Below are 55888 nucleotides of genomic sequence, written 5' to 3' on the forward strand. Positions count from 1 at the left end.
CCGCCATCCGCTTCGACCGCAACGCGGCCGTGCTCATCAACAAGCAGGGTGAGCCGATCGGGACCCGTATCTTCGGGCCGGTCACGCGTGAGCTGCGCGCCAAGAAGTTCATGAAGATCATCTCCCTGGCGCCGGAGGTCCTGTAAATGTCGAAGATTAAGAAGGCCGACAAGGTCGTCGTCATCGCCGGCAAGGACAAGGGCAAGCAGGGCGAGGTGATCGCCGTTCTGCCGAAGGAGAACCGCGTCAAGGTGCGCGGCGTGAACCTGGTCAAGAAGCACCAGCGTCCGACTCCGACCCAGCAGGGTGGCATCGTTGAGCTCGAGGCGTTCATCGACGTCTCCAACGTCGCCCATGTCGACCCCAAGACCAACAAGCCGACCCGCGTCGGCTACCGGATCCTGGAAGACGGCCGCAAGGTCCGTTTTGCCAAGGTTTCCGGTGAAGTCATCGACCTGTGAGGCGCGTTATGGCTGCCAGGCTTAAAGAACATTACGATTCCGTCGTTCGCGCCTCGCTGAAGAGCGAGTTCAACTACGCCAACGACCTGGAAGTGCCGCGGATCGAGAAGATCATCATTAACATGGGCGTCGGCGAAGCCACGTCCGATGGTAAGAAGATCAACGCCGCCGTCACCGATCTGACCGCCCTGTCCGGTCAGAAGCCGGTGGTGACCCGCGCTCGCAAGTCCATCGCCCAGTTCAAGCTGCGCGAGGGCATGGCCATTGGTTGCAAGGTGACCCTGCGCCGTGACCGCATGTACGAGTTCCTGGACCGTCTGATCACGATCGCCCTGCCGCGCGTCCGCGACTTCCGCGGCGTGTCGGGCACGAGCTTCGACGGTCGTGGCAACTACGCCATGGGTCTCAAGGAGCAGATCATTTTCCCGGAAATCGACTACGACCGCGTGGACGAAATCCGGGGGATGGACATCATCATCGTCACCACGGCGAAGACCGATAAGGAGGCCAAGGCCCTCCTGAAGGGCTTCCAGATGCCGTTCGCGAACTGAGCGGCAGGAGCTTCCCATGGCCAAGACCAGTTCTGTTCAGAAGAACAAGCGCCGCGAGCGCCTCGCGAAGCAGTACGCCGGCAAGCGTAATGCTCTGAAGGCCATCGCGTCCGATCGTACCCTGCCGCCCGAGGAGCGGTTCGCCGCTCGCCTCAAGCTCGCCGAGCTGCCGCGCAACTCCAGCCCGACCCGTATTCGGAATCGCTGCGAGTTGAGCGGTCGTCCGCGTGCTTTTTACCGCAAGTTTAAGCTGTCCCGCATTGCCCTGCGCGACCTGGCCTCGACCGGCCAGATCCCGGGCATGACGAAGTCCAGCTGGTAATCGGAGGTTCGGGAAATGGCGTTGAGCGATCCCTTGGGCGATATGCTGACCCGCATCCGTAATGGACAGCGGGCCCGCATGCAGTCTGTCACCAGCCCGGCCTCGAAGCTGCGCACCAACGTTCTGGAGGTGCTGAAGCGCGAGGGTTATATCCGTGGCTACTCCCTGGACACGGTTCGTCCGGGCGTCCATAGCGTGCGTATCGAGCTGAAGTATCACGAAGGCGAGCCTGTCATTAAGCAGGTGCAGCGCGTGTCGAAGCCCGGCCGCCGCATTTACTCCAAGATCGCTGATCTGCCGCGGGTCTTTAATGGCCTCGGCATCTCGATCCTGTCGACGCCCCGTGGCGTCATGTCGGACAGCGAGGCCCGTGCCGCCAATGTTGGCGGCGAGGTCCTCTGCAAAGTGTTCTAAGGAGCTGGCCACATGTCTCGTATCGGCAAGCATCCGGTGCCCGTTCCGGCCGGTGTGACCGTTCAGGTCACCGGCCAGGACGTCACCGTGAAAGGCAAGCTGGGCCAGCTCAGCCTGACCCTGGTTGACGACATCTCCGCCACGCTGGAAAACGGCGCTGTGGTGGTGAAGCCCGCGAACGATAGCCGCAAGGCTCGCGTGAACTGGGCCACCTCCCGCACGCTGCTGGCCAACATGGTCAAGGGTGTCGACACCGGCTTCACCAAGAACCTCGAGATCACCGGCGTGGGTTACAAGGCCGCCGTCCAGGGTCAGGAACTGCTCCTGAACCTGGGCTTCAGCCATGACGTGCGCTTCCCGATCCCGGCCGGCATCACGATGAAGTGCGACAAGCCCACTTCCATCTCGATCACCGGTTTCGACAAGCAGAAGATTGGCCAGGTTGCGGCTGAGATCCGCGCGTACCGTCCGCCCGAGCCCTACAAGGGCAAGGGCATCCGGTACGCGGATGAGGTCATCATCCGCAAAGAAGGCAAGAAGAAGTAAGGCGCACGATCATGAGCAATGCAAAAGTTCTGAGCGCGCGCCGCCAACAGCGGGTGCGCACGCGGATCCGGAAGCTGGGTCAGGGGCGTCCGCGCCTGTCCGTGTTCCGTTCCAGCCAGCACATCTACGCCCAGGTCATCGACGACGTGGCCGGCCAGACCAAGGCCGCTGCCTCGTCCATCGACAAGACCCTGCGCGCGCAGCTGAAGACCGGCGCCGACATCGAGGCGGCCAAGGCGGTCGGCAAGCTGATCGCCGAGCGGGCCAAGGAAGCCGGCATCACGGAAGTGGTGTTCGATCGCGGTTCGTACCTGTTCCATGGCCGGGTCAAGGCCCTGGCCGACGCCGCGCGCGAAGCCGGCCTGCAGTTCTAAGGGGTAGCGATTATGGCACGTAACGAGAGGGACGGCGGCAACAGCGGCGGTCGCGAGCGTGGCGGGGACCGGGATCGTACGCCCCGGGACCGCGAGGAAAGCGAGCTGGTAGAAAAGCTCGTTGGTATTAACCGCGTCGCCAAGGTGGTGAAGGGTGGCCGTCGCTTCGGCTTCGCCGCCCTGGTCGTGGTGGGTGACGCCAAGGGTCGCGTCGGCGTCGGTTCGGGCAAGGCCCGCGAAGTGCCGGAAGCCATCCGCAAGGCCACCGACCAGGCCAAGCGCTCCATGATCCGCGTGCCGCTCCGCGAGGGCCGGACGCTGCATCATGACGTGCATGGTCACTTCGGTGCCGGCCGGGTGGTGCTGCGCACCGCCGACGCCGGTACCGGCATCATCGCCGGTGGTCCGATGCGCGCGATCTTCGAGGCTCTCGGCGTCCAGGACGTCGTGACCAAGTCGGTCGGCACGTCGAACCCGCACAACATGATCAAGGCGACCTTCGACGCCCTGTCCCAGTGCGTCAGCCCCCGCGCCGTCGCCGCCCGCCGTGGCCGTCGCGTCAGCGATATCCTGGGCCGCCGCGAGGCTGGTGCCGAGGCGAAGGAGAGCGCGTGATGAGCGAGAAGAACACCGTCATCGTGACCCAGATCGGCAGCCCGATCGGCCGCCAGAAGGACCAGCGGGCGACGCTGGTGGGTCTTGGTCTCAACAAGCTGCACCGTACCAACGAGCTGGAGGACACCCCCTCGGTTCGCGGTATGATCGCCAAGGTGCAGCACCTCGTGCGCGTCGAGAAGGCCTCCTGAGGCCTTCCCGATACGGCTTGAAGGGATAAAGTCATGAAGCTTACGGATATTCGCGACAACCCGGGCGCCCGCAAGGCGCCCACCCGGGTTGGTCGGGGCATCGGCTCCGGCAAGGGCAAGACCGGCGGCCGTGGCGTGAAGGGTCAAACCTCGCGTTCCGGCGTGTCGATCAACGGCTTCGAAGGCGGTCAGATGCCCCTGCATCGCCGCCTGCCGAAGCGCGGTTTCAACAATCTGTTCGGCACCGAGTATTCGGTGGTGAACGTGGGCACCGTGCAGAAGGCCATCGATGAGGGCCGTCTGAACGCCGCCGACGTGATCACCGCCGAGGTGCTGGTCGCCGCCGGCCTGGTGCGCCCGTCCCGCGACGGCGTGCGCCTGCTGGCCAAGGGCAGCATCACCGCCAAGGTGGCGTTCGATGTCGCCGGCGCCTCCGCTGCGGCCGTGGCCGCCGTGGAAGCCGCTGGTGGCTCGGTCAAGGTGCCCGCGGTCGAAGCGGCTGCCGAGTAATTAAGGAAGTGCGGCCGGCGTTCGTGTTAAAAGCGAGCGCCGGCCGTCTTTCTTTCTGCCGCAGGTCTCCCCATCTGGGGTGGGACCCGTTAGGGGGACCGGCGACGGTCCCTTTTCTTTTGTCTTTTTGATACCGTCTGTGCCGCGCCCCTGAGAGGCGCCTCGATAGGAACGGATTCCATGGCTTCAGCCGCCGAGCAGCTCGCCGCTAATCTTAATTTCGGCTCCTTCGCCAAGGCCACGGAACTGAAGAAGCGGCTCTGGTTCACCCTGGGAGCGCTCATCGTTTTCCGCCTGGGCACCTACATTCCCCTGCCGGGCATCAACGTCCAGGCCTTCGCCGACGTTTTCAACCAGGCCAAGGGCGGCATCCTGGGCATGTTCAACATGTTCGCGGGTGGCGCCATCGAGCGCATGAGCATCTTCGCGCTCAACATCATGCCCTACATCTCCGCCAGCATCATCGTGCAGCTGCTGACGGCCGTGATCCCCAGCCTCGAAGCCATGAAGAAGGAAGGCGAGGCGGGCCGCAAGAAAATCAACCAGTACACCCGCTACGGCACGGTGATCCTGGCCATCTTCCAGTCCTACGGCCTGGCCGTGGCGCTGCAGGGCGCCAAGGGCGGCACGGTGATCGATCCCGGCCCCTTCTTCATCATCAGCACCGTGGTCACCATGGTGGGTGGCACCATGTTCCTGATGTGGCTGGGTGAGCAGATCACCGCCCGGGGCGTGGGCAACGGCACCTCGCTGATCATCTTCACCGGCATCGTGGCGGCACTGCCCAAGGCGCTGATGCAGCTGCTGGAACTGGGCCGCACCGGGGCCATCGGCTTCGGCATCTTGGCCCTGCTGCTGGCCATCGCCGTGGGCGTGATCTTCTTCATCGTCTTCATGGAACGCGCCCAGCGCCGGCTGATCGTGCAGTACCCGAAGCGCCAGGTCGGCAACAAGGTCTATGGGGGCGAAGCCTCGCACCTGCCTTTGAAGCTGAACACCTCGGGCGTCATCCCGCCGATCTTCGCCAGCTCGCTGCTGCTGCTGCCGGCCACCGTCACCGGCTTCTCCGGCGGCACCGGTCCGGAGATCCTGCAGACCGTCGCCCGCTATGTAACCCATGGCCAGCCGCTCTATATCGTGCTGTACATGGCGCTGATCGTGTTCTTCAGCTTCTTCTATACGGCGGTCGTGTTCAACCCGACCGAGACGGCGGAGAATCTGAAGAAGTACGGCGGTTTCATCCCGGGTATCCGTCCGGGTAAGAACACGGCGGACTATCTGGACTTTGTTCTCACCCGTTTGACGGTGTTGGGTGCGGGCTACCTGGTGGTGGTTTGTCTATTGCCCGAACTGTTGATGGCCAAGAACGCTATTCCTTTTTATTTTGGCGGCACCAGCCTGCTAATTGTGGTAACGGTGACTATGGACACGGTCGCCCAGATCCATTCGCATCTGTTGGCGCATCAATATGAAGGCCTCATCAAGAAGGCAAAGCTGAGGGGGAGGCGTGGATGAACCTGATTCTTCTGGGGCCGCCGGGCGCCGGCAAGGGAACGCAGGCGCAGCGGCTTGAACGGAAGTTCGGGTTGGTGCAGTTGTCGACGGGCGACATGTTGCGGGCGCTGAAGGATAGCGGCAGCCCGCTGGGTCAGCAGGCCAAGGAGATCATGGCCGCCGGCAAGCTGATGCCGGACGCGATCATGGTCGAAATGATCGCCGACCGCATCACCCAGCCGGATTGCGCCAAGGGCTTCATCCTCGACGGTTTCCCCCGCACGGTCCCGCAGGCCGAGGCCCTGGACTGCATGCTGGCGGAAAAGCACCTGAAGCTGGACCACATCATCGAGATGGTGGTGGACGACGCGGCCCTGGTGGAGCGTGTGACCGGCCGCTACACCTGCGCCAAGTGCGGTGCCGGCTACCACGACAAGTTCCACCAGCCCAAGGTGGCGGGTGTCTGCGACATATGCGGCTCGACCGAGTTCAAGCGCCGGGCCGACGACAACGCCGAGACCTTCACCAAGCGTCTGGCGGAATACCATGCGCTGACGGCGCCCATCCTGCCGTACTACCAGGGCAAGGGCGTGCTGAAGCAGGTGGACGGCATGGCGGAGATCGACGAGGTCACCCGTCAGTTGGAAGCCATCATCGCCGCCTGAGCTTCAGGCGGCGTGTTTATCCGAGTAGGGAAGGGCCGTGTCCCCTGGGTGGGGGAGGCGGCCTTTTCCTTTTGGTGGCCCATCCCCTGGCTGCATGCCCGGTGTGGGCAACTGCCCCACGTGGGCGCGGTTGACATCCGGTCGCGCCTGCGTATACTCCCGCATCCGATCCGTTCTGGGCTTTGGTCCTGCGGGTCCGGATGAAACCCGCTCTCGGCCCTGGCACCCTTTGGGGTGGCGGGACGGGGCTGGTTCGTATGTGCATTTGGAGATCCTGGAGTTTCCAGGTTTTCTTCGGATGAGATGCCCCGAAGGTCGCTGGACGTCCCCGCCACGGGAACCGGTGATCAGGCGGGGTGTGGACGAAGATCGCATCGCCCGGGCGTGACGCCGGGGCGGGCATGAACGATGGAGAAAGCGCGTGGCGCGTATCGCTGGCGTTAATATTCCCACCGCGAAGCGGGTGGAAATCGCCCTTCAGTACATTCACGGCATCGGTCCCTTCATGGCGAAGGAGATCTGCGGCAAGGTCGGCATTCCCCTGGAGCGCCGCGTGCATCAGCTGACCGACGACGAAGTCCTGCGTATCCGCGAAGTCATCGACAGCGACTATTCGGTCGAAGGCGACCTGCGTCGCTCTGTCGCCATGAACATCAAGCGGCTCATGGACATGGCCTGCTACCGCGGCCTGCGTCACCGCAAGGGCCTGCCGGTCCGCGGTCAGCGCACGCACACCAACGCGCGCACCCGCAAGGGCCCGGCCAAGCCGATCGCCGGTAAGAAGAAGTAAGCTGAAGGACTGATAAGAAATGGCAAAGCCCAACGCTTCTGCCGCCCGGCTTCGTCGCCGCGAGCGCAAGAACATCACCTCGGGCGTGGCGCACGTGAACGCCTCGTTCAACAACACCATGATCACCATCACCGACGCCCAGGGCAACACCATCGCCTGGTCCTCGTCGGGCATGATGGGCTTCAAGGGTTCGCGCAAGTCGACCCCCTACGCCGCCCAGATGGCCGCCGAAGACGCGGGCCGCAAGGCCCAGGAACACGGCATGCGCACCCTGGAAGTGGAAGTGAAGGGTCCGGGTTCGGGTCGTGAGTCCGCCCTGCGCGCCCTGCAGTCGGTCGGTTTCCAGATCACGTCCATCCGCGACGTGACGCCGATCCCGCACAACGGCGTTCGCCCGCCGAAGAAGCGCCGCGTCTGATCATTCTACCGATTGCGGAGGCGGCCCCTGTGGCCGCCTCCGGTCCAAACGCTTCCGCGTTTCCCCGCCGCCCCGGGACCGGCTTTCGCATGCCATCGCGATCGCCCATGCATGGGGGAGGTGGTCAGGTTCAGGACAGGGCGCCGGTCGCAGGACCGGCGCCCTGATCCGCACCCGACAGCGGTGAAACCGGGTGTCGTGTCCTCCCGATGGCATTAGAGGCAACTACCCGTGATTCAGAAGAACTGGCAGACCCTGGAAAAGCCCAGCAAGCTCGACGTGAACGTCGGTGCCGATCCGCGCCGTGAGGCCACGATCGTCGCCGGCCCGCTGGAGCGTGGCTTTGGCCTGACCCTGGGCAACGCCCTGCGCCGAGTCCTGCTGTCGTCCCTTCAGGGCGCGGCGGTCACCGCCATCCACATCGATGGCGTCCTGCACGAATTCTCCTCCATCCCCGGCGTCCGCGAGGACGTGACCGACATCGTTCTGAACATCAAGAACATGGGTCTGAAGATGGAGGGCGAGGGCCCGAAGCGGCTGCGCCTGCGCGCCGAAGGCCCCAAGGAAGTCACCGCCGGCATGATCGAGGTGACGGGCGACATCGAGGTGATGGACCCGGATCTGGTGATCTGCACCCTGGACGCCGGCGCCCGCCTGAACATGGAACTGACGGTCGAGAAGGGCAAGGGCTACGTCCCCGCCAGCCAGAACCGTCCGGAAGACGCCCCCATCGGCCTGATCCCGATCGACGCCCTGTACAGCCCCATCCGCAAGGTGGCGTACAAGGTGGAGAACACCCGCCTGGGCCAGCGCACCGACTATGACAAGCTGTCGCTGTCGATCGAGACCAACGGCGCCGTGACGCCCGAGGATGCCGTGGCCATCGCCGCCCGTATCCTGCAGGACCAGCTGCAGCTGTTCATCAACTTCGAAGAGCCGCAGGCCGTCACCGCGTCGGAGAAGTCCGACGAGGTGCCGTTCAACAAGAACCTGCTGCGCAAGGTGGACGAGCTGGAACTGTCGGTCCGCTCGGCCAACTGCCTGAAGAACGACAACATCGTCTACATCGGCGATCTGGTGCAGAAGACGGAAGCGGAAATGCTCCGCACCCCGAACTTCGGCCGCAAGTCGCTGAACGAGATCAAGGAAGTGCTGTCCCAGATGGGCCTGCACCTCGGCATGGAAATCCCGAACTGGCCGCCCGAGAACATCGAGGATCTGGCCAAGCGTCTGGAAGAGCCGTACTGATCTCGGTTTTGAGGTTCTCCGCATCCGGTCTCGGCCGGGTGCGGAGCACAGGGCATAGGGCCCGCCCCCGTCGTACCGGCCGGCGCCTCCAGGATGCAAATCCAAGGGGGGCAACGGCGGGCGGTTCGGGGATCGTCATAGGTGTCGGCATCCGACACCCGGACATGAAAGGAGAAGCACCATGCGTCACGGCGTTTCCGGGCGTAAGTTCAGCAAGACCTCTACCCACCGTCTGGCCATGTTCTCCAACATGGCCAATGCCCTGATTAAGCACGAGCAGATCAAGACGACCCTGCCGAAGGCCAAGGACCTGCGGCCGATCGTCGAGAAGCTGATCACGCTGGGCAAGAAGGGCGGCCTCGCCAACCGTCGCCTGGCGTTCGCGGAACTGCGCGACAACGCCATGGTCGACAAGCTGTTCACCACCGTCGCCGAGCGTTACAAGGACCGTCAGGGTGGCTACACCCGCGTCCTGAAGGCCGGCTTCCGCTACGGTGACATGGCCGCCATGGCCGTCATCGAGCTGGTGGACCGCGACGTCTCCGCCAAGGGCCAGGACAGCGGTCCGGTCCAGGTGACGGAGACCGAGGAAGAAGCGGCCTGAGTCTAGGCTGTTCCATTTCCGGAATGGTAAGGGAAAGGGCGGATCCGCGAGGGTCCGCCCTTTTTCCATGAACGATCGGCGGAGCGTGTGCGCGGGCTGCGTGTAAGCGTGTCTGGACGGGTGGGGCGCAAATCGCGCATCCTGCGGCCCGTCCATCGCCGGCGCGACAGGCGCGCCACAGCGCGGACAGGAGGATGAACCGGTGCGTATTTTGGGGATCAAGGCGGTCGTGGCCGGCCTGCTGTTGGCGGGGCTGGCGGGCTGCATGGCGCTGCCGTCGCAGCGCGAGGGCAAGCTGGACACCCACGCGGCCTGCGTGGCGCGCTGCAACCGCGACAGCCAGGTGTGCGGCGACACCAAGGCCGGGCAGAGCGACCATACGCCTGAGCTGAACAACGGCATGTGCCAGCGCGACCTGAAATCCTGCCTGAACCGTTGCGGTGATCCGGGCTGAACCCTATTTCAGCGCTGAGCCCATTCCCGTTTCGACCAGACGTGAGAGTTCTTCCCCGTGACGCTTGAAACGCCGTTCCGCCGCCTGTTTTCCCGCTGCGCCCTGGTGGCTGTCGCCGCCGGCTTGGCCGTGACGCCACCCGCCCTGGCCCAGCAGGTCCCACAAAGCCGTGAGCAGATCACGCTCAGCTACGCCCCGTTGGTGAAGCGGGCGGCGCCGGCCGTGGTCAACATCTACAGCCGCCGGGTGATCAAGCAGCGCGTGTCCCCCTTCATGGAGGACCCGTTCTTCCGCCAGTTCTTCGGCGACGCCTTCCGCGGCGTCCCGCGCGAGCGGGTGGAATCCTCGCTGGGATCCGGCGTGGTGGTGCGGCCCGATGGCCTGATCGTCACCAACGACCATGTCATCAAGGACGCCGACCAGATCACCGTGGTGCTGGCCGACCGGCGGGAGTTCCCCGCCAAGGTCATGAGCGCCGATGACAAGGTGGACCTGGCCGTCCTGCGCATCGACACCAAGGGCGAGAAGCTGCCCACCCTGGAACTGGGCGACAGCGACAACATCCAGGTGGGCGACCTGGTGCTGGCCATCGGCAACCCCTTCGGCGTGGGCCAGACGGTCACCAGCGGCATCGTCTCGGCGCTCGCCCGTACCGGCGTGGGCGTGTCGGACTTCAACTTCTTCATCCAGACCGACGCGGCCATCAACCCGGGCAATTCCGGCGGCGCGCTGATCACCATGGACGGCAAGCTGGCCGGCATTAATTCGGCCATCTACTCGCGCAGCGGCGGCTCGGTCGGCATCGGCTTCGCCATCCCGGCGGACATGGTGCGCTCCGTCGTCACCGCGGTGGAGGGCGGCGGCAAGCTGGTGCGCCCGTGGATGGGCGCCAGCGGCCAGCCGGTGACGCAGGAACTGGCCACCAACCTGGGCCTGTCCCGGCCGCAGGGCGTCCTGATAAACCAGCTGAACCCCAAGGGCCCGCTGGAGCAGGCGGGCGTGAAGGTGGGCGACGTGGTGACGGCGGTGAACGGCCACCTGGTCGATGATCCGGAAAGCCTGCGCTATCGCATCGCCCTGCTGCCCGTGGGGGGCACCGCCACCGTGACCGTGATCCGCAAGGGCGCGGAAACCAAGTTGCCGGTGAAGCTGATCGGCCCGCCGGAGGATCCTCCCCGGGACGAGGTGACGCTGCAGGGCCGCCAGCCCTTCGCCGGCACCACCGTGGCCAACATCAACCCAGCCCTCGCGGAGGAGATCGGCTACGCCGGCAATTCCGACGGCGTCATCGTGCTGAAGGTGCAGCCGGGCACCACCGCCCAGGCCCTGGGCTTCCAGCCGGGCGACGTGGTGGTGAAGGTGAACGGCCAGCCCATCACCCGCGTGGCCGAGCTGAAGCGCGTGGTGGACCAGCCGCAGCGCCGCTGGGACCTGGCCGTCCGCCGGGGTGACCAGGTGCTGACGCTCAGCGTCGGCGGCTGAGGCTTTCGGCCGGGCGGTGCTGCCGCAGGTGCTCCCCGGTAAAAGGACGATGCCAACCCGCATCGCGCTCTGGCATGGTGTTCCGGGTTTGTATCCTCGTGAGTAAGGCGCCATGGTGAAGAGCGGATCGGGTTCCCTGTTCGAGGCGGAGGCGCCGCGCCCGCTGGCCGACCGGCTGCGGCCGACCGCTCTGGACCAGGTGGTGGGACAGGAGCATCTGCTGGGCCCCAAGGGGCCTATCGGCCGCATGGTGGCGGCCCATCGCCTCAGCTCCATGGTGCTGTGGGGACCGCCGGGGTGTGGGAAGACCACCATCGCCCGCCTGCTGGCCCAGGCCACCACCCTGGCGTTCGAGCCCCTGTCCGCCGTCTTCTCCGGCGTGGCCGACCTGCGCAAGGTGTTCGAGGCGGCCAAGCAGCGCCGCCAGGCGGGCCAGGGCACCCTGCTGTTCATCGACGAAATCCATCGCTTCAACCGGTCGCAGCAGGACGGCTTCCTGCCTTACGTCGAGGACGGCACCGTCACGCTGGTGGGTGCCACGACTGAAAACCCGTCATTCGAGCTGAACGCCGCCTTGCTCTCCCGCGCCCAGGTCTTCGTCCTGAACCGGCTGGGGGAGGAGGCGCTGGAGAAGCTGATCGGCCGGGCCGAGGCGGAGGAAGGCCGCGCCCTGCCGCTGACCGAGGATGCCCGGGCCGCGCTGAAGGCCATGGCCGACGGCGACGGGCGCTATTTCCTGAATTTGGTGGAGGAGATCTACGCCGTGGTGCGGCCGGGCGAGGACCCGCTGGACACCAACGCCCTGACCGTGGCGGTGCAGCGGCGCATGCCCCTCTACGACAAGGCGCAGGAGGGGCACTACAATCTCATCAGCGCCCTGCACAAGTCGCTGCGCGGGTCGGACACCGATGCCGCCCTCTACTGGTATTCGCGCATGCTGGCGGGGGGCGAGGACCCGCGCTACATCGCCCGCCGCCTGGTGCGCTTCGCCAGCGAGGACATCGGCATGGCCGATCCCCAGGCCCTGACCATCGCGCTGGCCGCCTGGGACGCCTATGAGCGCCTGGGCAGCCCGGAGGGGGAGTTGGCCATCGCCCAGTGCGTCATCTATCTGGGCACGGCGCCCAAATCCAACGCCGCCTACATGGCCATCAAGCAGGCCCAGCGGGCGGCCAAGGAGACGGGCAGCCTGATGCCGCCCATGCACATCCTGAACGCGCCCACCCGCCTGATGAAGGATCTCGGCTACGGCAAGGGCTACAACTACGACCACGACACGGCCGACGGCTTTTCCGGCCAGAATTATTTCCCCGACGGCATGGCGCGGCGGGAGTTCTATCAACCGGTGGAGCGCGGCTTCGAGCGCGAGATCAAGAAGCGGCAGGACTATTGGGCCAAGCTGCGCCAGCGGGCGGCCGAGGGCGGTGGGGAGGGCTGACGCCTGCCCTGATGGGCTATGTCCCTGAAATCATTTGCGGGTGCGGCGTTCCCTTGGGCACCTCTATCGCGTAAAGTGCGCCGACATCCCGCCGACCCGCGCATCCGAGGATTTCATGGACCGCAGACAGTTCCTGTCGGCTGCCGCCGTGCTGGCCGCCGCGTCGACCCCGATGACGCCTTCCCTGGCCCAGGCCGCGCCAACGCCACCGTCGGCCGATCCCCTGAACCCGCCGGGCATCCGCGTGGCCGGCATCCGCATGATCCCGGTGGTGGGCGGCAAGTACAAGGTCTGGACCAAGAAGATCGGGTCGGGCGCCACCAAGGTGCTGTTGCTGCACGGCGGCCCCGGTATCGGCCATGAGTACCTGGAGGCGATGGAGTCTTTCCTGCCCCAGGCCGGGATCGAGATGTACTATTACGACCAACTGGGTGTGAACAATTCCGACCAGCCGGATGACCCCAGCCTGTGGACCCTGCCGCGCTACCTGGAAGAGGTGGAGGAGGTGCGGCGCGGCCTGGGCCTGGACCAGTTCGTCCTGTTGGGCCATTCCTGGGGCGGCATCCTGGGTATCGAATACGCGCTGAAGTACCAGCAGCACCTGAAGGGCCTGGTCATCTCCAACATGACCGCCGGCATCCAGTCCTACCTGAAGCGCACCAACAGCCTGCGCGCCCTGCTGAAGCCGGACTCGCAGAAGCGGCTGAAGGAACTGGAGGCGGCGAAGGACTACGACTCCCCCGACTATGACCGGATCATGATGGAGGAGCTGTACCCCCAGATCATCTGCCGCCTGGACCCTTGGCCCGAGCCGCTGAGCCGTTCCCTGCGCCACGCCAACTTCGCCATCTACAACCAGATGCAGGGCAAGAGCGAGATGGAGGTGACGGGCAACCTGAAGGATTGGGAGCGCTGGGACGCGCTGCCCCAGATCAAGGTGAAGACCCTGACCATCGGCGCCACCCATGACGAGATGGATCCGGAGGACATGAAGCGCATGGCGACGCTGATGCCCAACGCCCGCTCCGTCATCTGCCCCAAGGGCAGCCACATGTGCTTCTGGGATGATCAGGATTTCTACTTCAAGAACCTGATCCCGTTCCTGAAGAGCGTGTGACCCGCGATAGGGGGCTGGCGACAGGGGTCAGGCCCGCGCCTTGGAGTCCGCCGCCATGGCACGGGCGTAGTCCTTGGCCGCCTGCACCACGTGGGTGACGGCGCGGGCGATGTCGTCCGGCGGCTCACCGTCGCGTGCCAGGGCGCTGTCATCCGTCGGCACGCCGCGCACCAGGGCGCCCAGCCGCACCGTGGCGGCCTCGCAATAGCCGATGCGCCGGGCGTCGGGCGGGCCCGGGATGGTGCGCTCGTCCAGCCAGGCGACGGTGGCGGCACCCGCCAGGCGGCGCAGCGTTTCCAGCACGGCGCCCGCCTCGTCCAGGTGCGCCTTGCGCCGGCGGCCTTCCAGCACCATGCGTTGGCGCGTCACCTCCGCCGCCGTGCTGGCCAGGCCGGCGGCCCGGCGGGCGGCGTCGATTTCGGCATAGGGCGTCTGGCCCGCCCGCACCACCAGCGTGGCGTAGCGCATGTTGGCCTCCACCGCCGCCGCCAGCTTGTGGGGGAAACCCTTGGGCTCCCGCTCCGGCCATAGCGCCAGGCAGCCGGCCAGGCCGATGACGCTGCCCAGCGTGTTGTTGAAGGCGCGGGCCAGGGCGATGCCCTCGCCATGGGCGCTCAGGCCCGGGTGCAGCAGGTCGGCCACCAGCACGAACAGGGGCGTCAGGAAGGTGACGAACAGACTGTAGCTGACGGAGCGCAGGGCGATGGTGGCGGCCGCCAGGGGGAAGATGGCGGCCAGCAGCCATAGGGGTGTGGGCAGGGCCACGGCCAGGAAGGCGGCCGCCGCGCCGCCGATGACGCTGCCCACCACGCGTTCCAGGGTGCGCGGCCAGGTGGTGGCCGCCTGCGGCTGCATCACCACCACCGCCGCCATGGTGGCCCAGTAGGCATAGGCGACGTCGAGATAGGCCGTGACGGCGTAGGTGGCGGTCACCACCAGGGCCACGCGCAGGGCATGGCGCGCGATGGGGGAGGAGGGGACCAGCGCCAGGCGCAGGGCGCGGGCCGGCGTCAGGCGGCGGCGCGGCGCGGCGTCGGCTTCCCCGCCGGCCGCATCCGGGGTAAAGGCCAGCGCGCCGTCATCCACCGGCGGCGCCCACGCGCGGGTCAGGTCGGACAGGGCCTGGGCGCAGACCTGGGCCACGCGGCCCACCAGGTCGTGCGCCGGCCGTGCGACGCGGTCCAGCACCTCCGCCTCATAGGCCACCAGGGCGCCGTCGGGGGCGGAGCGCGATACCTGGCGGCTGGTGCGGCTCAGCGCCGCCCGCAACTGGCGCAGCGGCAGGGTGTCGGCGTCGGTGGGCGTGCCGGCGGCGTGCGGCTCCAGGTCATAGCCCAGCGCGATCAGGCCGGCGAAGATGCGCTCCCCCGCCTCGATGGCGGCCAGCAGGGCGCGGCGGATGTCGCGCCCGGCGCCGCGTCCGGCGGAAAAGCGGCCCACGGCGGCGCGCGCCCGCTCGATGGTGTCGCGCACCGCGCGGCGATGCTCGGCGGCATGCGCCTTCCAACGCGCGTCCTGGGTGGCGCCGCTGGCGTGCAGGGCCAGCAGTTCGGCCGTCATGTCGGCCAACTCGGAATAGATGGCGGCCACGGCGCGACGGGCGGGGGCGTAGGGGTGGATGGGCCACAGCACCAGGCACAGGGCCACGGCCCAGCCGCTGCCGGCAAGGAAGACGCCGGACAGGCGCAGGGCGTCGCCCGGCGCCATGGGATAGCCCACCGCCACCACGGCGACGCAGCAGGCCAGCACCCCCACCTGGGTGGCGGCCGGGCCGTAGACACGGCTGAGGCAGCAGAGGAACAGCGCCCCGAACAAGGCCGCCGCCGCCCAGACGGTTCCCAGCGCCGCCACGGCGCTCATCACGCCCGCCATGGCGGTGCCGATCAGGGCGAAGCCACCCATGGCCCGTAGGCGCACACCGAAGGGCCCGCCGGGATCGGCCAGGCAGGCCCAGAAGGCGGCGAAGGCCGCCCAGGACAGGATGGGCCGGTCCAGGTACAACGCCAGCGTGACCATCAGCGCCACCGCCGTGGCGGCGCGCAACCCCTCGGTGATGCCGATCTGCTCCGGCGTCAGCGCGAACGAGCGCGCCTGCAGCCAGCGCGCGAGCCGGCCCAGCGGGGACGATCGGTCGGTGGGCACCGTGTGGGCGTGGGACATGGGAACTCAAGTAGGCGAACGGATGACCAGGGCAACGGTACCTTAAATCCGTTCGCAGATGCAGCATTGGCGTGTGCAATGCGGCATTGTCGCCAGGGCCGCAGCTATCCGATAGCTGCCACCTTTTCCGCCAGTGCCACCTTAACCGCCGCCACCGGCGCCGACCAATCGCCCAGGCGTGTCTGCCGGAACAGGCGTAGGCTGGGGTACCACGGGCTGGTGTCGCCGGTGTCGTGCCAGCGCCAGTCGGTGGTGGGGGACAACAGCAGGAAGGCGGGGATGTTCAGCGCGCCCGCCAGGTGGATGCAGGCGCTGTCGGAACCGATGACCAGGTCCAGCCCGGCCACCAGGGCGGCGGTATCGGCCCAGTCACGGATGGAGGCGGCGGCGTCCCGGATGCGGCCGGGCGGAATGGCGGGGTCGGTCAGGGCGGCCTTGGCTGGGCCCATCTGCAGGCTGATGAACTCCACGCCCGGCACGTCCAACAGGGGCAGCAGCGGGGCCAGACCGGGGGAGCGCCAGCGATCGTCCGGGAAGTCGGGGTTGCCCTGCCAGAACAGGCCGACGCGCAGGCCCCGCTTCGGGCCCAGCATCTGCGCCCAGCGCAGCTTGCGGCCGGGGTCGGCCTTCAGATAGGGACCCGTCCAGGGCACGGCGGCGGGCGTGGGGCAGAACCGGCCGGGCAAGTCCATCATGGGCACCTGGGCGTCCCAGGGCGGGGGGCTACCAGGCTCGGCGCCGGGGGCCGTGCCGGACGCCGCGCCGGGGGCCGGGCCGGGGGAAGGTGTCTGCGCATCCACCACCACCGCGCCGTGGCCCTGGGCCGCCACGAGGGGGGCCAGGCTGGCCGGCACCTCGATGGTCAGGCGGGCGCCGGCGGCGGCCAGTTGAGGCAGGAAGCGCAGGCACATCAGCGTGTCGCCCACCCCTTGCTCGTGCCACACCAGCAGGCGCAGGCCGGCCGGCGTGCCTTGGGTCCAGGCGGGCAGCCCCTGGTGGCGGGGCGGCTTGGCGGCGGAGGGCCAGCGCCAGCGGTAGTGCGCGAAGCCCTCGCGGTAGCGGCCCAGGCGCAGCAGGCACAGGGCCACACCGAAGTTGGCCACTGGGTCCTCCGGCGCCAGGGTGGCGGCGACCTGGAAGGCGGCCAACGCCTCTTCCGACCGGCCCATCAGGCGCAGCAGCACGCCCAGGTCGCGGTGGGGCAGCATGACGTCCGGCCGGCGGCGCGCCGCCTCCGCCAGGTGGGCTTCCGCCTCCTCGAAGCGGAACAGGCTGGTCAGGGTGTTGGCCAGGGCGCAGCGGGGCAGGGGGGCGTCGGGGGCGGCGCTGACCGCGCGGGACAGCAGGCTGACCGCCTCGGCCGCGTCGCCGGCGCGGCGCTTCAATTCCCCCAGGTTGTTCAGCGCAAGGGTGTTGAAGGGATCGCGCGCCAGGATGTGGCGGTACCAGGTTTCCGCCTCGCCGGCGCGGCCCAGCCGTTCGCACAGGCGCGCCAGTTCCGTCACCGTGGGCACATCGTCGGGCGCGCGCTCCACGCAGGCGCGCAGGGCGTCGGCGGCGGCGGACAGCCGTTCCATCCGGGCCAGCAGGCGGGCCATGTTGCGCAGGGCGTCGGCATGGTTGGGGTTCAGGCGCAGCGCCTGGGTGTAGGCGGTCAGCGCCTCATCCGTCCGGCCCAGCGTGTCCAGCACCTGGGCATGATTGGCATGGAAGTCGGCCACGCCGGGGCGCAGCGCTATGGCGCGGGCGATCAGCGGCTCCGCCTCCGCCGCCCGTCCGGCCTGGGCGGTGGCCACACCCAGCAGGTGCAGGGCGTCCGGCTGCTCCGGCTCCTGCGCCAGCAGCGAGGAATAGAGCGCGCCGGCATCCGCCAGGCGGCCCGCCCGGTGATGCTCCAGCGCCACCGCCAGGACCTCCCCGACGGTGCGCATACTCCGGGTCCTGGGTGCCTCGGGTGTCATATCCTAGTGATATCGCCCCCTGGTGATATCGCCAAGGGCGCGGGCACGTTGGCGGCGGCGGTCACATCCCTTTGGTCACATTTGGCTTGGCCTGGGGTTCGGTGGGCATGTCCTCCGCCGTCGGCGGGTGGCGCGGGCGCAACCAGTGAACGAGGCGCGACCACAGGCCGTCCTGCGGGCCGGCTTCCTCCTGGGGCGCTTCCGATTCCGTCTCGTCCGACGCTGCCGTTGCGTCGACTTTCGCCGCCGCCGGCGGGGCCATCTGCTGGCGCATTTCCGCGAAATCGGCGACCGCTTGGCCCTGCAACATGCGAAAGCCCGCATCCAGCGCGTGATGGACCAGGGCCAGGCTGTCGCAATGGGTCAGGATGCAGCGATCGGCGCCCAGAGTGCGTATCACCTGGCGCAAGGTGGCGCCGCTGGGCACGGCGTGCGGCCGCAGGGCCGCCGCCGCCTCTCCACCGGTGATGGGAACCGCCGGCATCAGCCGCAGCAGCACATCCTTGGGCAAGTTGGCCTCGGTCGCCCGGTCCACCGGGACATGATCCAACACCATCAGGCACTGGCGGCGCCGGCCGATGGCCAAGGCCTCTTCCACCGCGTCCGGGGCCACCAGCCACTCGGCGTATGGCAGCTCAATCGCCAGTCGGGCATGCCAGTGGGCCGGCAACTCATCCAGCAGGGCCGTGAAGCTCCCCTGCCGCACGCTGCCGGCGTGCAGCTTGATGGCGATGGGCAGGCGCGGTGACGTCTCGTCATGCAGCAAGTGATGCAGCATGCGTCGGTCCAGGATTTCGGTGACGCGGGCGTGCATCCAAGGGGCGCCGATGATGGTGACGTCGAACAGCCGCTCCAGCGCGGTCAGATCCACCGTCTGCTCCAGCATGACCGGCTCCAGCGAGATGCCGTCGTCACCAACCCGATAAACGGGGTGGCGGCGGATCAGGGATGACAGGTCGGCGCCGTGCAGTCCGCGTTCGATGCGCAGCAGCGCGACCACCTCATCCGTGGCGGGTGACGACGCGGCCAGGGATTTGTCGCCCATCAGGATGCGCAGACAGGCGACCAGAGGCTTGGCGTCACCCGGCAGGTCAAACCAGTGGACGTCGACCTTTCCCTGGTGCGCATCGGCGAAGACCGTGCACACACGGTCGGCCGCGGCCAACAACGTCTCGCCGCTATCCATATCGCCGATAAGAAGCCAGGCAGATGAGCCTATGCCATAAGTATTAATCCTAATGGTGCGATCGCTGGGCGCTGTGGCCGCCTTTAATTCCGCATCAACAATTCTGTGGATGACTGGTTCATACGCATCCACAACCCCCGACAGATCAAGCAATGCCGCCCGGCATGCCCGCTTATTCTGCATTATACTGGCAATATGGGCCAGTACGTCCGGCGTATTTGTGGCCATGACGGGTTTACCTCGCGGCTAATATGGCCATCCGCGCCTCATTTAGGCGCTATGGTTATTGTACATCCGCTTACAGCAATGCTGTGATGATTTGAATCAATCGGATTTTTTCCGCGTGCGCTACATTTGCAGGCGCAAGATGGTCAGTGTTGATTGTCGGTCTCACTATCAACTCTTGTCGGGGCGCCCATAGCCGAGGCCATGCCGGCGCCCATTCGTGACGAACCGCCTGCGACTGGAAACAATGACGGACCTCTGGCACCCCGAAGGATCACGGCCTGAATTGGGTAAGACCGGCACGGCATCCGCGCCGGTGCCCAAGCGGCCGAACCCGGCCAAGTTCACCACCCTGCCACCCCCGGCGGAGGAGTCGGAGGAATGGGTCATCAGCTACATGGACATGGTCACGCTGCTGATGGTCGTCTTCCTGGGCATGGTGGCGATCTTGGGCATGAAGGGACGGCTGGCCGCCAAGCCGGAGGATGCCGGCGCCGTCGCGGCGCTGCGCGACGACCCAGTCCAGGAGGACATTCCCATTGCCCGGGGGGAGGCATCCGCCGATGAACGCCCGCCGGCCGCCGGTGATGGCACGTCGGGCGGAGGCGCCGCCCTGACACCGGGGGTCCAGGCGCTGCTGACCCAGTTGGAGGCGGCGGGGAAGCCGGCCGACCTGGACGTCATCCTGTCGGATCGCAAGCTGACCATCGCCATCAAGGACCGTATCCTGTTCGCCTCCGGCAAGGCGGACCTGGCGGCACCCGGCCGGCAGCTGCTGGCGAACGTGGCCCGCAGCCTGCGCACGCTGACGGGTGTCATCGCGGTCGAGGGCCATACCGACGATGTCGCGATCGCCACGGCCCGCTTTCCCACCAACTGGGAACTGTCGTCCGCGCGCGCCAGCGCCGTGGTGCGGGAACTGATCGCCAACGGGGTGGAGCCTGGCCGCCTGCGGGCGGTGGGCTACGCCGACACCAAGCCCTTGGACGTGCACGACCGGGCGGCGAACCGGCGGGTCACCATCGTGGTCGAGCGTTGAGGGGCTGCGCGCCGGGCGGGGTATCGCTACTCTGCCCGCGATCCCGAATTCATCCCTCACGGAAGGCCCACCCCTATGCCCCATGAAGAAGATCTGCGCCGCATCGCCTTGCAGGAACAGCGGCTGGTGTTCGAGCGCTTCGGACAGGAGGAGGCCTGGGCCCTGGGCGTTTGGTTGCGCCAGGCGGGGCTGGAGCGGGGCGGGGCGCTGGTGGTCGATGTGTCGCTGCATCGTCAGCAGGTGCTGCGCCTGGCGGTGGGGCCGGCCACGCCGGACCATGACGATTGGATTTGCCGCAAGCGGGCCACCGCGCTGCACTTCGCCCGCAGCTCCTACGCCATCGGCCTGGGCTTGGCCCAGCAGGGCACGACCTTGGAGATCAAGAGCGGCCTGCCGCACCGTGACTACGCCAGCCACGGCGGTGCCGTGCCCCTGGTGGTGAAGGGCGCTGGCTGCATCGGCGCGCTGACCGTTTCCGGCCTGCCGCAACGTGAAGATCACACGCTGGCCATGGCGGCGCTGGCCCATGTGCTGGGCCGTGACATCGACGACATCGCGCTGGACTGAAGTACAACCCGAGCAGCGGCGCAGGTGGCGCCGCCGTAGGTCGCGACCGCGACCGCCGGAGATTTCCGGGAAGCGTAGCGGACTGGAAATCGAGGAGAACGGGCGCGGATGCGTCCGTTAACGATCCAGGGTGATCGGCCCGTCGCGGGTGGTGCCGGTGTTGGCCTCGGGCGCCTTGGTCAGGGTGTCGCCCCGGCTGCGCTTTTCCTCGTGCTTGCCATAGATCTTGTCCAGGCGCTCAAACTCCGCCTTGTGGAAGGCCTCGACCTCCTCCCGGTTGCCGAACTGCGGGGCGGTGATGATGATGTCGTCGATGGGGCCATCGGTGCGCGGCGGCTCAACCGCGTCGGGGTCCTTGGGCGGGGCCGCCACCTTGACCACCGAGGTGGGCAGGCCGTTCTTGTCCAGGCCGGGCTTGGGCGCATCCGGCTTGGGCGTCTCGGCTTTAGTCGCGGGGGCGGCGGCGGACGGCTGGGCCGGTGCCGTTTGGGCCAGGGAGGCAGGGCCGGCAAAAACCGTCAGGGCGAGCGCCACCGTGCCCAGCAGGGCGGGCAGGGGACGGGCGGAAGAAAGCCAATTACGGGCGAACACGGGAAAAACTCCGCAGCGACGGTCATATAGCTTACCACGTGGGGCCGCCCTGCCAACTGTTGCCTGCCAAACGGCCATGCGCGCGTCCGTTGCAGACAGGGCAGGGGTGGGGTGGTTGAAAAGCGGTCATCCGCCGCCTCGCGGTACCGCGATGGGCGCAGGATGGCGAACCCCAAGGGTTAAGGAGAGGCTGGTGCCGGTCTTTGATGAATATATCGGTATCGACTGGACGGGGGCCTTGCCCGCCCGGGGTATCGCCATCGCCCGTGTCCGGCCGGATGATGCCGCGGTCCACCTCGTGCCGCCGCCCGGCCGGCACTGGAGCCGACGAGAGGCCATGGATTGGGTGGGCGAACGCCTGGCGGCTCACCACCGCGTGGGCGCCCGCGCCTTGGTGGGGATCGACTGCGGTTTTTCCCTGCCCTATGTGCCGGGCGTGGGGTACCTGGATGGCCGCGCCGCCGGGGTGGATGACATGATGGGCCTGTGGGACCTCGTGGACGAGGCCGCCGTCGGCGGCCCTGGCGCCGATGACTTCTGCGGCACCCCGGCGTTGGCCGATCCCCGCTTGGGCCCCAGTTTCTGGCTGGCCGGCCGACGGCCCGCGCACTGGACGGACGCCGAGGGTGGGGGCAAGCGGCGCCGGGTGGAATTGGTGGCCGCCCGCACCGGCGTGGGCACCCCCGTCTCCGTCTTCAACCTGGCGGCGGCGTCCAAGCAGGTGGGGAAGGCCTCGCTGGCCGGCATGCGGTCGCTACGCTACCTGAAGCGGCGCTTGGGGGATGCGCTGGCGGTGTGGCCGGCGGAAGCGCTGACGGGGCCGGATGGCGCCGCCCGGTCGGCGGTCACGGAGATTTATCCCACCCTGTTCCGGCGCCGCGCGCACGGCCTGGCCAAGATTCGCGACCACGCGGCCATGGCGGCGGCGCTGGCCCGGTTGGGGTGCCATGGGGGCAGCCATGCGGGGGCGGGGGTGCCGGCGGCCTTTGACGACCACGCCGGTGATGCCATGATCGCCGCCGCCGGCATGATGCGCTGGGCGCCGCTGGACGATGTCTGGGCGCCCAAGGGGCTGGACACCGGCACGGCGCGGCGCGAAGGATGGATTTTTGGCGTCACCGGCGATATGTCGGGGGACGTCACCGCCATTGAGAGCGGCGCCGTCGTCAGGGGTGGGGCCAGGGGTGGGGGATGAACCAGGTTATCGTCGTCGCCGTGGGCGGCGCCTTGGGCTCGGTCCTGCGATACCTGTCGCAGGTTTGGCTGGGGCGCTGGCTGGGGCTGGATTTCCCTTGGGGCACCCTGTTCGTGAACGTCGTGGGCTCCGTGCTCATGGGCGTGCTGGCGGAGGCCGCGGGCCGGGCGTGGCACCCTTCGCCGGAGCTGCGCGCCTTCCTGGCGGTGGGCGTTCTGGGCGGGTTCACCACCTTCTCCTCTTTCTCGCTGGACATCGGCACGCTGGTGTCGCGGGGGGATTGGCCGGTGACGATGCTGTATTTCATGGCGACGCTGGTGGTCGGCGTCGGCGGTCTTTTTGTGGGCATGGCCCTGGTACGTGCGGTGATGTCATGAGTGATGAGGGTGGCCGTAAGGTCGAGACGCGGATCGTGACCGCCGACGAGGCGGAGATGCGTCTGGACCGCTGGTTCAAGCGGCATTTCCCGGCGCTGAGCCATATCCAGCTGGAAAAGCTGCTGCGCACCGGCCAGGTGCGGGTGGATGGCGGCCGCGTCAAGGGCGCCACGCGCCTGGAGGCCGGGCAGTCCGTGCGCATCCCCCCCATGCCCGACCTGGCGCCCCTGGCGCCGGGCGCCGTGACGCGCAAGGAACGGCCGGTCCTGTCGGACAAGGAAGTCAAGGCCCTGCGCGACGCCGTGCTGTACCGCGATGCCGACGTCATCGTCCTGAACAAGCCCGCCGGCCTGGCGGTGCAGGGCGGCACTGGCCAGAACAAGCATCTGGACGCCATGCTGGACGTGCTGATGTTCGACGGGAAAGAGCGGCCCAAGCTGGTCCACCGCCTGGACAAGGACACCAGCGGCTGTCTGGTGCTGGCCCGCACCAGCTTCGCCGCCACCCGCCTGGCCGGCTATTTCCGGGGCAAGGAGGCGCGCAAGTACTACTGGGCCGTCACCGTGGGCGTGCCCAAGCAGCACCAGGGCAAGATCGACGCCGCCCTGGCCAAGGAGGCCGGCACGCGCGGCGAGCGCATGGCGGTGGACGAGGATGAGGGGGCCCGCGCCGTCACCCTGTACCAGGTGATCGAGAACGCGCACCGGCACGCCGCCTTCGTCGCCCTGTGGCCGCTGACCGGCCGCACCCACCAGTTGCGCGCCCACATGGTGGCCATCGGAACGCCCATCCTGGGCGATGGCAAGTACGCGGGGCAGGAGGCCTTCCTGGCCGGCGGTGCCGAGCTGCCGCGCCAGTTGCACCTGCACGCCCGCCGCATCGTCATCCCCAACCCGCGCGGCGGCAAACCCATCGACGTGACGGCCAACCTGCCGCCGCACATGGCCAAGACCTGGGAATATTTCGGGTTCGATATGAAAGACGGCGATCCCTTCGCCAGCTACGTCTGACCCTCATGTCCGCCTTCAACCGCCTGGCCCTGTTCGATTGTGACGGCACGCTGGTGGACAGCCAGCACGCCATCATCGCCGCCATGGCCGCGGGCTTCGCCAGCCAAGGCCTGACACCGCCGACCGATGAGGCCGTGCGGCGCCAGGTGGGCCTGTCGCTGGAGGTCGCCGTGCTGGGCCTGCTGCCCGACGGGGTGGGGGCGGGCGCCGTGGCCGGCATCGTCGCGGCCTACAAGGACGCGTTCTTCGAGAACCGGGCCAACGGCATCGCGGAAGAACCGCTTTACCCCGGCCTGGTGGCCGCGCTGGATGCCTTGGAGGCGGCGGGCTTCCTGCTGGGCATCGCCACGGGCAAGTCGCATCGGGGCCTGGTCGCCACGCTGAACCATCACGGCCTGGACGGGCGTTTCATCACCCTGCAGACGGCCGACCGCGCCCAGGGCAAGCCCGCGCCGGACATGGCCCTGCGCGCCATGGCGGAGGCGGGGGCCGACCCGGCCACCACCGTGGTCATCGGCGACACCAGCTACGACATGCAGATGGCGCGTAACGCCGGTGCCGCCGCCCTGGGCGTGGCCTGGGGCTATCACGCGCCGCAGAGCTTGCTGGCGGCCGGCGCCGCCCGCGTCTGCCACGACTATGCCGAGATGCCGGCGGCGGTGGCCGCCTTGGTGACGGCCTGAGGAACCGAAGAATGAAGCGGATTTACAAAACCGTGGCCGTGGTGCCGGCCCCCGGAACGGACGGCAAGGCCGGTGGCTGGCAGGTGCGGCTGGACGCCCGCGTGCTGAAATCGCCAGCCAAGGCCGACCTGGTGTTGCCGACCGAGGCGCTGGCCCGGGCGGTGGCGGCGGAGTGGGACGCCCAGGGTGACACCGTGGTGCCGGACTCCATGCCCATGATGCAACTGGCGTCCACCTGCGTCGACCGGGTGGGGCCGCAGCGCGCCACCATCCTGGACGGCGCGGCCGCCTATGGCGGCACCGACCTGCTCTGCTACCGCGCCGCCGAGCCGGCGAAGCTGGCGGAACGGCAGGCGCGCGCCTGGCAGCCGCTGCTGGACTGGGCGGCGTTGCGCTATGACGCCCTGCTGCAGACCACCACCGGCATCATGCACCGTGCCCAGGACCCGGTGGCCTTGAACGCGCTGAAGCGCGCGCTGGAGGCGCTGGACGATTGGCAGCTGACCGGCGTGCAGAACGCCGTGGCGCTGACGGGATCGCTGGTGCTGGGCCTGGCCCTGTTCGAGGGCCGCATCGATGCCGACCAGGCCTTCGACCTTGCCGAACTCGACGAGTCGTTCCAAATCGAGCAGTGGGGCGAGGATGATGAGGCCAAGGACCGGCGCGCGTCGCTGAAGGCCGACCTCGCTGCCAGTTTACGTTACCTGGAGTTCCTGAAGGCCTGAGCCGGCGGCCGTCAGAAAACATTGGAACTGGGCGCGCGGCGCCCCCTTATATGCGGTGCAACAACCGTTCCGCCCCGCATATTGAGGATCCGTTTCCCCATGACCTTCGACCAGCTTGAAGCCAAGATGCGCGCCTCGCTTTCCCAGTTCACCGGCTTGGGCGCCAAGGTGAAGTTCGACTTCGGCACCGATGGGGCCCTTTTCCTGGATGCGACCAAGGTGCCCACGGTGTCGCGCGACCCGGTGGACGTGAACACCACCCTGAAGATCTCGCTGGCCGACTTCGTGAAGCTCAGCGAAGGCAAGCTCAGCCCCACCCTGGCCTTCACCTTCGGCAAGCTGAAGGTCCAGGGCGACATGGGCGTGGCCCTGAAGCTGGCCGGCATGCTCGACGATTGAGTCGCAGCATCACCAATGGCATGAGGTAAGTCCTCATGCCGCTGGTAGCCCGCGACTGCGGGCGCCGCAGATTTCCGGGGAGCGCCAGCGGACTGGAAATCGAGGAAGGCAAGCCGGCGGATGCCGGCGCCCGCCGCCTGAGGGCGAACCCTACTTAAGCGGGCGTGATGGCCTGGGCGAAGCGGAAGAGGGAGGTTGGGTCCACCGCCTCCTTCACCTTTTGCAGGTCCGGATAGTTTTCCGCGTAATAGGCGGCCTTCCAGTCCTTCAGCGAGGCGTCGGGGAAGTTCTGGTAGGCGCCGCCGCCCGTGGTCAGCGCGCGCACGCCGCCATAGAACTTGTCCTGCCAGGCCAGGTTCTCCGTCACCAGGGTGGGGCTGTCCTTCAGCGCCCACCAGTTGACCTCGCTGGAGAACAGCCAGTCGTATCCCCGGTGGACGAAGGCGGTATCCTTGCGGCCCAGCTTGTTCACGGCCCCGCCCACCTGGAAGAATTTGAAGGCCGAGGCCATGCTGGTGCCCGGCATGGCCTTGCCGCTGGCGACCATGTTGGCCACGACGGTTTCCGTCAGGTCGCTGGTGTTCAGGAAGGCGGACTGTTCCCGGTAGTAATAGGGGAAGGTCTCCTCCGACAGGATGTCCTGCGCCTGCCAATAGGGCATGTCGGCGTGGATGCTGCGCTTCTCCGCCTGTTCCCACAGCCAGGGGCCGAACAACTCCGGCAGGGGCGGGGTGCCGGCATGCGCCTGGCCCAGGATGGAAACGCTGAGGCCCTTGCCCAGCGCGCGATCCTCCCGCGACGGCACGGTCACGGAAATCTTGCTGCCGAAGCCATTGGGGGCGGTCTGCAACTGGTGCAGCAGGCCGTGCAGCACCCGCTCCAGATCCCGGATCCAGGTGATCTCGAACACGGTGACGGTGCTGACGGGATAGGTCTCCACCGTGAAGCTGGTGTTGATGCCGAAATTGCCGCCGCCGCCACCCTGGCAGGCCCACAGCAGTTCCTTGTGGCTGTCGGCGCTGGCGCTGACCCTTTCCCCATCGGCCAGCACCAATTCGGTGCCGCGCATCAGGTCGGAGCCGATGCCGTAAAGGCGCATGTTGAAGCCGATGCCGCCGCCCAGCAGGAAGCCCGCGGCGCCAACGCCGTCGCAGCGGCCGTGGGTGACGGTGCGGCCCATGCGCTCCAGCGCCTTGTAGACCAGGCTGTTGATGGTGCCGCCCCGAATCTCCACCCGCTGCTCATCCAGCTTCGTGATGCCGGCCATGGGCGACATGTCGATCAGCAGGCCGTGGGTGGTGGAAAAACCGGCGTAGTTGTGCCCGCCGGAGCGCACGGCGAAGGGCGTGTTGGTCTTCTTGGCCCACGTGAGGCAGGCGCCCACATCCTCCGCTCTGGTGCAGCGGGCGATGCCGGCCGGCCGCGTGGCGTAGCGCAGGTTGTTGGGCCGGGAATAATCACCGAAGAACGGGTCGTCGGGCAGGACGACGTTGCCCTTCAGCGCGCGCGCCAGGTCGGCCCACGCGCCCTTGCCGGGATTGTGGGTCTGCGGGTGCAGTTCCACGCCGGGGTCGGCCAGGAACTGCTGCGCCTTGACCGGCATGGGCAGGCTGGCGCCCACCGCCAAGGCGCCCAGCCCTTTGAGGATGGATCGCCGCGCCGCCGCCGTTTCGAATGCCCCCACCACACGCCTCCCTTTAATCGAGAATTACTAAACCAGTAATTCTCTCATTTAGGTCGGCGTTGCAAGGGGTCAGCGCTTGAGGCTGAGCCAGACGTTATGCCCGTCGTGGAAGGAGGTGACCTCCACCGTCTCCCCCGCCATCAGGTCCAGCGGCCGGCGCGGCAGGTACAGACCGGGCTGCCAGCCCGACGCCTCGGTGGGGGTGAGGGGACTGTTCTCGAATTCCACCCCGTCCCACAGCTTCAGCCATATCCACTGCAGCAGGCCGACGCAGCGACCGTCGGCTGTCACCGGCAGGGCCAAGTGGCCGTGCCAGCTTTGCCCCGGCTGGGGATCGGCCAGGTCCACGGTCAGCGCCTGGAAGGGGTCGGACAAGGGCGTGAAGGGCACGATCCGGTCCAGGCGGACGGCGCGGGGCGCCAGACGGTTGAAGTCGCCAAGGTCGAAGCCGCAGGCCTCGTCCACGAAATAGGCCCGCTCCATCACCCGGCTTTCGGCCAGCAGGGCGCGCACGCCGCCGGCCTGGGGGATGATGCGCGCCCCGGGCGTCAGCAGCCGGTCCTTGGCGTCGCGCACCACGGGCAGCACCCGTTCCGACAGCAGGTCGCTGGACAGGATTTCCGAGACCAGCAGGTCGGCCGGGCGCGGTAAATCCTTGCCCACGGTCACGGCGCCGGACGGTTTGGCGATGACGGTGACGCGGTCGGCGTAGCCGTTGGCGGCGATGATGGCGCGCGCCGTCTCCGCGATGACGGGATCGGCCTCGCAGGTGTAGACGTGGGCGGCGCCGGCGCGCGCCGCCATCATGGCCAGCAGGCCGGAGCCGGTGCCGATCTCCAGCACGATGTCGCCTGGGCGCACCGCGGCGGTGATGGCCGCCTCATAGGCCGCGTTGCGCTCGATGTCGTTCATCATCGGCACGTGCCAGCGCGGCGTCAGCGCGGTGCGCAGCTTGGCCAGCTGCAGTTCGGCCTCGATGAAGTCCGGCTTCAGCTCCAGCGCGGTCTCGGTGTGCACCACCGCCTCGGCCAGGCGGCCCAGGTCGCGCAGGGCCGCCGCCAGGTTGAAGCGGTTGATGGGGTCGTCCGGTTCCGCCGCCACGGCGCGGGCGAAGCTGTCCGCCGCCTCGTTGGCATGGCCCAGCTTCTGATGGCAGAGGCCGATGTTGAAGTCACGGCCCCGCCAGGTGGGATCCAGGCTGACGGCCTTGCGAAAGGCGTCCAGCGCCTCCTTCCACTGGCCCAGGTGCTTGCGCACCGTGCCCAGGTTCCAGTGCACGGCCGAGGCGCGCGGCAGCATGCGCGCCACCTCGCGGTACACGGCCTCCGCCTCGGCCCAGCGCCCCTGATTCTGGTGCTCCACCCCCTGGGCGAACAGTTCCTCCGCGGGAACGGCGGGGACGGCGGGGGGCTTGGTCGGCTTGGCCATGGGGCAGGCGTTCTTCTCGGAAAAGGGGTAGGGCTTCTAGTCTAATACGGGCGTCAGGGCTTCAAGCTACGGCCGAAGCGGGTGCTCCAGTCGCCGCCGGGACAGGTCAGGTCGCTCTCGGCCTTGCAGAAATGGTTGGTGTAGGCCGTGAACTGTGCGCGGGCGATCACCCGGTCCAACGGCACGAACCCCAGGTCGGGATAGGGGAAGCGGCTGTCCTGGCTGTTGTCGCGGTTGTCGCCCATCAGGAAGACGTGGCCGGCGGGCACGGTGTAGACGCCGGTGTTGTCCGCCGGACCCTCGTCGCTGCGCTGCAGGACGGCATGGCGGGCGACGGTGCCGTCGGTGGCCGGCAGGTCCTCCACATATTCGGTCACGTGCACGGTTCGGCCGTGGTCGTCGCGGTAGTCGTAGGCGCCGGTCTCGTGCCGGTCGATCAGTTGGCCGTTCAGCACCAGCCGGCCGTGGGCCAGCTGCACCGTGTCGCCCGGCAGGCCGATCACCCGCTTCACCAGCGCCTCCGGCGCGCCCTCCGGCTTCAGCACGACGATGTCGCCCCGCTGCGGCAGGTGGGACAGCAGGCGGCCGTCGGCGGTGGGGATGAAGCCCTCGGGCAGGGTGATGTCCGGCGAATGGCGGCTGTAGCCGTAGGCGTACTTGGCGGCGATGAAATGATCCCCCACCGCCAGGGTGGGCAGCATGCTTTCCGAGGGCACGTAATAGCTGCCGAAGGCGAAGGCCCGGAAGGACAGGACGCAGACGCCCCAGATCAGGATGAAGCGACCCCATTCCAGTACCGCGCGCCGCATCGCTTTCCTCCACCCGTCGTTGCAGGCCCGCCGGGCCGTCGCCGGCGATGATGCCGAAGGGCGGCGGGCCTTGTCCATCGCGGCGTTGGCGCGCCCGGTGACGGGCGCTATATCCTTGTCCCCGTTGATCCTTCGCCCCGCCTCCTTCGCCCTGTCCACTGCGTTGATGGAGCCTGCCATGGCTGAACCCGCCCACCGCGTCGCCACCCATGTCGTCTTGCACGGCCGGGTCCAAGGCGTCTTCTACCGGAACTGGACGGTGGAGCAGGCGCTGGAACTGGGCCTGGACGGGTGGGTGCGCAATCGGAACGACGGCACGGTGGAGGCGCTGTTCGCCGGCTCGCCCACCGCCGTGGCGGACATGGTGAGCCGCTGCCATCGGGGTCCCACCCATGCCCGGGTGACCGAGGTGGACGCCACGCCGGGCAGCGATCCCGGCGCCACCGGCTTTCACAAGCTGCCCACGGTTTAGCGCTTTCGGCGGCCGGGATGGCCCAGCGGCATGATGTCCGCCCTCATGCCGTGGGACGCGACCGCCCGGCGTCTGAGGAAACCTGAAAGAAAAGGCCGCGCAACTCGTTTGGAGCGGCGCGGCCTTGTTCTCATCGCGGCCAGGGTCAGCTGGCCGCCGCTTGCTGGCGGGCCTCATTGGGATCGCGCAGCACATAGCCGCGGCCCCAGACGGTTTCGATGTAGTTGCTGCCGTCCGTCGCCTGCGCCAGCTTTTTGCGCAGCTTGCAGACGAAGACGTCGATGATCTTCAGCTCCGGCTCATCCATGCCGCCATAGAGATGGTTCAGGAACATCTCCTTGGTCAGGGTGGTGCCCTTGCGCAGGGACAACAGCTCCAGGATGCCGTATTCCTTGCCGGTCAGGTGCAGGGGCTGGCCCGCCACCTCGACCGAGCGCGTATCCAGGTTCACGGTCAGCGCGCCGGTGCGGATGACGCTTTCCGAATGGCCCTTGCTGCGGCGGACGATGGCCTGCATGCGGGCCAGCAGCTCGCGCTTGTCGAACGGTTTGGTCAGGTAATCGTCGGCACCGAAGCCCAGGCCCTTCAGCTTGGCGTCCAGCTCCGTCAGGCCGGAGAGGATCAGGATGGGCGTGGTCACCCGGGCCGAGCGCAGGCGCCGCAGCACCTCATACCCGTCGATGTCGGGCAGCATCAGGTCCAGGATGATGATGTCGTAGTCATACAGTTTGCCGATCTCCAGGCCGTCTTCGCCAAGATCGGTTATGTCGACGATGAACCCTTCGGATTTGAGCATCAATTGGATGCTCTTGGCCATCGACGGATCGTCTTCTACGACCAGTACTCTCATGGGCGTCTTCCTTGAAAGGGGTGTAGTCTCAAGGGAGCGGATAAGTTAACTGCCGACTAGGTTAACAGATGCCGCGGCATTATGCTACGCGGGTAAGGCTATCCTTTAGCTATCCCACCCGTTGTGGGCACCACTCCGGAACCCGTCGCGAGATTGGGATGATCCGGGGCCGTAACGGCTTGATAAATCCGGATTTAGGGCGTGAGAGACCGGCCATGATGTACGATCCCAACCTCCTGATCCCCGAGATCGAGGCGCTCGCCCCCTTCAAGATATTCGGGCGGGTCACGTCGGTGCTGGGCATGTTGGTGGAGGTCGGTGGTGTGGAACGCCGCCTGTCCATCGGCGGGCGGTGCCGCGTCATCTCGCGCGGGGGGCGGCCCGTGCCGTGCGAGGTGGTCGGCTTCCGCAACGGCAAGGCCCTGCTGCTGCCCTACGGCACGCTGGAGGACATCGGCCTGGGCTGCCGCGCCGAGGTGTCGGAGGGCCAGCCCGAAATCAACCCCACGCCCGCCTGGCTGGGCCGGGTGATCAACGCCCTGGGTGAGCCGCTGGACGGCAAGGGACCCTTGCCCCTGGGGCCCGTGGGCAATCCCATCAAGGCCGCGCCGCCCCAGGCCAGCACCCGCAAGCGGGTGGGGGAGAAGATCGACCTGGGCGTGCGCTCCATCAACACCTTCCTGTCCTGCTGCCGTGGGCAGCGCATGGGCATCTTCGCCGGTTCCGGCGTGGGCAAGTCGGTGCTGATGTCCATGCTGGCGCGCTACACCGCCGCCTCGGTCACCGTCATCGGCCTGATCGGCGAGCGCGGCCGCGAGGTGCAGGAGTTCATCGAGGACGACCTGGGGGAGGAAGGCCTGGCCCGCAGCGTGGTGGTGGTGGCCACCAGCGACGAGCCGCCGCTGATGCGCCGCCAGGCCGCCTACATGACCTTCGCGGTGGCGGAGCATTTCCGCGACCAGGGCCTGGACGTGCTGTGCATGATGGACAGCGTCACCCGCTTCGCCATGGCCCAGCGCGAGATCGGCCTGTCCGCCGGCGAGCCGCCCACCACCAAGGGCTATCCGCCCACCGTGTTCGCCGAGCTGCCGCGCCTGCTGGAACGGGCGGGCCCGGGCGCGGGCGACGGCACCATCACCGGCCTGTTCACCGTGCTGGTGGATGGCGACGACCATAACGAGCCCATCGCCGACGCCGTGCGCGGCATCCTCGACGGCCATATCGTCATGGAGCGCCGCATCGGCGAGCGCGGGCGCTATCCCGCCATCAACATCCTGCGCAGCGTCTCGCGCACCATGCCGGACTGCAACACGGATGAGGAGAACGCGCTGGTCATCGCCGCCCGCCGGCTGATGTCTTCCTACAGCGACATGGAGGAGATGATCCGCCTGGGCGCCTATCGCCGGGGCAGCGACCCGCAGGTGGACCGCGCCATCGAGTTGAACCCCCATATCGAGGGCTTTCTGCGCCAGGGGCGGCATGAGCGCAGCGACCTCGCCACCGGCTACGCCCAGCTGCAGGCCATCCTGAACGGCGCCAGCTGGCCCGTCTGAGCCCGTGTCAAGGTCGCGCTAGCCCATGAAAAGCCTGAAGGCCCTGATCCGGCTGCACAAGAACCAGGTGGACGACAAGCGCCGCCACCTGACGCAATTGCGCGACCAGGAGGATAGGCTGACCCTGGAACGCCAGCAGTTCGAGGCGCAGGTGGAGATGGAGCGCCAGCTGTCCGGCACCTCCGTCGACATGGCGATGGCCTTCGCCAGTTACCTTCCGCAGATCAAGCTGCGGCGCAACGCCTTGGAAGTCGCCCGCCACCAGATCGCGGTCGCCATCCGCAAGGCGGAGGAGGACCTGGCCCAGGCCTTCCAGGAGCTGAAGCGCTATGAACTGGCGGAGGAGGAGCGCATCCGCAAGGAGAAGGCGGAACTGGCCCGCAAGGAGGCCATGATGCTGGACGAGGTCGCCGCCCAGCGCCACCTGCGCCAGCGGGATGAGGACGGGATTGGGGAGGAGTAGGCGCTCGGTCGAAAGGAATACCCAGATATTTTCCAGCCCACTCGAGGTTGAAACCTCGCCGCGGTTTTTTACATCCGTGCGGTGAAAGATGTCCTTCAACATTCCAGGTTGAAACTTCCCGGCGGTGGAGGTGGGCGTGCTGGCCTTCGATAAGGATGGATGGGCGGTGGATCCCAAGATCAGGGTGGAGCGGCGGCCTAACCTGGCGCATGGCCGCATGACGACGGTCAGCGGCATCATCGTCCACCAGACGGGTGCCCCCACGGCATCCTCCACCCTGAACAGCTATCTGCAGGATGGCGCCAACGGCGCGCATTTCCTGATCGACAAGAATGGCGACGTCTACCAGACCGGATCCGTCTTCTGGCGGCAATGGCATGTGGGGAAGCTGAAGCCGCGCTGCGTGCTGGAAAAGCGCTGCACGCCGGTGGAGACGAAGAAATTCGCTCACATGACCTACGCCGAGATCAACAGCTATGAGACGCAGAAGGCGGTGCCTGACCGCTATCCATCGAATGACGACTTTATCGGCATCGAGCTGGTCGGCGCTCCCACCGGCACCGCGCCCAATCAGGGCTATGAGACGGTGACGGCGGAGCAGAACGCGTCCCTGGCCTGGCTGGTCAAGGAACTGACGGAGAAATTCGGCGTGCCGATGACGGAGGTGTTCCGCCATCCCGCCGTGTCCCGCAAGAACGAGCACGAGGCGGAGTCCGCGCGATGGTAAGGTTTACGGCCCTTCTGGTGACCCTGCTGCTGGCGATGGGCGGCGGCGCCCAGGCCAAGCCCACCTCCTTCGTCATCAAGAGCGTGCATGTCGACCAAGCCGGCATCTGGCGGGAGAAGTCGGACGGCGACGAAGCCAAGGAGACGTGCGCCCGCTTCCACCTGGGCGACAAGGCCGCCACCCGCTGGTTCGCCAAGGCCAAGGAGGTGACGGAGCACGCATGGCGGGAGGAGCTGGACTGGACCCAGTGCTTCGCCACCGGCACGCTGACCACGACGGATGGCAAGACCTATTCCTGGGACCTGGACCGCTCCGGCCGGGGGCAGGTCAAGATCTCCGACACGGTGTCGGCCTACCTGGCGGGGCCGGAACTGCCCTTCGCCCAGTAGCCTTAGTTGAAGTCGTCGGGGTGGGGGCCCAGGCGGCCGCGCGGGTCGTCCAGGCCGGCGATACGGGCCTTGTCCGCCTCATCCAGGCGGAAGTCGAAGACGGCGATGTTCTCGCGGATGCGGTGCGGGGTGGCCGACTTCGGAATGACGCCCAGGCCCAGGTCCAGGTGCCAGCGGATGACGATCTGCGCCGCCGTCCGTTCATGCTTGCGCGCGATCTCCACCAGCACCGGGTGGTCCAGCAGCTTGCCCTGGCCCAGCGGGCTCCACGACTGGGTGACGATGCCGTGTTCCTCATGGAAAGCGCGCAGCTCACGCTGCTGGAATTGCGGATGCAGTTCGATCTGGTTCACGGCGGGCACCACGCCCGTCTGCTCGATCAGCTGGGCCAGCTGCGGCGCGGTGAAGTTGGAGACGCCGATGGACCGGGCCTTGCCCGTTTCCCGCAGGGCGATCAGCGCCCGCCATGTTTCCACGTAGCGCGCGCGGGCGGGGGTCGGCCAGTGGATGAGATAGAGGTCCACGGCGGGCAGGCCCAGCCGGGACAGGCTGTGCTCCAGCGCCGCCGCCGGCGCCTCGGTGCCGTGGCTGTCGTTCCACAGCTTGGTGGTCACGAACAGGCTGCGGGCGGTGATGCCGGTGCTGCGCAGGCCCCGGCCCACGCCGGCCTCATTGCCGTAGATGGCGGCGGTGTCCACCAGCCGGTACCCCGCCTCCAGGGCTGCTCCCACTACGGGGGCGGCCTGGCTGTCCGGCGTCTGCCAGACGCCCAGGCCCAGCTGGGGCATGACGCGGCCGTCGTTCAGGGTGAGGGTGGGCTGGTTGTCCATGGGGCGGGTCCCGCTTGTTCACGTCCGAGGGCGTCAACCAAGGTGGGGCGCACCGGCGTTGAAACAAGGGGCGCTATATCCGCGTGGCGGGCCCCGCGCCGGCGCCGCCGGCGCCAGCGGCTTGATCGACCCAGCCGTGGGCGCCGGTCTGGAAGGCCAACCCGCCGCTGTAGCCCACGGCCGCCAGGCTGTTGCTGTAAATGCCGTGCAGCTCCCGCGTCAGGCTGGTGGGCAGCAGCTGGCGCGTGCGGATCATCAGGTCGAAGCGGCCGGTCCAGATCAGGCCGTCCAGCTGCATGGGCCCCAGCTGCGACAGGTGCAGGTCGATCAGGAAGCGGCGTAGCGGGCGGTTGCGAACCCCGCGCGCACCACCTTCCTCTTCCCCGCCCTCCTCGTCGTTGATGGCGCGGACGTGGACCTGCAGGCGCCCCACCTCATCGCCGAAGGGCACGGCGAAGGTGCGCCAGCCATCCTTGTTGGGTTCCGCCGCCTGGGTGGCGATGCTGTTGAAATCATCGCTGAGGCGGGCGGACAGGCGTCCGCGCCCCGCCTTGCTGAGCGTCGACATGGCCTCCGACCCCAGCCAGCCGCTGGCGTCGCCGCCGCGCAGGGCCGCCAGGAAGACCACCAGGGTCTTGGTCAGCTGCGGTGTCGGGCGGGGCAGCACGCTGTTGATCAACTGGTGCGCCAGGGCCGGGTCGCTGGCGGCGATGACCGCCAAGGCTTCCCGCAGGGCCGGCCAGTCGCGGCCCCGCGCCGGATCGATGGGGGGCGGCACGGCGTCCGGTTCCGGTGCCGCGGCGGTCGCGGGGGCCAGCTGCACCTTGGTGCCCACGGGCAGGTCGGCGCGGGCCTGCAACAGGAAGGTGCCCCGGGGCGTTTCCACCACCGGCTGGCCGGTGCGGGTCAGCGCCACCACCGTGCCGGGCAGGGGCGGCAGGACGCCTGGTCGGGCCAGGGCGGGGTTCAACGGCGCCTCCGCCGCATCCTCCGGCGGCAGGGTGCCGGGGCCGGCGCCGGGGGTGGTTTCCACGGCCATGCCCGGCCGCTGCACCGACAGCACGGTGAAGCTCTGCGTCTGTCCCGGGCCGGGATTGGCGATGGCCTGCGGGGGCGCGGCGTAAGCCCCGGCGGCCCCGGCCCCGGTTGCGGTGGGCAGGCCGGGCAGCGCCGTCTGGGATGCCAGGAGGCCGGGGGGCAGGGGGGCGCCCGCCGCCATCCCCGCCGGCTGCGACGGGACACCGAGGGGGGAAGCGGCCACGCCACCGCCCATGGCCGCCGATGGTCCGGCCTGGCCGGCGGGCACGGTCAAGACCGGGGGGCCAGGCGGCACCTGCGCCTGCCCGGCGGTGGGCGTCGCGGTTCGGGCCAGAAGGTTGGCGACGGGAGGGGGCGCGGCGGGGGTGGCCGGAGGGGCCATGGGCGATGGTACAGGGGTCTGCGGCGACGGGGCCGATGTCGCGGCCGGCGCGGGCGCCTGGCCCTGCGCCGGTCCGTTCCCAGGGACTGGGCCGGCGGGGAGGGGGGAGAAGGGGGCGGCGGTGCCGGAAGGCAAGCCGGTGCGTACGAAGCTGGGCCGCCCCGCGCTCAGGAACAGGCCGCCGCTGACGAACGGCGCCTCGTCCGCCCCGGGGTCCGCCACGGGCGGCACGATGCCCGGTTGAAGGCCGGGGGCGAGGCCAGGCTGGGCCGCCGGCGTGGCGGCACCGGGCGGCGTCGGGGGCGTCTTGGAGGCCCCGAGGTCGGGCAGGAACTCAGGCACGCCCAACGAGGCCAGCAGGGTGGCGGCGCGGGTGAGTGGCGGAGCCGCCGCCGGCTGGGCGGGCACCGGGGAGGCGGGCGCTTGCGGGCTGGACGCTTGCGGAACGGGTTGGCCCGCCGGCGCGCCAGGGGGCGTGTCGATGGTGGCCGCAGCCCCCGCCGGGGCGCCGCTGGGCGCGGCGGTCGCGGGGGCCACCACCGGCGGTGGCGTGGCGGGCTGGCCGGGGGGCGGGTTCGCTGACGGCGCGGGCGGCGACTGCTGGCCACTAGGCGCCGGTACCTGGAGCGTGGTCGGCGGCACGATGCCGGGCAGCAGGTCGGCCAAGGACGGCGGATTGCCGCCGCTCCCCCCGGGCGATGTCTGCGCGAACAGCAGGTTCGCCAGGGTGGCGGTGGCCGAGGGCGGAACCGGCGTGCCTGTGGGGGCTGGGTTCGCCTGTCCGCCAGCGGTCACCGTGGTGCCGGATGGCGCGGTCGACGCGGGCTGGCTGCTGGCCGTGCCGGCATTAGGGGCTGTCCCGGCACCGGTGTCCGGCGTGGCGGCGCCCGCCTGAGGTGCGGGGGCGCCACCGCTGGGCGCCGGGGTGGCGGTGGAGGGGAGGCTGGCCGCCGGCTGGTTCGGTGACTGCCGGGGGGAGTCGTCCGTCAGGTCGGGCTGGTCGCCGGCATCGCCCTGGGCGCCGACGATCAGGCCCAGCCCTTGGCCCTGGTTGATGTCGGACGCGGGTGGCGCGGTGCTGGGCGCGGGCGTGCTCGTCGTGGCCGGGGCTGGATTCAGCAGGACGGCGGCCAGCGTGCTGCCCACCTGCAAGGCCGGCAGGCCGGCGGCGGGGTTGGGGAGCTGGACGGGGGGCTGCGCCTGCGCTTGAGCGGCGGTGGCCTGGCCGCTGCTAGCGGCCAGGCCACCGGCCTGGGCCGCGCCTTGCGTGGCCGCCTGGGCCACCACGGTGGCGGTCAGGGCGGCCCCCGTGGTTTGCGCCGGGATTTGCAGGGTGACGGGACGGTCGGTGGGCAGGGGGGCGTCGGTGCGGACCTGCACGTCGCCGGCGGCGGTGCGCACCGTGGCCTGGTCGCCCTGCTGCTCCGTCACCATGCCGCTGACGGCCAGGGCGCGGGCGATGCCGGTCAGCTTGTCCGGCAGCTGGGTCACCGTCACCTGCCCCAGCACGGTGGGCGCGGCACCGGCGCCGGTGCCGGCCGTCTGGGTGATGATGGACGGGGTCTGGACGCCGCTCATGGCCGAAGGCTCCACCCGCCAGGGGGTGTCCTCCGCCCGATCAGCGCCGTCCAGCTGGGGGCCACGCCGGATCAGCCCCCCTGGTTCAGGCGGTTGGCCACCATCTCGATGTCATGGGCGGCATCGGAGGTGGGGAAGCGCATGAACAGGGGCGACTGGTTGCGGATGGCCTCGCGCACCTTGGCGTCGCGCCGTACGATGCCGCCCAGCTTGGGCGACATCTTCAGGTACCGCTGGCAGACGGTCAGCAGTTTCTCATAGGTCTTCTCGCCCAGCGCCTTGCTGTCGGCCATGTTGATGACCACGCGCAGGTCGGCCATGGGGTTGGCCTGGTAGCTGAGCTTCAGGAAGGCGTAGGCGTCGGTGATGGAGGTGGGCTCGTCCGTGGTCACCACCAGCGTGGTGCCGGCGGGGCCGGAGAAGGTGCGCACCATGCGGTCCACGCCGGCGCCCAGGTCGATGACCACCCAGTCATAGCTCTTGGCCACGTCCGCCAGTTCCGTGCGCAGCTGGGTCAGCCGCGCGGGGGGCAGGTTGGCCAGGCTGCCGGAACCGCTGCGGCCGGCGATGATGTCGAACCCGCCCTCGGGGAAGCGCTGGGCCGCCCCCTGCAGGGTCACCATGCCGTCGATCACCTGGCCCAGGTCGCGCTTGGGCATCAGGCCCAGCTGGATGTCCACGTTGGCCAGGCCCAGGTCGCCGTCGAACAGCAGGATGCGCTTGCCGCTGCGCGCCAGGGCGTGCGCCAGGGTGACGGAGAAGAAGGTCTTGCCCACGCCGCCCTTGCCGCTGGCCACGGCCAGGATGTTCTGGCGCCGCAGGGGCATGACGTTGTCGGCGGTGGCGAGGGCCGCCGGCGCGCCGGTTGGGGAGAGAAGGTCGTTCATGCGTGGGTCCCCGTTTGCTTGGCGCGGCGTTCGCTGGTTTCAGAGCCGGGCATCATCAGGCGGGCGAGCGATGTGGGTGAAAGGGGCGTCAGGCCTTCCGCCGCGCGCGGGCTGGTGCTGGCGTCGCACAGGGCCAGACCGGCCTCATGCGCCGCGGTCAGCATGCTGCCCAGGCGTCGGGCCATATCCAGGCGGGTGGTCAGAAGGCGGCGGGCGCCCAGGGCGCGGAAGGCGCGGGCCATCTCCGACGCCTCCACCGGATCCATGCCGGCGGGCAGCACCAGCACCGGCTCGATGTCGGCGGCCACCAGGAAATCGCGCAGGTCGTTCAGGTCGGCCTGGCTGTAGGGGTTGCGGCCGGCGCTGTCGACCAGCACCTGCTCCGCCCCCCGCTGCACATCCAGGGCGTCGGCCAGGGCCAGCGGATCCTCCACCGTCATCAGCCGCAGCTTCAGCACGCGGGTGAAGGCCGCCAGCTGGTCGATGCCGCCGGCGCGCACCGTGTCGGTGGAGATGACGCCCACCGGCCGGCCCTTCAGGGCGGCGCGGGCGCACAGCTTGGCCACGGTCAGCGTCTTGCCGGCCCCCGGCGGGCCCACTAGCATCAGGGGCTTCGGAAAGCGGCCCTCGGGCAGGGGCTGGAAGGTGAAGACGGACTCCAGGGCGGCGGCCAGCAGGGTCTGGGCGTCCTTGGCGTCGAAATCGGCGATGCTGTCCATCAGCCGCTGGTTCAGGTCGGCCGGCAGCCCGTGGCGGAACAGGATGTCCGTCACCTGGTCGGCGGGGTCGGGGGCCAGTGGGTTGTGGTAGCGGTCGTTGATGGCGGGCATGCCCGGAACGGGGATGGACTCCTCCACCGCCGCCGTCACCCGGACGCCGACGCCCTCTTCCTCGCGCGTGGCGACGATGATGGCGTCATCCCCCAGCACCTCCCGGACAAGGCGCATCGCCTCACCCATGGTTGGGGCATGAAAGGACTTCAGCCGCATGATTGTCCTGCCCTAGGGGCCATATCCACTCCACCTCCCCACAGGGGCCCACCCCCGAGGGGACCCTGCACCGGCGCCGCGACGGCTGCGCCCGCCATCCCGGCATCTCCTGATCTCAACCCCACCGGATGCTTCCCGATCCGGACCTCCTGGCGGTTCGCCCTGTCGGCGGCACTGTGCCAGGTCAATGCGCGCGTGTGTTCGCGTTAACCAGGCCTGTCTGCCGTCAAAAGGACAAATACGTCAAGGTCCCAAGGATGGCATTTTATCGGTACCGTTGCATCAGCGATAAGGGCGTGGACGCACCGCTTCCCGCGCGCCGTGCCTTTTACACCGCGTATGCTTAATTTTGCGTTAGCCAGTTTTGTCCGCCCGGCGCCCTTTACCCGAGACCGGCCTGGGACATGATGCCCAAATCCTGGTGCTGGCGGCGCGATTTGCATCCCCGTCACACCTGGCCCAGGGTCTTGATCTTGGCCTTGGGGTGGATTTCGTTCTGCGACATTACGGCGGTGGCCGGCCGGAACCGCTCGATGATGGAGCGGACGAAGGGCCGGATGCCCGGGCTAGTCAGCAGCACCGGCGATTCACCCATCATGGCGTGGCGGTCGTAGGTCTGGCGGACGGCGGTGATGAACTGCTGCAGGCGCGACGGCGCCATGGCCAAGTTGCGCTCATCCCCCTCGCCGACGACGGACTCGGCGAAGGCCTGTTCCCACTCCGGCGACAGGGTGATGAGGGGGATGTAGCCTTGGTCGTTGGTGTGGCTGTCGGAGATTTGGCGCGACAGGCGTGCGCGCACGTGCTCGGTGATCTGGGTGATGTTGCGGGTGTAGCCCGTCGCCTCCGACACGCCTTCCAGAATGGCTGGCAGGTCGCGGATGGAGATGCGCTCGGCCAGCAGGCTCTGCAGCACGCGCTGCAGCGCGCCCACGCCGATCTGGCCGGGGATGACGTCGGCCACCAGCTTCTGCTGTTCCTTGTTCAGCTCGTCCAGCAGCTTCTGGGTCTCGGCGTAGGACAGCAGGTCCGCCATGTTGTCGCGCACCACCTCGGTCAGGTGGGTGGTCAGCACGGTGGGCGGGTCCACCACGGTGAAGCCCTTGAACAGGGCCTCCTCACGATAGGCCGGTTCGATCCACATGGCGGGCAGGCCGAAGGTGGGCTCCGTCGTCACCTCGCCCGGCAGCTGGATGGGCTCGCCGCGCGGGTCCATGCACAGCAGCATGTTGGGGCGGACGTCGCCGCGGCCGGCCTCGATCTCCTTGATGCGGATGACGTAGCTGTTGGGCGGCAGCTGCAAATTGTCCTGGATGCGCACGGCCGGCATGATGATGCCGATCTCGCTGGCCAGCTGGCGGCGCAGGCCCTTGATCTGGTCGGTCAGGCGGTGGCCGGCGTCGGTGTTGATCAGCGACAGCAGTCCATAGCCCAGTTCCAGGCGGATGAGGTCGATGGCCAGGGCGGAGGAGATGGGCTCCTCCGGCGCCGGCATGGGGGCGCCGCCGGGGCCGGGCGCGCCGCCGGGGCCGCCGGCCATGGCTTCGCCCCCCGCCATCTGGTCCGTCCGCGCTTTCCGCAGGCGGGGCAGGTAGTAGGCGCCGGCGAACAGGGCGACGGCCAGCGAGATGAAGGGCAGGAAGGGCAGGCCCGGCAGCAGGGCCAGGGCGCACAGCAGGAAGGCGCTGAGGCCCATGGCCGAGGGGTAGAAGCTCAACTGCCCGAACAGCGCCTTGTCAGCGGAGCCTGACTGACCCGACTTCGACACCATCAGGCCGGCGGCCAGCGAGACGATCAGCGCCGGGATCTGGCTGACCAGGCCGTCGCCGATGGTCAGCTGGGTGTAGGTGGCGCCCGCCTTCAGGAACGACATGTTCTTCTGGCCGACGCCGATGATCATGCCGACGACGACGTTGATGAAAGTGATGACCATGCCGGCCACGGCGTCGCCGCGCACGAACTTGGACGCACCGTCCATGGCGCCGAAGAACTGGCTTTCCTCCTCCAGCTCGCGGCGGCGCTTCTTGGCCTCGCCCTCGTCGATCAGGCCGGCCGACAGGTCGGCGTCGATGGCCATCTGCTTGCCGGGCATGCCGTCCAGGGTGAAGCGGGCCGCCACTTCGGCGATACGGCCGGAACCCTTGGTGATGACGGTGAAGTTCACCATCACCAGGATGGCGAACACCGTCACGCCGATGATGAAGTTGCCGCCCATGATGAAGCCGCCGAACGCCTGGATGACGTGGCCGGCGGCCTGGGTTCCCTCATGCCCATGGCCCAGGATCAGGCGGGTGGACGCCATGTTCAGCGCCAGGCGCAACATGGTGGACACCAGCAGGATGGTGGGGAAGGAGCTCATTTCCAGCGGCTTCTGGATGCTGAGCACCGTCATCAGGATCAGGACGGAGAAGGTGAAGGACACGGCCAAGCCGAAGTCCAGCAGGAAGGTCGGCAGCGGGATGACCAGCATGACCAGGATGGTCACGATGCCCAGCGCGAACAGAATCTCCGTCCGCTTCAGCAGCGCGGGACCGGCGGTCCGCGCGTTGCCGAACAGGGACTGCAGCATGTTGCCGCCGGAGGCCGCGGTCTGGTCAGCCATGGTCTCTCTTTCCGGTGCCCGTCAGGTGTCCGTTCCCTCGCCTTACATCGCCGCCCGGTCCAGCTCGCCACCCGCCGGCGGCGGCACGGCGACGCCCTCGTCGCCGTACTGCTTCAGCTTATTGCGCAGGGTGCGGATGGAGATGCCCAGGATGTTGGCGGCGTGCGTCCGGTTGCCCAGGCAGTGGCTGAGCGTGTCGATGATCAGGTCGCGCTCCACATCCGCCACGCTACGGCCCACCAGACCGGCGGTGCCGGAGGCGCCGGGCTCGCCAGCGGCGGCGGCCGGGGGCTGGACGGCGGCGGTGGCGCGGGCGGCCACCGGGGCCACCGCGCTGTAGCCTTGCGCCGCCGGCGCCGGTTCCGCGCCGGTCAGCAGGATGGCGTCGGTGCCGATTTCCGTCCCGCGCGACAGCAGCACGGCGCGGTGCATGGTGTTCTCCAGCTCACGCACGTTGCCGCGGAAGCGGTGGGCCTGCAGCATGGCCAGCGCCTCCGGGCTCACCGTGCGTTCCGGCAGGCCGTTGGCCTCGGAATATTTGGTGGCGAAGTGCTGGGACAGGATGGCGATATCGGCCGGGCGTTCGCGCAGGGGCGGCAGGACCAGATTCACCACGTTCAAGCGGAAGAACAAGTCCTCGCGGAAGCGGCCGGCCCGCACCTCTTCCTCCAGGAGGCGGTTGCTGGTGGCCAGCACACGGATGTCCACCTTCACCGGCTGGGTCCCGCCCACCCGGTCGATCTCCCGTTCCTGGATGGCGCGCAGCAGCTTGGCCTGCAGCCGGATGTCCATCTCCGAGATTTCGTCCAGCAGCAGGGTGCCGCCGTTGGCCTCCTCGAACTTGCCCACGCGGCGCGCCACGGCGCCGGTGAAGGCGCCCTTCTCATGGCCGAACAGTTCCGATTCCAGCAGGTTTTCCGGAATGGCGGCGCAGTTGACGGAGACGAACACGGCGTTGGCCCGGCGGCTCTTGCGATGGATGTAGCGGGCCATCAGCTCCTTGCCGGTGCCGGACTCGCCGGTGATCAGCACGCTGGCGTCGCTGGGGGCGATCTGGTCGGCCAGCCGCAGCACGCCACCCATCGAGGGGTCCCGGCTGACGATGGCGTGGCTTTCCTCCGCCACCGCCTCCAGCACGGCGGCGATCAGCTGCGCGTCCGGGGGCAGGGGGATGTATTCCTTGGCGCCGGCGCGGATGGCCTTCACCGCCGCTTGCGCGTCGGTCGCGACACCGCAGGCCACCACCGGCACGGTGATGCGCTCGGTCTTCAGCGCCTCGATCAGCATGCCGACGTCCAGCTTGACGTCGATCATCACCAGATCGGCGCCCTGGCCGCCGCGCAGGGCGTTGAGGGCGCCGCCGATGCTGTCGGTGTGGGCGACCTTCGCGCCCTTCTGGAGCGCGATCTTGCCCGCCGCCGTGATGTAGCCTTCCAGCGTCCCTACGATCAGCAACCGCATCGCTCAAAACCCTTTCAAACCGGGACGTCCCACCGGGGGCGCGTCCGTCGTCCAACCATCAATCGTAATGGTTCAGCCGCAGCTCCGGCGGCAGAACCGTGTTCATCATCATCTCCAGCCGGCGCGGATTCTCCTGCCGGGCGATGGAGATGGCGCCCAGCATGAACAGCGTGTCCACGATGGCCTGGGCGTCGGTGTTGCGTTCCAGCTTTCCGGCCAGCGGCGCCAGGGCCATGTTGCCCACCAGCGCGCCGTAGAAGGTCGTCAGCAAGGATATGGCCATGGCCGGGCCGATGGCTGACGGGTCCTGCAGGTTGCCCAGCATCTGCACCAGGCCCACCAGGGTGCCGATCAGGCCCATGGCTGGCGCCACTTCCGAGGCGCGGCGCAGCACCGCGGCGCCATGCCGGGACCGGGCCTGCTGAGCCTCGATTTCCGTACGCAGGATGCGCTCCACATCCTCCGCCGCGATGCCGTCGACCACCAGCTCGATGGCCCGGGCCTGCAGGGGCTCCACCCCCTTGTCCTTCATCAGCGGCTGCAGGGTCAGCGGGCCGTTGCGCCGCGCCGCCTCCGCCATCTGCAGGACATAGCCGGAGACGTCGGCGATGTCGGCCACCGGCCGCATCAGGGCGCGGGCCAGCTGGCGGCGGCAGGCCGCCAGAATCCTCCCGCGCGAAGGAGACGATGGTGACGGCGATGGTGCCGCCCACCACGATCATGAGCGAGGGCACGTTGATGAAGGCCCGCGCGTGCCCGCCGAAGGCCAGGGCCGAGAACACCAGCGCGAACCCCGCCGCCAGCCCCAGCACCGTCGTCAGGTCCAGCCCATGGCGCACCCGCACCGGTTCCGGCAGGGGGGCGGACGCTGGCGCCTGGGCCCCCGCCGGATGGGCCGGCCCCTTGGCCTCGTTCGCCGCCTCCGGCGCCGGCGCGGCCGCGGCCACCCGTCCGGCGGCGGTGCCGGCGGCGCGCAAGGTCGGGGAAGGGGGGCGGCTGTTCAACGGTCTCTCTTTTCTCGACTACGTTTCTCGACTACGGATCAGGTGCGTTCGGACTTGATGATTTCCGTCATGGTCACGCCCAGGCGGTCTTCCACCACCACCACCTCGCCGCGCGCCACCAGGCGGTTGTTGACGTAGATGTCGATGGCCTCGCCCACCTTGCGGTCCAGCTCCACCACCGCGCCACGGCCCAGCTTCAGCAGCTGGCTCACCTGCATGGTGCACTTGCCCAGCACGGCGGAAATCTGGACCGGGATGTCATAGACGGCCTCCAGGTCCTTCACGATAGGGGCGCCATCGGCGTCCATGCCTGCTTGGCCGTCGAAATCGTCCAGGCTCATCGCTTCCCTCGTTTCTCACCGCCGGGGCCGGGCCCGGTCACGCATCCCATAACATGCTGGCCCATCAGGGCCCATACGCTCATTCCGCCGCTTCGCGGCCATCCTCCAGCGGGCGGCCGAGGTTGCCGGCGATGCGGTCGATCTCCGCCCACAGGGCGGCCACGTCGCGCTCGGCGCCGCCGTCGCCCCAGTCGGCCTTGCAGTCCAGTTCCCCGGCGCGGGGGTCGGCCACCACGGCGACGGAGCCGGCGAAGCCCTGGCGCGCCGCCATGTCCTCGATCTTCTCCTTGATGGGGGCCAGCCAGTTCTCATGCACGCGCACCAGCAGGCGCGGTTCGTCCGACAGCTCCGCCAGGAAGGCGTTGACCGACGCTTCCACCTCCACCAGGCCGTGGCGCTTGACCATGGCCGGGAACAGCTTGCGCACGATGGCCAGCGCCATGCGGGTCGTGTTCTGGGCGCGCAACGCCCGGCCATGCGCCTCCGCCTGGATCAACTGCCCGACGCTGCCCTGCAGCTGGGCCAGCACGTTGGCCAGCGCCAGGGCCGACTGGTCGGCGCCCGCCTGCATGCCCTCGGCATGGCCTTGGGCATAGGCGGCCTCGCGCGCCATGCGCACCTGCTGCTGCAGGTCGGCCAGGCTGAAGGTGGGTTCCGGCGGCGGTGGCGGCGGGGCTGGCGGTTCCGGCGGCGGGGGCGGCTCCGGCGGCAGCTGCTCCTCCGGCACTTCGACGCGGCGGCCTTCGGGATCGAAGGAATTGTCGAACAGGAATCTGCGGATGTTGGTCATCGGCTACGTCCGCGCTCAATTTTCCTGGTACAGCCAGTTCCGGATGATGGACACGGCCTCTTCCGGGTGCTTTTCGACGATCTCGCCCACCTTGCGCAGCGAGGACGCGCGTACGCGGCCGTCGACGCGGTTGATGTCGATCATCTGTTCCAATTCCTCGTTGGCCTGGGCCGCCTCCAGCGCCAGCTCGCGGGCCAGGGCGCCGCCGCCGGGGCCGGCCAGCTGCGGCACACCGCTCTGGTCGGACAGCAGGTCGGGCTCCTCATCCAGCTGCGGCGTGCGGTCCAGGGCGCGGGCCACCAGCGGCCGGATGACCAGCAGGATGACCAGGATGGCGACGATGGCCAGCACGATGGTTTCCGCGATGCGGAACACGTCCTGCTTGGGCAGGCCAAACAGGGTTTCTTCCTTGGCCTCCAGCTCACCTTCGGGAGTGGCGAACTTCATGCTGACCACGTCCACCGTGTCCCCGCGCGACCCGTCATAACCGATGGAGGAGCGCACCAGCGCCGCCAGCTTCTGCAGCTCGTCGTCGGAGCGCGGCTGGTACTGGGCCACACCCTTCTCGTCCGGCGCGTAATTGCCGTCGACCAGCACGGCGACGGACAGCCGGCGCACCTGGCCGGCCTCGCGCTCATGGACCTTCACGGTCTTGCTGATCTCGTAATTGATGCGCTCGTTGGTCTTGGTGGTCTTGGAGCTGGAGGAGCCGTTGGTGGTGTTCTCGGCGTTGGCGGAGGGCAGGTTGTTCGCCACCGTCACCGGGTCCTGGCCTTCCTTGTTGACGTCTTCCGAGTTCTCGTTGTTGGTCTCGGTGGAGCGCACGACCTGGCTGTCGGGGTCGAAGATTTCGCTGTTCGTCGTGATGTGGTCGAAATCCATGTCGACCGTCACCTCGGCGCGCACCTTGCCCATGCCCACCGTGCGGCCCACGATCTCCTCGACCTTGTCGGTCAGGCGCTGCTGATAGGCGAGACGCTTCTCTTCCGCCGTCGCCATCATGGCTTCCTTGCTGTCGGAACCCATGCCCCGGGCCAGCAGGTTGCCCTTGTCGTCCACCACCGACACCATGTCGGGCTGCAGTCCCGGGACCGACGCGGCGATCAGGTGCTGGATGCTGGCGACCTGTTCCTTCTTCATCTGCTGGCCGGGGCGCAGGCGCAGGACGACGCTGGCCGTGGCCTTCTGCGTCTCACGGCTGAACAGCTCGCGCTTGGGCAGCACCAGGTGGATGCGCGACTGCTGCACCGGGGCCAGGGTGTTCACCGTGCGCGACAGCTCTCCCTCCAGGGCGCGCAGCTGCTGGACGGACTGCATGAAGCTGGTGGTGCCCAGGCTTTCCGCCTGGTTGAAGATCTCATAGCCGACGTTGCCGCCGGTGGGCAGGCCCTGCTGGGCCATCAGCATGCGGATGCGGCCCACCTGGTCGGCCGGCACTTCGATGCGGGTGCTGTCCGGGCTGACCTGGTAGGGCACCTTGGGCTGCATCTGGTCCAGCTGCTGCACGATGGCGCCGCCGTCGCTGGGCGACAGGTCGCTGTACAGCAGGGCCATGTTGGGCGAGGAGCCGTTGAACAACAGGAAGCCGAACAGGGCCAGGATCAGCAGCGCGACGCCACCGATGGCGCCCATCCGCACCGGCCCCAGATTACGCAGGGTCTGCAACAGGTTTTCCAAGGTCCGCTCCCGGGCCGGCGGTCACCGAAAAATCACAGGGGAGTCTATAGTGTCGACTCCGCGTTTGCCAGGATTCTGGGAACGTTCAGGGAATGAAATAGGGGGTGGTGGGCAAAAATTTCCTACACACCGTAAAGTGTGTCATTTGCGTCACGCATTTTGCCAGATAGCCGGGTGTTGCATTCAACAAGGGCTACCTCGGAGGCGAAAATTGCAAAATGCAATGGTGGCGCATGGTCGCCTCGAGCCGGCCTTGACTCTATTTCGCTAATTAGCTAAATACCAACACCATGAATCGTGTCTTCAAAGCCCTGGCCGATCCCAGCCGCCGCCGCATCCTTCAGTTGCTGCGCGACGGCCCCTTGTCGGCTGGCGATATCGCCAGCCACTTCGACTTGGCCAAGCCCACCCTGTCCGGTCATTTCGCCGTGCTGCGCGAAGCCGACCTGGTGGACCAGGAACGGCAGGGCACCACCATCTACTACCGCCTGAAGCTGTCGGTGCTGGAAGAGGCGCTGTCGGGCCTCATGGACAGCATGGGCATCGGGCAGGCGGAACCGCGGGACGCTCCCGCCGGCAATATGTCCAGGCAAGGGAAGTGAACCCATGTCCGCACGCTTTTACTGGGCCGCGACCATCCAGATCCTGGTCGTCATGGTGTTGGCCAGCGTCTATGCCCTGACGCAGGTGGGGCTGGATGCCACCCTGCCCATCCATTGGGGGGCGGACGGCCAGCCGGACAATGCCGCCAAGGCGCCCTGGGCGCTGGCGCTGTCGCCGCTCCTGACCCTGGTCTTCGCGATGGGGCTGCCGGCGCTGGCCGGCATCACCCCGCGCGCGGCGAACCTGGAACGCTCCGGCACCGCCTGGCGCACCGCGCGCCTGTCGCTGACCGGCATGCTGGCGCTGACCCATTTCGTCATGGTGGGCCGGGCCCTGGGCCATCCGGTGGACTTCTCCCGGACCCAGCCGCTGCTCTTCGGCGTGTTCATGATCCTGATGGGCAATGTGCTGGGCAAGATCCGCCAGAACGATCTCTTCGGCATCCGCACCTGGTGGACGCGGGATGACGAATGGGTATGGGACCGGACGCACCGCTTCGGCGGCCGGCTGTTCGTGGCGGGTGGTTTCCTGCTGCTGGCCCTGGCCTTGTGGCTGCCGCCCTTCCATATGCGGGGCCCGGGGCTGACCATGGCGGTGCTGCTGCCCGTTGCCCTGGCCTCCGTCGTCCGCTCCTACCTCTACTGGCGCGTCCGTCCCGGCCGGTGAGCTCAGGCCGGGAAGGTCAGCAGCGTCAGGCCCAGCCGCACCCACATCGCCGCCAGCACGGCCATCGACACCAGGAAGACCGCGGCACGGTGCAGGACGTTGTTGTAGGTCAGGTGGATGGCGCTCTGGATGATGCGCAGCGCCACGAAGGCCCAGGCCAGCGCCTCATAGAGGTGGTCGCCCTGGCGCAGCACCATCAGCACCACGCAGATGACGTAGAACAGCGGCGGCACCTCCAGCAGGTTGCTGAAGGCGCGCTGGGCCGTGGCACACCCGTCCGTCTGCGTGCCCGCCGTGAAGTTGCGGAAGTAGGACAGCCGCACATTCCCCCGCCTGACCGCCCGCACCCGCATGACGAACAGCCGCAGGCCCACCAGCACCGTGAGCAGGAACAGGACGAGCATGGGAAAAAACAGGGCGATGCTGCTTGTCATGGCCATCGTCGCGCAGAGAAAACGTCATGAGCAAGCTACGGCTTTTTAGGGCGACTGGAAGCCCGATCACCCGCTTAGGCCGATGGCCATAAAGAAACGGCGCGCGGGAAGGTATCCGCGCGCCGGTCTTTGAACGTCCCGTTAAGGCTTGGTTGACTAGAACCGCACCTTCACCGTGCCCAGGATTTGGCGCGGCGGCTGGGGGAAGGCGCCCAGGGGGCCGTTGTCGTCGGCCTCGATCAGGTTCACCTTGCGATCGAACAGGTTGCGCACCGTCAGGCTCAAATCCACGGTGTCCTGATGGGGCGGCGTCCACGTCCAGGTGGTGTTCCACAGGGCGTAGCCGCCGCTGACGCGGCTGTTCTGGCTGTCGTAGGCATAGTCGCCGAACATCTCCACCCACAGCTTGCCCGACAAGCCCCACGTGGGGATGCCCTGGTTCAGGGCGATGCTGCCCGTATGCCGGGGCACGCCCTGCACCCGCTTGCCGGTGAAGTCGCGCTGGATCAGCGTGTCGCTTTCCACGAAGCGGTCGTCCAGCCAGTAGGCCTCGGTGTAGCCATAGGTGACATCGGCCGACAGGTGGGGCACCAGGCTGTCCAGGCGGGCGCTGCCCGCCAGTTCCACGCCCTGGGACAGCTGCTCACCCGTGTTGAAGGTCTGCGGCACGCCGTTGACCTCCACCACCTGCAACAAGTCGTGGCGCTGCAGCCGATAAACGGTGACGCTGCCCGACAGCAGGCCGCCGAAGGCGTCGCCCTTGACGCCCGCCTCCACATTGTCCGCCAGTTCCGGGTTCAGGCCGGTCTGGCGGGTGCGGAAGGACCACAGCGGCCCGAAGGCGGCGGAGAAGCCCTGGCCGTAGGCGACATAGGCGCTGACCCCGGGCGTCACCTTCCACGTGACCGACGCCTTGGGGCTGAAATGCGCGTTGTCGTCGTAGGCGGTGCCGCCCGGCGTGATGGCGCCGTTGGGCCCGCCGCTGGTGGTGTCGCCGTAGACGACATGCCGCTCGAAGTAGTCATAGCGACCGCCCACGTCCAGGGTGACGGGCCCGACGGTCCGGTCCACCTGCAGGTAGGCGGCGTAGGCCCGTTCGCGGCCATAGGCGTTCAGCTGGGTGTCCGTCACCCATTGATCGGTGTCGATGTCCTGGCCGGTCAGGATGCTGCGCTGCTCACCGTAGTAGTAGGTGTCGTCCAGCTGGCCGGTCCAATGCTCGGTATGGTGGGCGCGCACCTGCTCCGCGCTCACGCCGCCCAGCACCTGCCACGGCCCATGGGTCCAGGACAGCTGCTGCTCGCCATACCCCGTGATGGTGTTGCCGTCGACGCGGAAGCCGGTGAAGGTGACGGAGCCGGCGCTGGGATCGTACTCGTTGGCGAAGCCCTGCAGGGCGGAGGTCAGGGCCTGGCGGACGTGCAGCTTGGTGGTGGCCACCAGGCCGTCGGCCAGGTCACGCTCATACGTCGCCGTGGCCGTGGCCATGCGCTTGTAGAAGCCAGCGTTGTCCTCGTTCCAGTTGGCCTCGCGGCCGCCCGGCAGGTTGATCAGCTCACCCCGGCCGTCCACCGGCAGCTCGCCGGCCAGCTGCTGGCGCGTGTCCACCCAGGTGGCGGTCACGGTCAGGCGGCCGGCATCGCCCATGTCCAACTGGTGCTTCAGGAACAGGTTGGTCTCGTTGCGGCCGGTGCGGTCGCGCCAGCCGTCGCCCCGCTCATGCCCCACGTCCAGCAGCAGGGCGCCGCCCTTAACCGTGGGGGTTTGCAGCAGGGCGTCGCCATGCAGCCAGCCGTCGCTGCCGGCCTGCAGGGTGACCTCGCCCTTCGTCTCATCCGTGACCTCGCGGGTCAGGTAGTTGATGGTGCCGCTGATGGCGCCCCGGCCGTACAGGGCCGACATGGGGCCGCGCACCACGTCCACCCGGCCCACCGCGCTGTAGGGCAGCTGTTCCAGGTCCACCTCGTCATCCCCGGTGACGTAGGGGATGCCGTCCATCATCACCACCAGGGTGTCGTTATGCACCTTGGCAGGAACGCCGCGCAGCGTGATCGAGGTGTAGGTGCCCATGTCGTTCTTGGACACCAGCACGCCCGGCAGGTCCGTCAGTTCGTCGCCGATGAACAGCACACCCTTCTGTTCGAACTCGTCGCGCGACACGGTGGACACGCTGGCGGGCACGTCGCGCAGGGCTTCGGCCCGGCGGGTGGCGGTGACGATGATCTGGTCCAGCGGGGAGTCGCTGTCAGCGGCGGGACCCACAGAGGCGGGTGTCTGCCCGCCGGTGGTATGGGGGTCGTCGGTATGTCGGCCGGTGGTATGGTCGGCGGTATAGGAGGACGAAACGTCTGCAGCCAGGGCGGCCGAAGCCGAGAGGACGGGCGAACCCGCCAGGATGGTGGACAGCAGCAACAGACGGCGCATCGTTTCAGAAGCCTCCTCAGGTCTTTGAATGCGGAAATGTGGGAAAACGGCGCCGGTGTACCCTATTCGTCGCAAACTGCGAAGGCATGAACGCGCCGTGGCCGGAGATGGGCGGTATGTTCCGCCAAAGGGACGGCGCTCGGTGCCCGACCCCTTCCAGGCGGCGCACCCTTTGGGGATGGGCCTCAGACTTTAAGGATAGTGCCTGGGGCCGATGCATATCTTATAAGATGGCGAAAAACCGGGATCCGCGACGTTTTGCCTTCTTGGGTGTGGGGCCGGGAGGCTGGTGGTCGTGCGGACGAGGCGCGGAGTTGGGTCGCAGATGCCGACGCGTGGGTTGACAGGGCTGGGCGTGACGCCCGCCGTCCGAGGGGCGGCGGTCGGGGCGGCTGTTGATCGCGATAACGCGACTGTCGTCGTTTTGCCCCATGATGCCACCGGTCCCATTGCCGCCCGTACCCGCTCGCTCCCGGAGAAGTCCCGATGAATCGTCGCACGGCCGCCGCCGCGCTGGCCCTGGTCCTGGTCGCCGCCTACGGCGGTTACCGCGTTTGGGGCGCCAGGTCCGAGGCGTCCGGGGCGGGGGTCGAGACCGCGGCCGCGACGGGCAAGCGTGGTCCGGGCACCACCGGCAACGGCCCGGTGCCGGTGGTGACGGCGCGCGTGCGGCGCGGCGCCATGCCCATCGACGTGGCGGCGGTGGGCACGGTGCAGCCCATCTCCACCGTTCAGGTGCGCGCCCGCATCGACAGCCAACTGATGGAAGCGAAGGTGGAGGAGGGGCAGGAGGTCAAGTCCGGCGACCTGCTGTTCCTGCTGGACCAGCGACCGCCCAAGGCCGCACTGATGCAGGCGGAGGCCAACCTGGCCCGCGACCAGGCGAACCTGGCCCAGGCGCGGTCGGACGCCCAGCGCAACGCCGGCCTGTTCGCGCGGGGGGCTGTCTCCCAGCAGCAGAACGAGCAGTCGTCGGCCACCGCCAAGGCGCAGGAGGCCACGGTGCTGGCCGACCAGGCGGCGGTGGATCAGGCCCGCCTGACCCTGGCCTTCACCGAAATCCGGTCCCCCATCGACGGGGTGGTGGGCAGCATACAGCTGCGCCCCGGCAACTTGGTGAAGGGCAGCGACAGCGGCTCCACCCTCACCACCCTGGTGCAGGTGGCGCCCATCAACGTCACCTTCACCGTGCCGGAGAAACATGTGACGGCGGTGCGCCAGGCCCTGCGCTCCGGCCGGCCGCCCCTGGTCTCGGCCAGGACCGCCGACGGCCTGGTGGCCGCCACGGGCCGCCTGGTCTTCATCGACAACAGCGTGGACGCGCAGTCCGGCACCATCCAGTTGAAGGGCCTGTACGACAACAAGGACCGCGCCCTGTGGCCGGGCCAGTTCGTGGACGTCACCCTGCACCTGGGCATGGAGGCCGATGTGCTGTCGGTGCCGGCGGTGGCGGTGCAGCGCGGCCAGGCCGGGCCTTACGTTTTCGTGGTCAAGTCCGACGACACGGTGGACATGCGCCCGGTGACGGTGGGGCGCTTCGCCGAGCAGGGGGCCGTGATCGCGAGCGGCGTCGAGGCGGGTGAGCGGGTGGTGACGGAGGGCCAGCTGCGGCTGGTCCCCGGCGCCAAGATCGTGGAACGCCCGGCCAGCCCGGCGGGCGGGGTCGAGGCCGACAGCGCCAATCCCGGCGCGGGCGCCGTGCAGGCCACCGGAAAGGCGCGCACGTGAACATTTCCGAGCTTTGCATCCGCCGGCCGGTGATGACCGTCCTGCTGACGGCGGCCCTCATCCTCAGCGGCGTGCTGGCCTACAAATACCTGCCGGTGGCGGCCCTGCCACGCGTGGACTTCCCCGTCATCAGCGTGTCGGCCAGCCTGCCGGGCGCCAGCCCGGACACCATGGCGTCCTCCGTCGCCATCCAGCTGGAGCGTGAGTTCTCCACCATCGCCGGCATCGAGAGCATCACCTCCAGCAGCGTGCAGGGCAGCACCAACGTCAACATCCAGTTCGAACTGGACCGCGACATCGACAGCGCCGCCCTGGACGTGCAGGCCGCCTTGTCGCGGGTGCAGCGCCGCCTGCCCATCGAGATGACCACCCCGCCCAGCTACCGCAAGGTGAACCCGGCCGACCAGCCGGTGCTGCTGCTGGCGCTCAGCAGCGCCACCCTGCCGCTGAGCCAGGTGGACGAATACGCAGAGACCCTGTTGAGCCCCGCCCTGTCCACCCTCAGCGGCGTGGCCCAGGTGCAGGTCTGGGGCGCGCAGAAGTTCGCGGTGCGCATCCGCCTGAGCCCCGAGGCGCTGACCGCTCGCGGCATCGGCGTGGATGAGGTGCAGAACGCCATCATCGCGGCCAATTCCAGCTCGCCCGTTGGCGTCGTCTCGGGCTCCTCCCAGCAGCTGATCCTGGAGACCAACACCCAGCTGTTCGACGCGCAGAGCTTTTCCCACCTGGTCATCGCCACCCGCAACGGCGCGCCCGTGCGCCTGGGCGACGTCGCCAGCGTCATCGACGGGGTGGAGAACGACCGGACGGCCAGCTGGTTCAACGGCACCCGCACCATCGTCCTGGCCATCCAGCGCCAGCCCGACGCGAACACGGTGGAAGTGGTGGACGCGGTGAAGCGCGTCATCCCCACCTTCAAGGCCAGCCTGCCGCCCTCCATCGACATCAATGTGCTGATCGACCGGTCGCTGTCCATCCGGGCGGCGGTGGAGGATGTGCAGTTCACGCTGATCCTGACCATCGGCCTGGTGGTGATGGTCATCTTCCTGTTCCTGCGCAAGGTCAGCGCCACGCTGATCCCCGGCATCGCCGTGCCCATCTCTCTCATCGGCGCCGCCGGCGCCATGAAGGCCTTCGGCTTTTCCATCGACAACATCTCGCTGCTGGCGCTGACGTTGTCGGTGGGACTGGTGGTGGACGACGCCATCGTCATGCTGGAGAACATCGTCCGCTACATCGAAGAGGGGATGAGCCCGTTCGAGGCGGCGGTGAAGGGCAGCCGGGAAATCGGCTTCACCATCGTCTCCATCACCCTGTCGCTGGTGGCGGTGTTCATCCCCATCTTCATGATGGGTGGCGTGGTGGGCCGGCTGTTCCATGAGTTCGCGGTGACGGTGACCCTGGCCATCGCCGCCTCGGCCATCACGTCGCTGACGCTGACGCCCATGCTGTGCAGCCGCTTCATCCACCATGACCACCACGCCAAACCCAACCGGTTCGAGCGGGTGACGGAGGCGGGGTTCCAGGTCTGGCTCCGGGGCTATGACCGAACCCTGACCTGGTGCCTGGCCCATCGCCGCGTGGTGGTGGCCGTGTTCTTCGCCACCCTGGTCGGCACCGTGGTGCTGTTCCAGCAGGTGCAGAAGGGCTTCTTCCCCACCGAGGACAACGGCCAGATCTTCGCCCAGACGGAGGCCCGGCAGGACATTTCCTTCGATGCCATGATCGCCCTGCAGCAGCAGGTGGCGACGGCGGTGGCCAAGAGCCCCTATGTGGAGACCTTCATCTCCTCCGTCGGCGGCGGCGGCAACGTCACCAACGCCGGCCGTGTCTTCATGTCCCTGAAGGACCGCGCCCATCGCCCCAAGATGGAGGCGGTGCTGCAAAGCCTGCGCAAGGACGTGGCCGACATCCCGGGCATCAACGTCTTCTTCCAGCCGGTGCAGAACCTGAACGTCTCCGGCCGCCAGTCCAAGAGCCTGTACCAGTACACGCTGCAGGGCCTGGACCAGCCGCAGCTGTACCAGTGGGCGGACCGGCTGATGCAGAAGATGGCGCAGATGCCGCAGTTGCAGGACGTGACCAGCGACCTGCAGCTGTCCGGCCAGAACGCCTCCATCCACATCGACCTGGACAAGGCCTACATGCTGGGCCTGACGGCGGAGAACCTCCGCTCCAGCCTCTACAGCGCCTTCGGCACGCGCCAGATCTCCACCATCTACACGCCGACCAACGATTACGAGGTGATCCTGGAGCTGTCACCGGAG

57 protein-coding genes (2 of these 57 cut by a window edge) are annotated in these 55888 nt (G+C 68.3%); 37 read left to right on the plus strand and 20 right to left on the minus strand.

The window, feature by feature from the left end:
• The 20 genes from rplN to UAJ10_RS15885 all read left to right on the plus strand — a co-directional run.
• Positions 1-146: the final stretch of a 50S ribosomal protein L14 gene (rplN, locus tag UAJ10_RS15790; protein ID WP_004273662.1), read on the plus strand. Its footprint begins 223 nt before the window's first position; only the last 146 of its 369 coding nucleotides appear in the window; its start codon lies off the left edge, out of view; it ends in the stop codon at positions 144-146.
• Complete coding sequence (rplX, locus tag UAJ10_RS15795; protein ID WP_322916198.1) at positions 147-461, plus strand: 50S ribosomal protein L24; 315 nt, start codon at positions 147-149, stop codon at positions 459-461. It begins immediately after the preceding gene.
• 8 nt (positions 462-469) lie between these two features.
• Complete coding sequence (gene rplE / locus UAJ10_RS15800; RefSeq protein WP_040848402.1) at positions 470-1012, plus strand: 50S ribosomal protein L5; 543 nt, start codon at positions 470-472, stop codon at positions 1010-1012.
• A gap of 16 nt (positions 1013-1028) precedes the next feature.
• On the plus strand, positions 1029-1334 hold the full coding sequence (gene rpsN / locus UAJ10_RS15805; RefSeq protein ID WP_004273661.1) for a 30S ribosomal protein S14: 306 nt from the start codon (positions 1029-1031) through the stop codon (positions 1332-1334).
• A 15-nt stretch (positions 1335-1349) separates the two neighbouring features.
• Complete coding sequence (gene rpsH, locus UAJ10_RS15810) at positions 1350-1748, plus strand: 30S ribosomal protein S8 (RefSeq protein ID WP_004273660.1); 399 nt, start codon at positions 1350-1352, stop codon at positions 1746-1748.
• A gap of 12 nt (positions 1749-1760) precedes the next feature.
• Complete coding sequence (gene rplF, locus UAJ10_RS15815; RefSeq protein ID WP_004273659.1) at positions 1761-2294, plus strand: 50S ribosomal protein L6; 534 nt, start codon at positions 1761-1763, stop codon at positions 2292-2294.
• Between the two features lie 11 nt (positions 2295-2305).
• On the plus strand, positions 2306-2668 hold the full coding sequence (gene rplR, locus UAJ10_RS15820; RefSeq protein WP_145751464.1) for a 50S ribosomal protein L18: 363 nt from the start codon (positions 2306-2308) through the stop codon (positions 2666-2668).
• 12 nt (positions 2669-2680) lie between these two features.
• Positions 2681-3283 carry a 30S ribosomal protein S5 gene (gene rpsE / locus UAJ10_RS15825; RefSeq protein ID WP_322916199.1) on the plus strand — a complete coding sequence of 201 codons (603 nt, stop codon included), beginning with the start codon at positions 2681-2683 and terminating at the stop codon, positions 3281-3283.
• Positions 3283-3474 (plus strand): 50S ribosomal protein L30, encoded by a 192-nt coding sequence (gene rpmD, locus UAJ10_RS15830; RefSeq protein WP_322916200.1) that lies wholly within the window; start codon positions 3283-3285, stop codon positions 3472-3474. The genes rpsE and rpmD overlap by 1 nt, the downstream gene beginning before the upstream one ends.
• Before the next feature lie 33 nt (positions 3475-3507).
• Positions 3508-3984, plus strand: coding sequence for a 50S ribosomal protein L15 (rplO, locus tag UAJ10_RS15835; RefSeq protein WP_322916201.1), 477 nt, complete (start codon positions 3508-3510; stop codon positions 3982-3984).
• Between the two features lie 180 nt (positions 3985-4164).
• Positions 4165-5499 carry a preprotein translocase subunit SecY gene (gene secY, locus UAJ10_RS15840; protein ID WP_322916202.1) on the plus strand — a complete coding sequence of 445 codons (1335 nt, stop codon included), beginning with the start codon at positions 4165-4167 and terminating at the stop codon, positions 5497-5499.
• Positions 5496-6143, plus strand: coding sequence for an adenylate kinase (locus UAJ10_RS15845; protein ID WP_322916203.1), 648 nt, complete (start codon positions 5496-5498; stop codon positions 6141-6143). Before secY ends, UAJ10_RS15845 begins: the two co-directional genes overlap by 4 nt.
• 421 nt (positions 6144-6564) lie before the next feature.
• Positions 6565-6933, plus strand: a complete 369-nt coding sequence (rpsM, locus tag UAJ10_RS15850; protein ID WP_004273657.1) for a 30S ribosomal protein S13 — start codon at positions 6565-6567, stop codon at positions 6931-6933.
• 19 nt (positions 6934-6952) lie between these two features.
• Positions 6953-7351 carry a 30S ribosomal protein S11 gene (gene rpsK / locus UAJ10_RS15855; RefSeq protein WP_004273656.1) on the plus strand — a complete coding sequence of 133 codons (399 nt, stop codon included), beginning with the start codon at positions 6953-6955 and terminating at the stop codon, positions 7349-7351.
• Between the two features lie 231 nt (positions 7352-7582).
• Entirely contained in the window at positions 7583-8599 is a 1017-nt protein-coding gene (locus UAJ10_RS15860; protein ID WP_040848396.1) for a DNA-directed RNA polymerase subunit alpha, read from the plus strand.
• Between the two features lie 181 nt (positions 8600-8780).
• Positions 8781-9203, plus strand: a complete 423-nt coding sequence (gene rplQ / locus UAJ10_RS15865) for a 50S ribosomal protein L17 (protein WP_088871755.1) — start codon at positions 8781-8783, stop codon at positions 9201-9203.
• A gap of 202 nt (positions 9204-9405) precedes the next feature.
• Positions 9406-9657: a hypothetical protein gene (locus tag UAJ10_RS15870; RefSeq protein ID WP_322916204.1), complete on the plus strand. Its 252-nt coding sequence runs from the start codon at positions 9406-9408 to the stop codon at positions 9655-9657.
• Between the two features lie 57 nt (positions 9658-9714).
• Positions 9715-11139, plus strand: a complete 1425-nt coding sequence (locus UAJ10_RS15875) for a DegQ family serine endoprotease (RefSeq protein WP_322916205.1) — start codon at positions 9715-9717, stop codon at positions 11137-11139.
• 112 nt (positions 11140-11251) lie between these two features.
• On the plus strand, positions 11252-12577 hold the full coding sequence (locus tag UAJ10_RS15880) for a replication-associated recombination protein A (protein ID WP_040848392.1): 1326 nt from the start codon (positions 11252-11254) through the stop codon (positions 12575-12577).
• 115 nt (positions 12578-12692) lie between these two features.
• On the plus strand, positions 12693-13694 hold the full coding sequence (locus UAJ10_RS15885; protein ID WP_322916206.1) for a proline iminopeptidase-family hydrolase: 1002 nt from the start codon (positions 12693-12695) through the stop codon (positions 13692-13694).
• A gap of 27 nt (positions 13695-13721) precedes the next feature.
• Here UAJ10_RS15885 and UAJ10_RS15890 read toward each other — a convergent pair whose 3' ends face one another.
• The 3 genes from UAJ10_RS15890 to UAJ10_RS15900 form a co-directional block, all read right to left on the minus strand.
• Entirely contained in the window at positions 13722-15854 is a 2133-nt protein-coding gene (locus UAJ10_RS15890) for an FUSC family protein (protein ID WP_322916207.1), read from the minus strand.
• 104 nt (positions 15855-15958) lie between these two features.
• The gene (locus UAJ10_RS15895) at positions 15959-17785 is read right to left on the minus strand and encodes a tetratricopeptide repeat protein (protein ID WP_322916208.1); all 1827 of its coding nucleotides are present in this window, start codon (positions 17783-17785) and stop codon (positions 15959-15961) included.
• Between the two features lie 91 nt (positions 17786-17876).
• On the minus strand, positions 17877-18983 hold the full coding sequence (locus tag UAJ10_RS15900; protein WP_322916209.1) for a hypothetical protein: 1107 nt from the start codon (positions 18981-18983) through the stop codon (positions 17877-17879).
• 529 nt (positions 18984-19512) lie between these two features.
• Here UAJ10_RS15900 and UAJ10_RS15905 point away from each other — a divergent pair.
• Both UAJ10_RS15905 and UAJ10_RS15910 read left to right on the plus strand, forming a co-directional pair.
• Complete coding sequence (locus UAJ10_RS15905) at positions 19513-20265, plus strand: OmpA/MotB family protein (protein ID WP_322916210.1); 753 nt, start codon at positions 19513-19515, stop codon at positions 20263-20265.
• Between the two features lie 75 nt (positions 20266-20340).
• Positions 20341-20832 carry a heme-degrading domain-containing protein gene (locus UAJ10_RS15910; protein ID WP_322916211.1) on the plus strand — a complete coding sequence of 164 codons (492 nt, stop codon included), beginning with the start codon at positions 20341-20343 and terminating at the stop codon, positions 20830-20832.
• Between the two features lie 117 nt (positions 20833-20949).
• Here the strand turns inward: UAJ10_RS15910 and UAJ10_RS15915 are convergent, their stop codons facing one another.
• Entirely contained in the window at positions 20950-21423 is a 474-nt protein-coding gene (locus UAJ10_RS15915; protein ID WP_322916212.1) for a hypothetical protein, read from the minus strand.
• 193 nt (positions 21424-21616) lie between these two features.
• Here UAJ10_RS15915 and UAJ10_RS15920 point away from each other — a divergent pair, with 193 nt between their 5' ends.
• From UAJ10_RS15920 to UAJ10_RS15945, 6 genes are all read left to right on the plus strand, one after another.
• Complete coding sequence (locus tag UAJ10_RS15920; protein WP_322916213.1) at positions 21617-22618, plus strand: hypothetical protein; 1002 nt, start codon at positions 21617-21619, stop codon at positions 22616-22618.
• Positions 22615-22995: a fluoride efflux transporter CrcB gene (gene crcB / locus UAJ10_RS15925; protein ID WP_322916214.1), complete on the plus strand. Its 381-nt coding sequence runs from the start codon at positions 22615-22617 to the stop codon at positions 22993-22995. Before UAJ10_RS15920 ends, crcB begins: the two co-directional genes overlap by 4 nt.
• A complete protein-coding gene (locus UAJ10_RS15930; RefSeq protein ID WP_322916215.1) occupies positions 22992-24005 on the plus strand; it encodes an RluA family pseudouridine synthase in 1014 nt (337 codons plus the stop codon). The genes crcB and UAJ10_RS15930 overlap by 4 nt, the downstream gene beginning before the upstream one ends.
• Before the next feature lie 5 nt (positions 24006-24010).
• On the plus strand, positions 24011-24688 hold the full coding sequence (locus UAJ10_RS15935) for an HAD-IA family hydrolase (RefSeq protein ID WP_322916216.1): 678 nt from the start codon (positions 24011-24013) through the stop codon (positions 24686-24688).
• 11 nt (positions 24689-24699) lie between these two features.
• Positions 24700-25413, plus strand: coding sequence for an ATP12 family chaperone protein (locus tag UAJ10_RS15940; RefSeq protein WP_322916217.1), 714 nt, complete (start codon positions 24700-24702; stop codon positions 25411-25413).
• A gap of 99 nt (positions 25414-25512) precedes the next feature.
• Positions 25513-25812 (plus strand): SCP2 sterol-binding domain-containing protein, encoded by a 300-nt coding sequence (locus UAJ10_RS15945; RefSeq protein WP_088871739.1) that lies wholly within the window; start codon positions 25513-25515, stop codon positions 25810-25812.
• A gap of 154 nt (positions 25813-25966) precedes the next feature.
• Here the strand turns inward: UAJ10_RS15945 and UAJ10_RS15950 are convergent, their stop codons facing one another.
• The 3 genes from UAJ10_RS15950 to lepB all read right to left on the minus strand — a co-directional run bounded on the left by UAJ10_RS15950 (position 25967) and on the right by lepB (position 29733).
• Entirely contained in the window at positions 25967-27496 is a 1530-nt protein-coding gene (locus UAJ10_RS15950) for an FAD-binding oxidoreductase (RefSeq protein WP_322916218.1), read from the minus strand.
• Between the two features lie 69 nt (positions 27497-27565).
• Positions 27566-28924, minus strand: coding sequence for a tetratricopeptide repeat protein (locus UAJ10_RS15955; RefSeq protein WP_322916219.1), 1359 nt, complete (start codon positions 28922-28924; stop codon positions 27566-27568).
• 53 nt (positions 28925-28977) lie between these two features.
• Positions 28978-29733, minus strand: a complete 756-nt coding sequence (lepB, locus tag UAJ10_RS15960) for a signal peptidase I (protein WP_322916220.1) — start codon at positions 29731-29733, stop codon at positions 28978-28980.
• A gap of 178 nt (positions 29734-29911) precedes the next feature.
• Between lepB and UAJ10_RS15965 the strand changes: the two genes are divergently transcribed.
• Positions 29912-30205, plus strand: a complete 294-nt coding sequence (locus tag UAJ10_RS15965) for an acylphosphatase (RefSeq protein ID WP_322916221.1) — start codon at positions 29912-29914, stop codon at positions 30203-30205.
• Positions 30206-30350: 145 nt separating this feature from the next.
• Here UAJ10_RS15965 and ctrA read toward each other — a convergent pair whose 3' ends face one another.
• Positions 30351-31055 carry a response regulator transcription factor CtrA gene (gene ctrA / locus UAJ10_RS15970; protein ID WP_145616058.1) on the minus strand — a complete coding sequence of 235 codons (705 nt, stop codon included), beginning with the start codon at positions 31053-31055 and terminating at the stop codon, positions 30351-30353.
• Positions 31056-31270: 215 nt separating this feature from the next.
• On the opposite strand from ctrA, the gene fliI reads away from it, so the two are divergent.
• The 4 genes from fliI to UAJ10_RS15990 all read left to right on the plus strand — a co-directional run bounded on the left by fliI (position 31271) and on the right by UAJ10_RS15990 (position 34187).
• A complete protein-coding gene (fliI, locus tag UAJ10_RS15975) occupies positions 31271-32608 on the plus strand; it encodes a flagellar protein export ATPase FliI (protein WP_145616059.1) in 1338 nt (445 codons plus the stop codon).
• A 25-nt stretch (positions 32609-32633) separates the two neighbouring features.
• Entirely contained in the window at positions 32634-33071 is a 438-nt protein-coding gene (locus tag UAJ10_RS15980; RefSeq protein ID WP_322916222.1) for a flagellar FliJ family protein, read from the plus strand.
• A gap of 136 nt (positions 33072-33207) precedes the next feature.
• A complete protein-coding gene (locus UAJ10_RS15985) occupies positions 33208-33798 on the plus strand; it encodes a peptidoglycan recognition protein family protein (RefSeq protein WP_322916223.1) in 591 nt (196 codons plus the stop codon).
• Positions 33792-34187, plus strand: a complete 396-nt coding sequence (locus tag UAJ10_RS15990) for a hypothetical protein (RefSeq protein ID WP_322916224.1) — start codon at positions 33792-33794, stop codon at positions 34185-34187. The genes UAJ10_RS15985 and UAJ10_RS15990 overlap by 7 nt, the downstream gene beginning before the upstream one ends.
• A gap of 2 nt (positions 34188-34189) precedes the next feature.
• Here the strand turns inward: UAJ10_RS15990 and UAJ10_RS15995 are convergent, their stop codons facing one another.
• The 10 genes from UAJ10_RS15995 to fliF all read right to left on the minus strand — a co-directional run bounded on the left by UAJ10_RS15995 (position 34190) and on the right by fliF (position 47766).
• The gene (locus UAJ10_RS15995) at positions 34190-35017 is read right to left on the minus strand and encodes an aldo/keto reductase (protein WP_322916225.1); all 828 of its coding nucleotides are present in this window, start codon (positions 35015-35017) and stop codon (positions 34190-34192) included.
• A 73-nt stretch (positions 35018-35090) separates the two neighbouring features.
• Positions 35091-38015 carry a hypothetical protein gene (locus tag UAJ10_RS16000; protein ID WP_322916226.1) on the minus strand — a complete coding sequence of 975 codons (2925 nt, stop codon included), beginning with the start codon at positions 38013-38015 and terminating at the stop codon, positions 35091-35093.
• Positions 38016-38086: 71 nt separating this feature from the next.
• On the minus strand, positions 38087-38902 hold the full coding sequence (locus tag UAJ10_RS16005) for a MinD/ParA family protein (protein ID WP_004274049.1): 816 nt from the start codon (positions 38900-38902) through the stop codon (positions 38087-38089).
• Positions 38899-39849: a flagellar biosynthesis protein FlhF gene (locus tag UAJ10_RS16010; protein WP_322916227.1), complete on the minus strand. Its 951-nt coding sequence runs from the start codon at positions 39847-39849 to the stop codon at positions 38899-38901. The genes UAJ10_RS16005 and UAJ10_RS16010 overlap by 4 nt, the downstream gene beginning before the upstream one ends.
• 490 nt (positions 39850-40339) lie before the next feature.
• Positions 40340-42493: a flagellar biosynthesis protein FlhA gene (gene flhA, locus UAJ10_RS16015; RefSeq protein ID WP_322916228.1), complete on the minus strand. Its 2154-nt coding sequence runs from the start codon at positions 42491-42493 to the stop codon at positions 40340-40342.
• Between the two features lie 42 nt (positions 42494-42535).
• On the minus strand, positions 42536-43954 hold the full coding sequence (gene flbD, locus UAJ10_RS16020) for a sigma-54-dependent transcriptional regulator FlbD (protein ID WP_322916229.1): 1419 nt from the start codon (positions 43952-43954) through the stop codon (positions 42536-42538).
• A 58-nt stretch (positions 43955-44012) separates the two neighbouring features.
• On the minus strand, positions 44013-44573 hold the full coding sequence (locus UAJ10_RS16025; protein ID WP_322916230.1) for a motility protein A: 561 nt from the start codon (positions 44571-44573) through the stop codon (positions 44013-44015).
• A 423-nt stretch (positions 44574-44996) separates the two neighbouring features.
• Positions 44997-45299 carry a flagellar motor switch protein FliN gene (gene fliN, locus UAJ10_RS16030; protein WP_004273939.1) on the minus strand — a complete coding sequence of 101 codons (303 nt, stop codon included), beginning with the start codon at positions 45297-45299 and terminating at the stop codon, positions 44997-44999.
• A 79-nt stretch (positions 45300-45378) separates the two neighbouring features.
• The gene (locus UAJ10_RS16035; protein WP_322916231.1) at positions 45379-46089 is read right to left on the minus strand and encodes a FliH/SctL family protein; all 711 of its coding nucleotides are present in this window, start codon (positions 46087-46089) and stop codon (positions 45379-45381) included.
• Positions 46090-46104: 15 nt separating this feature from the next.
• A complete protein-coding gene (fliF, locus tag UAJ10_RS16040) occupies positions 46105-47766 on the minus strand; it encodes a flagellar basal-body MS-ring/collar protein FliF (RefSeq protein WP_322916232.1) in 1662 nt (553 codons plus the stop codon).
• Between the two features lie 290 nt (positions 47767-48056).
• Here fliF and UAJ10_RS16045 point away from each other — a divergent pair, with 290 nt between their 5' ends.
• Together UAJ10_RS16045 and UAJ10_RS16050 are read left to right on the plus strand one after the other, a co-directional pair.
• Positions 48057-48368 carry an autorepressor SdpR family transcription factor gene (locus tag UAJ10_RS16045; protein WP_322916233.1) on the plus strand — a complete coding sequence of 104 codons (312 nt, stop codon included), beginning with the start codon at positions 48057-48059 and terminating at the stop codon, positions 48366-48368.
• A gap of 4 nt (positions 48369-48372) precedes the next feature.
• Positions 48373-49035: an SdpI family protein gene (locus UAJ10_RS16050; RefSeq protein WP_322916234.1), complete on the plus strand. Its 663-nt coding sequence runs from the start codon at positions 48373-48375 to the stop codon at positions 49033-49035.
• Between the two features lie 2 nt (positions 49036-49037).
• Here UAJ10_RS16050 and UAJ10_RS16055 read toward each other — a convergent pair whose 3' ends face one another.
• Both UAJ10_RS16055 and UAJ10_RS16060 read right to left on the minus strand, forming a co-directional pair.
• Complete coding sequence (locus UAJ10_RS16055; protein WP_322916235.1) at positions 49038-49469, minus strand: MAPEG family protein; 432 nt, start codon at positions 49467-49469, stop codon at positions 49038-49040.
• A 156-nt stretch (positions 49470-49625) separates the two neighbouring features.
• Positions 49626-51893 carry a TonB-dependent receptor gene (locus UAJ10_RS16060; protein WP_322916236.1) on the minus strand — a complete coding sequence of 756 codons (2268 nt, stop codon included), beginning with the start codon at positions 51891-51893 and terminating at the stop codon, positions 49626-49628.
• Positions 51894-52379: 486 nt separating this feature from the next.
• Here UAJ10_RS16060 and UAJ10_RS16065 point away from each other — a divergent pair, with 486 nt between their 5' ends.
• Entirely contained in the window at positions 52380-53621 is a 1242-nt protein-coding gene (locus tag UAJ10_RS16065; RefSeq protein WP_322916237.1) for an efflux RND transporter periplasmic adaptor subunit, read from the plus strand.
• Positions 53618-55888, plus strand: the 5' portion of a protein-coding gene (locus UAJ10_RS16070) for an efflux RND transporter permease subunit (protein ID WP_322916238.1). Its footprint extends 867 nt past the window's final position; 2271 of the gene's 3138 nt are visible here — the first part of the coding sequence; the start codon lies at positions 53618-53620; its stop codon lies beyond the right edge, outside the window. The genes UAJ10_RS16065 and UAJ10_RS16070 overlap by 4 nt, the downstream gene beginning before the upstream one ends.

Source organism: Nitrospirillum guaranorum (genome assembly GCF_034653275.1).
Taxonomy (GTDB): domain Bacteria; phylum Pseudomonadota; class Alphaproteobacteria; order Azospirillales; family Azospirillaceae; genus Nitrospirillum.

Excerpts from the sequence above, each read along its gene's own strand:
- rplX (WP_322916198.1), top strand. The coding sequence starts at position 147 with ATGTCGAAGATTAAGAAGGCCGACAAGGTCGTCGTCATCGCCGGCAAG.
- rplE (WP_040848402.1), top strand. The coding sequence starts at position 470 with ATGGCTGCCAGGCTTAAAGAACATTACGATTCCGTCGTTCGCGCCTCG.
- rpsN (WP_004273661.1), top strand. The coding sequence starts at position 1,029 with ATGGCCAAGACCAGTTCTGTTCAGAAGAACAAGCGCCGCGAGCGCCTC.
- rpsH (WP_004273660.1), top strand. The coding sequence starts at position 1,350 with ATGGCGTTGAGCGATCCCTTGGGCGATATGCTGACCCGCATCCGTAAT.
- rplF (WP_004273659.1), top strand. The coding sequence starts at position 1,761 with ATGTCTCGTATCGGCAAGCATCCGGTGCCCGTTCCGGCCGGTGTGACC.
- rplR (WP_145751464.1), top strand. The coding sequence starts at position 2,306 with ATGAGCAATGCAAAAGTTCTGAGCGCGCGCCGCCAACAGCGGGTGCGC.
- rpsE (WP_322916199.1), top strand. The coding sequence starts at position 2,681 with ATGGCACGTAACGAGAGGGACGGCGGCAACAGCGGCGGTCGCGAGCGT.
- rpmD (WP_322916200.1), top strand. The coding sequence starts at position 3,283 with ATGAGCGAGAAGAACACCGTCATCGTGACCCAGATCGGCAGCCCGATC.
- rplO (WP_322916201.1), top strand. The coding sequence starts at position 3,508 with ATGAAGCTTACGGATATTCGCGACAACCCGGGCGCCCGCAAGGCGCCC.
- secY (WP_322916202.1), top strand. The coding sequence starts at position 4,165 with ATGGCTTCAGCCGCCGAGCAGCTCGCCGCTAATCTTAATTTCGGCTCC.
- UAJ10_RS15845 (WP_322916203.1), top strand. The coding sequence starts at position 5,496 with ATGAACCTGATTCTTCTGGGGCCGCCGGGCGCCGGCAAGGGAACGCAG.
- rpsK (WP_004273656.1), top strand. The coding sequence starts at position 6,953 with ATGGCAAAGCCCAACGCTTCTGCCGCCCGGCTTCGTCGCCGCGAGCGC.
- rplQ (WP_088871755.1), top strand. The coding sequence starts at position 8,781 with ATGCGTCACGGCGTTTCCGGGCGTAAGTTCAGCAAGACCTCTACCCAC.
- UAJ10_RS15880 (WP_040848392.1), top strand. The coding sequence starts at position 11,252 with ATGGTGAAGAGCGGATCGGGTTCCCTGTTCGAGGCGGAGGCGCCGCGC.
- UAJ10_RS15885 (WP_322916206.1), top strand. The coding sequence starts at position 12,693 with ATGGACCGCAGACAGTTCCTGTCGGCTGCCGCCGTGCTGGCCGCCGCG.
- UAJ10_RS15890 (WP_322916207.1), bottom strand. The coding sequence starts at position 15,854 with ATGTCCCACGCCCACACGGTGCCCACCGACCGATCGTCCCCGCTGGGC.
- UAJ10_RS15895 (WP_322916208.1), bottom strand. The coding sequence starts at position 17,785 with ATGCGCACCGTCGGGGAGGTCCTGGCGGTGGCGCTGGAGCATCACCGG.
- UAJ10_RS15910 (WP_322916211.1), top strand. The coding sequence starts at position 20,341 with ATGCCCCATGAAGAAGATCTGCGCCGCATCGCCTTGCAGGAACAGCGG.
- crcB (WP_322916214.1), top strand. The coding sequence starts at position 22,615 with ATGAACCAGGTTATCGTCGTCGCCGTGGGCGGCGCCTTGGGCTCGGTC.
- UAJ10_RS15930 (WP_322916215.1), top strand. The coding sequence starts at position 22,992 with ATGAGTGATGAGGGTGGCCGTAAGGTCGAGACGCGGATCGTGACCGCC.
- UAJ10_RS15935 (WP_322916216.1), top strand. The coding sequence starts at position 24,011 with ATGTCCGCCTTCAACCGCCTGGCCCTGTTCGATTGTGACGGCACGCTG.
- UAJ10_RS15940 (WP_322916217.1), top strand. The coding sequence starts at position 24,700 with ATGAAGCGGATTTACAAAACCGTGGCCGTGGTGCCGGCCCCCGGAACG.
- UAJ10_RS15945 (WP_088871739.1), top strand. The coding sequence starts at position 25,513 with ATGACCTTCGACCAGCTTGAAGCCAAGATGCGCGCCTCGCTTTCCCAG.
- UAJ10_RS15955 (WP_322916219.1), bottom strand. The coding sequence starts at position 28,924 with ATGGCCAAGCCGACCAAGCCCCCCGCCGTCCCCGCCGTTCCCGCGGAG.
- lepB (WP_322916220.1), bottom strand. The coding sequence starts at position 29,733 with ATGCGGCGCGCGGTACTGGAATGGGGTCGCTTCATCCTGATCTGGGGC.
- UAJ10_RS15965 (WP_322916221.1), top strand. The coding sequence starts at position 29,912 with ATGGCTGAACCCGCCCACCGCGTCGCCACCCATGTCGTCTTGCACGGC.
- ctrA (WP_145616058.1), bottom strand. The coding sequence starts at position 31,055 with ATGAGAGTACTGGTCGTAGAAGACGATCCGTCGATGGCCAAGAGCATC.
- fliI (WP_145616059.1), top strand. The coding sequence starts at position 31,271 with ATGATGTACGATCCCAACCTCCTGATCCCCGAGATCGAGGCGCTCGCC.
- UAJ10_RS15980 (WP_322916222.1), top strand. The coding sequence starts at position 32,634 with ATGAAAAGCCTGAAGGCCCTGATCCGGCTGCACAAGAACCAGGTGGAC.
- UAJ10_RS15990 (WP_322916224.1), top strand. The coding sequence starts at position 33,792 with ATGGTAAGGTTTACGGCCCTTCTGGTGACCCTGCTGCTGGCGATGGGC.
- UAJ10_RS15995 (WP_322916225.1), bottom strand. The coding sequence starts at position 35,017 with ATGGACAACCAGCCCACCCTCACCCTGAACGACGGCCGCGTCATGCCC.
- UAJ10_RS16000 (WP_322916226.1), bottom strand. The coding sequence starts at position 38,015 with ATGAGCGGCGTCCAGACCCCGTCCATCATCACCCAGACGGCCGGCACC.
- UAJ10_RS16005 (WP_004274049.1), bottom strand. The coding sequence starts at position 38,902 with ATGAACGACCTTCTCTCCCCAACCGGCGCGCCGGCGGCCCTCGCCACC.
- UAJ10_RS16010 (WP_322916227.1), bottom strand. The coding sequence starts at position 39,849 with ATGCGCCTTGTCCGGGAGGTGCTGGGGGATGACGCCATCATCGTCGCC.
- flhA (WP_322916228.1), bottom strand. The coding sequence starts at position 42,493 with ATGGCTGACCAGACCGCGGCCTCCGGCGGCAACATGCTGCAGTCCCTG.
- flbD (WP_322916229.1), bottom strand. The coding sequence starts at position 43,954 with ATGCGGTTGCTGATCGTAGGGACGCTGGAAGGCTACATCACGGCGGCG.
- fliN (WP_004273939.1), bottom strand. The coding sequence starts at position 45,299 with ATGAGCCTGGACGATTTCGACGGCCAAGCAGGCATGGACGCCGATGGC.
- UAJ10_RS16035 (WP_322916231.1), bottom strand. The coding sequence starts at position 46,089 with ATGACCAACATCCGCAGATTCCTGTTCGACAATTCCTTCGATCCCGAA.
- UAJ10_RS16045 (WP_322916233.1), top strand. The coding sequence starts at position 48,057 with ATGAATCGTGTCTTCAAAGCCCTGGCCGATCCCAGCCGCCGCCGCATC.
- UAJ10_RS16050 (WP_322916234.1), top strand. The coding sequence starts at position 48,373 with ATGTCCGCACGCTTTTACTGGGCCGCGACCATCCAGATCCTGGTCGTC.
- UAJ10_RS16055 (WP_322916235.1), bottom strand. The coding sequence starts at position 49,469 with ATGACAAGCAGCATCGCCCTGTTTTTTCCCATGCTCGTCCTGTTCCTG.
- UAJ10_RS16060 (WP_322916236.1), bottom strand. The coding sequence starts at position 51,893 with ATGCGCCGTCTGTTGCTGCTGTCCACCATCCTGGCGGGTTCGCCCGTC.
- UAJ10_RS16065 (WP_322916237.1), top strand. The coding sequence starts at position 52,380 with ATGAATCGTCGCACGGCCGCCGCCGCGCTGGCCCTGGTCCTGGTCGCC.